Source organism: Paenibacillus xanthanilyticus (assembly GCF_042682185.1).
GTDB classification, from domain to species: Bacteria; Bacillota; Bacilli; order Paenibacillales; family Paenibacillaceae; genus Paenibacillus_Z; species Paenibacillus_Z xanthanilyticus.
On sequence record NZ_JBHUHA010000001.1, the window covers coordinates 802,687 to 859,604 of the forward strand.

Annotated in this window: 56 protein-coding genes and 1 riboswitch (1 of these 57 running past the window's edge); of the genes, 12 read left to right on the forward strand and 44 right to left on the reverse strand. The window is 57.8% G+C overall.

What is annotated here, in order from left to right; translation table 11 throughout:
• Positions 1-1,531 carry the 3' portion of an MMPL family transporter gene (locus tag ACFSKT_RS03400; RefSeq protein WP_377720392.1) on the forward strand. The gene continues 719 nt to the left of window position 1, outside the view, so 1,531 of the gene's 2,250 nt are visible here — the last part of the coding sequence; its start codon lies off the left edge, out of view; its stop codon occupies positions 1,529-1,531.
• 74 nt (positions 1,532-1,605) lie between these two features.
• Here ACFSKT_RS03400 and ACFSKT_RS03405 read toward each other — a convergent pair whose 3' ends face one another.
• Together ACFSKT_RS03405 and ACFSKT_RS03410 are read right to left on the reverse strand one after the other, a co-directional pair.
• Positions 1,606-2,295 (reverse strand): HAD family hydrolase, encoded by a 690-nt coding sequence (locus ACFSKT_RS03405; RefSeq protein ID WP_377720393.1) that lies wholly within the window; start codon positions 2,293-2,295, stop codon positions 1,606-1,608.
• Between the two features lie 16 nt (positions 2,296-2,311).
• On the reverse strand, positions 2,312-2,704 hold the full coding sequence (locus tag ACFSKT_RS03410; protein ID WP_377720394.1) for a DUF2500 domain-containing protein: 393 nt from the start codon (positions 2,702-2,704) through the stop codon (positions 2,312-2,314).
• A gap of 228 nt (positions 2,705-2,932) precedes the next feature.
• Between ACFSKT_RS03410 and ACFSKT_RS03415 the strand changes: the two genes are divergently transcribed.
• The gene (locus ACFSKT_RS03415) at positions 2,933-4,045 is read left to right on the forward strand and encodes an LCP family protein (RefSeq protein ID WP_377720395.1); all 1,113 of its coding nucleotides are present in this window, start codon (positions 2,933-2,935) and stop codon (positions 4,043-4,045) included.
• Between the two features lie 105 nt (positions 4,046-4,150).
• On the opposite strand, the gene ACFSKT_RS03420 is transcribed toward ACFSKT_RS03415, so the two are convergent.
• From ACFSKT_RS03420 to ACFSKT_RS03445, 6 genes are all read right to left on the reverse strand, one after another.
• Positions 4,151-4,642, reverse strand: a complete 492-nt coding sequence (locus ACFSKT_RS03420) for a GNAT family N-acetyltransferase (protein ID WP_377720396.1) — start codon at positions 4,640-4,642, stop codon at positions 4,151-4,153.
• Between the two features lie 199 nt (positions 4,643-4,841).
• Positions 4,842-5,675, reverse strand: coding sequence for a 1,4-dihydroxy-6-naphthoate synthase (locus ACFSKT_RS03425; RefSeq protein WP_377720397.1), 834 nt, complete (start codon positions 5,673-5,675; stop codon positions 4,842-4,844).
• Position 5,676: 1 nt separating this feature from the next.
• Positions 5,677-6,342 (reverse strand): futalosine hydrolase, encoded by a 666-nt coding sequence (locus tag ACFSKT_RS03430; protein WP_377720398.1) that lies wholly within the window; start codon positions 6,340-6,342, stop codon positions 5,677-5,679.
• Positions 6,343-6,526: 184 nt separating this feature from the next.
• Positions 6,527-6,991: a Fur family transcriptional regulator gene (locus tag ACFSKT_RS03435; protein WP_377720399.1), complete on the reverse strand. Its 465-nt coding sequence runs from the start codon at positions 6,989-6,991 to the stop codon at positions 6,527-6,529.
• Between the two features lie 120 nt (positions 6,992-7,111).
• Positions 7,112-8,848, reverse strand: a complete 1,737-nt coding sequence (locus ACFSKT_RS03440) for an ATP-binding cassette domain-containing protein (protein WP_377720400.1) — start codon at positions 8,846-8,848, stop codon at positions 7,112-7,114.
• A complete protein-coding gene (locus tag ACFSKT_RS03445) occupies positions 8,845-9,696 on the reverse strand; it encodes an energy-coupling factor ABC transporter ATP-binding protein (RefSeq protein WP_377720401.1) in 852 nt (283 codons plus the stop codon). The genes ACFSKT_RS03440 and ACFSKT_RS03445 overlap by 4 nt, the downstream gene beginning before the upstream one ends.
• A gap of 98 nt (positions 9,697-9,794) precedes the next feature.
• On the opposite strand from ACFSKT_RS03445, the gene ACFSKT_RS03450 reads away from it, so the two are divergent.
• Positions 9,795-10,400, forward strand: a complete 606-nt coding sequence (locus tag ACFSKT_RS03450) for a biotin transporter BioY (RefSeq protein ID WP_377720402.1) — start codon at positions 9,795-9,797, stop codon at positions 10,398-10,400.
• 64 nt (positions 10,401-10,464) lie between these two features.
• Here the strand turns inward: ACFSKT_RS03450 and ACFSKT_RS03455 are convergent, their stop codons facing one another.
• Positions 10,465-11,085 (reverse strand): acyl-CoA thioesterase, encoded by a 621-nt coding sequence (locus ACFSKT_RS03455; protein ID WP_377720403.1) that lies wholly within the window; start codon positions 11,083-11,085, stop codon positions 10,465-10,467.
• A 156-nt stretch (positions 11,086-11,241) separates the two neighbouring features.
• On the opposite strand from ACFSKT_RS03455, the gene ACFSKT_RS03460 reads away from it, so the two are divergent.
• Positions 11,242-12,135, forward strand: a complete 894-nt coding sequence (locus ACFSKT_RS03460; RefSeq protein ID WP_377720404.1) for a LysR substrate-binding domain-containing protein — start codon at positions 11,242-11,244, stop codon at positions 12,133-12,135.
• A gap of 81 nt (positions 12,136-12,216) precedes the next feature.
• Here ACFSKT_RS03460 and ACFSKT_RS03465 read toward each other — a convergent pair whose 3' ends face one another.
• Positions 12,217-12,489, reverse strand: a complete 273-nt coding sequence (locus ACFSKT_RS03465; protein WP_377720405.1) for a hypothetical protein — start codon at positions 12,487-12,489, stop codon at positions 12,217-12,219.
• 22 nt (positions 12,490-12,511) lie between these two features.
• The gene (locus tag ACFSKT_RS03470) at positions 12,512-13,486 is read right to left on the reverse strand and encodes a cation diffusion facilitator family transporter (RefSeq protein ID WP_377720406.1); all 975 of its coding nucleotides are present in this window, start codon (positions 13,484-13,486) and stop codon (positions 12,512-12,514) included.
• 305 nt (positions 13,487-13,791) lie between these two features.
• Positions 13,792-13,891, forward strand: a riboswitch (purine riboswitch).
• Positions 13,892-14,009: 118 nt separating this feature from the next.
• On the opposite strand from ACFSKT_RS03470, the gene ACFSKT_RS03475 reads away from it, so the two are divergent.
• On the forward strand, positions 14,010-15,437 hold the full coding sequence (locus tag ACFSKT_RS03475; RefSeq protein ID WP_377720407.1) for an NAD(P)/FAD-dependent oxidoreductase: 1,428 nt from the start codon (positions 14,010-14,012) through the stop codon (positions 15,435-15,437).
• A gap of 110 nt (positions 15,438-15,547) precedes the next feature.
• Here ACFSKT_RS03475 and ACFSKT_RS03480 read toward each other — a convergent pair whose 3' ends face one another.
• The 6 genes from ACFSKT_RS03480 to ACFSKT_RS03505 form a co-directional block, all read right to left on the reverse strand.
• Positions 15,548-16,144 (reverse strand): thymidine kinase, encoded by a 597-nt coding sequence (locus ACFSKT_RS03480; protein WP_377720408.1) that lies wholly within the window; start codon positions 16,142-16,144, stop codon positions 15,548-15,550.
• A 595-nt stretch (positions 16,145-16,739) separates the two neighbouring features.
• Positions 16,740-17,801 carry a M42 family metallopeptidase gene (locus tag ACFSKT_RS03485; RefSeq protein ID WP_377720409.1) on the reverse strand — a complete coding sequence of 354 codons (1,062 nt, stop codon included), beginning with the start codon at positions 17,799-17,801 and terminating at the stop codon, positions 16,740-16,742.
• 12 nt (positions 17,802-17,813) lie between these two features.
• Positions 17,814-18,371, reverse strand: coding sequence for a hypothetical protein (locus tag ACFSKT_RS03490; protein ID WP_377720410.1), 558 nt, complete (start codon positions 18,369-18,371; stop codon positions 17,814-17,816).
• 93 nt (positions 18,372-18,464) lie between these two features.
• Positions 18,465-19,559: a GerAB/ArcD/ProY family transporter gene (locus tag ACFSKT_RS03495; RefSeq protein ID WP_377720411.1), complete on the reverse strand. Its 1,095-nt coding sequence runs from the start codon at positions 19,557-19,559 to the stop codon at positions 18,465-18,467.
• A complete protein-coding gene (locus tag ACFSKT_RS03500) occupies positions 19,556-20,755 on the reverse strand; it encodes a Ger(x)C family spore germination protein (protein ID WP_377720412.1) in 1,200 nt (399 codons plus the stop codon). Before ACFSKT_RS03500 ends, ACFSKT_RS03495 begins: the two co-directional genes overlap by 4 nt.
• 24 nt (positions 20,756-20,779) lie before the next feature.
• A complete protein-coding gene (locus ACFSKT_RS03505) occupies positions 20,780-22,300 on the reverse strand; it encodes a spore germination protein (RefSeq protein ID WP_377720413.1) in 1,521 nt (506 codons plus the stop codon).
• Positions 22,301-22,438: 138 nt separating this feature from the next.
• Between ACFSKT_RS03505 and ACFSKT_RS03510 the strand changes: the two genes are divergently transcribed.
• Entirely contained in the window at positions 22,439-22,702 is a 264-nt protein-coding gene (locus ACFSKT_RS03510; protein WP_377720414.1) for a hypothetical protein, read from the forward strand.
• Positions 22,703-22,707: 5 nt separating this feature from the next.
• On the opposite strand, the gene ACFSKT_RS03515 is transcribed toward ACFSKT_RS03510, so the two are convergent.
• The 3 genes from ACFSKT_RS03515 to ACFSKT_RS03525 all read right to left on the reverse strand — a co-directional run bounded on the left by ACFSKT_RS03515 (position 22,708) and on the right by ACFSKT_RS03525 (position 25,148).
• Positions 22,708-23,154, reverse strand: coding sequence for a hypothetical protein (locus ACFSKT_RS03515; RefSeq protein ID WP_377720415.1), 447 nt, complete (start codon positions 23,152-23,154; stop codon positions 22,708-22,710).
• Between the two features lie 429 nt (positions 23,155-23,583).
• Complete coding sequence (locus ACFSKT_RS03520) at positions 23,584-23,919, reverse strand: GNAT family N-acetyltransferase (RefSeq protein ID WP_377776302.1); 336 nt, start codon at positions 23,917-23,919, stop codon at positions 23,584-23,586.
• A gap of 74 nt (positions 23,920-23,993) precedes the next feature.
• Positions 23,994-25,148 (reverse strand): hypothetical protein, encoded by a 1,155-nt coding sequence (locus ACFSKT_RS03525; RefSeq protein WP_377720417.1) that lies wholly within the window; start codon positions 25,146-25,148, stop codon positions 23,994-23,996.
• A 215-nt stretch (positions 25,149-25,363) separates the two neighbouring features.
• Between ACFSKT_RS03525 and ACFSKT_RS03530 the strand changes: the two genes are divergently transcribed.
• A complete protein-coding gene (locus tag ACFSKT_RS03530; protein WP_377720418.1) occupies positions 25,364-25,843 on the forward strand; it encodes a WGxxGxxG family protein in 480 nt (159 codons plus the stop codon).
• Positions 25,844-25,927: 84 nt separating this feature from the next.
• Here the strand turns inward: ACFSKT_RS03530 and ACFSKT_RS03535 are convergent, their stop codons facing one another.
• The 3 genes from ACFSKT_RS03535 to ACFSKT_RS03545 all read right to left on the reverse strand — a co-directional run bounded on the left by ACFSKT_RS03535 (position 25,928) and on the right by ACFSKT_RS03545 (position 28,608).
• Positions 25,928-26,863, reverse strand: a complete 936-nt coding sequence (locus tag ACFSKT_RS03535; protein WP_377720419.1) for a manganese-dependent inorganic pyrophosphatase — start codon at positions 26,861-26,863, stop codon at positions 25,928-25,930.
• Positions 26,864-26,951: 88 nt separating this feature from the next.
• Positions 26,952-27,143: a hypothetical protein gene (locus tag ACFSKT_RS03540; RefSeq protein WP_377720420.1), complete on the reverse strand. Its 192-nt coding sequence runs from the start codon at positions 27,141-27,143 to the stop codon at positions 26,952-26,954.
• A gap of 196 nt (positions 27,144-27,339) precedes the next feature.
• On the reverse strand, positions 27,340-28,608 hold the full coding sequence (locus tag ACFSKT_RS03545; protein WP_377720421.1) for an erythromycin esterase family protein: 1,269 nt from the start codon (positions 28,606-28,608) through the stop codon (positions 27,340-27,342).
• 136 nt (positions 28,609-28,744) lie between these two features.
• Here ACFSKT_RS03545 and uraA point away from each other — a divergent pair, with 136 nt between their 5' ends.
• Positions 28,745-30,028 carry a uracil permease gene (gene uraA / locus ACFSKT_RS03550; RefSeq protein WP_377720422.1) on the forward strand — a complete coding sequence of 428 codons (1,284 nt, stop codon included), beginning with the start codon at positions 28,745-28,747 and terminating at the stop codon, positions 30,026-30,028.
• 104 nt (positions 30,029-30,132) lie between these two features.
• Here the strand turns inward: uraA and ACFSKT_RS03555 are convergent, their stop codons facing one another.
• Positions 30,133-30,714 (reverse strand): HAD-IA family hydrolase, encoded by a 582-nt coding sequence (locus tag ACFSKT_RS03555; RefSeq protein ID WP_377720423.1) that lies wholly within the window; start codon positions 30,712-30,714, stop codon positions 30,133-30,135.
• A gap of 202 nt (positions 30,715-30,916) precedes the next feature.
• Between ACFSKT_RS03555 and ACFSKT_RS03560 the strand changes: the two genes are divergently transcribed.
• Positions 30,917-31,690: an SDR family oxidoreductase gene (locus tag ACFSKT_RS03560; protein WP_377720424.1), complete on the forward strand. Its 774-nt coding sequence runs from the start codon at positions 30,917-30,919 to the stop codon at positions 31,688-31,690.
• A 98-nt stretch (positions 31,691-31,788) separates the two neighbouring features.
• Here ACFSKT_RS03560 and ACFSKT_RS03565 read toward each other — a convergent pair whose 3' ends face one another.
• From ACFSKT_RS03565 to ACFSKT_RS03580, 4 genes are all read right to left on the reverse strand, one after another.
• Entirely contained in the window at positions 31,789-32,037 is a 249-nt protein-coding gene (locus ACFSKT_RS03565; protein WP_377720425.1) for a glutaredoxin family protein, read from the reverse strand.
• 57 nt (positions 32,038-32,094) lie between these two features.
• The gene (trxB, locus tag ACFSKT_RS03570; protein WP_377720426.1) at positions 32,095-33,039 is read right to left on the reverse strand and encodes a thioredoxin-disulfide reductase; all 945 of its coding nucleotides are present in this window, start codon (positions 33,037-33,039) and stop codon (positions 32,095-32,097) included.
• A gap of 168 nt (positions 33,040-33,207) precedes the next feature.
• Complete coding sequence (locus ACFSKT_RS03575) at positions 33,208-33,948, reverse strand: winged helix-turn-helix domain-containing protein (protein ID WP_377720427.1); 741 nt, start codon at positions 33,946-33,948, stop codon at positions 33,208-33,210.
• Positions 33,918-34,322: a Fur family transcriptional regulator gene (locus ACFSKT_RS03580; protein WP_377720428.1), complete on the reverse strand. Its 405-nt coding sequence runs from the start codon at positions 34,320-34,322 to the stop codon at positions 33,918-33,920. The genes ACFSKT_RS03575 and ACFSKT_RS03580 overlap by 31 nt, the downstream gene beginning before the upstream one ends.
• 175 nt (positions 34,323-34,497) lie before the next feature.
• On the opposite strand from ACFSKT_RS03580, the gene ACFSKT_RS03585 reads away from it, so the two are divergent.
• Positions 34,498-35,451 (forward strand): L-lactate dehydrogenase, encoded by a 954-nt coding sequence (locus ACFSKT_RS03585; RefSeq protein ID WP_377720429.1) that lies wholly within the window; start codon positions 34,498-34,500, stop codon positions 35,449-35,451.
• A gap of 83 nt (positions 35,452-35,534) precedes the next feature.
• Here the strand turns inward: ACFSKT_RS03585 and ACFSKT_RS03590 are convergent, their stop codons facing one another.
• From ACFSKT_RS03590 to ACFSKT_RS03600, 3 genes are all read right to left on the reverse strand, one after another.
• On the reverse strand, positions 35,535-36,209 hold the full coding sequence (locus tag ACFSKT_RS03590; RefSeq protein ID WP_377720430.1) for an NAD(P)H-dependent oxidoreductase: 675 nt from the start codon (positions 36,207-36,209) through the stop codon (positions 35,535-35,537).
• A gap of 167 nt (positions 36,210-36,376) precedes the next feature.
• Positions 36,377-37,936: an FAD-dependent oxidoreductase gene (locus ACFSKT_RS03595; RefSeq protein WP_377720431.1), complete on the reverse strand. Its 1,560-nt coding sequence runs from the start codon at positions 37,934-37,936 to the stop codon at positions 36,377-36,379.
• Between the two features lie 45 nt (positions 37,937-37,981).
• Positions 37,982-38,719: a GTP cyclohydrolase II gene (locus tag ACFSKT_RS03600; RefSeq protein WP_377720432.1), complete on the reverse strand. Its 738-nt coding sequence runs from the start codon at positions 38,717-38,719 to the stop codon at positions 37,982-37,984.
• Positions 38,720-38,862: 143 nt separating this feature from the next.
• Between ACFSKT_RS03600 and ACFSKT_RS03605 the strand changes: the two genes are divergently transcribed.
• A complete protein-coding gene (locus ACFSKT_RS03605) occupies positions 38,863-39,198 on the forward strand; it encodes a L,D-transpeptidase (protein ID WP_377720433.1) in 336 nt (111 codons plus the stop codon).
• 47 nt (positions 39,199-39,245) lie between these two features.
• Here ACFSKT_RS03605 and ACFSKT_RS03610 read toward each other — a convergent pair whose 3' ends face one another.
• Complete coding sequence (locus ACFSKT_RS03610; RefSeq protein ID WP_377720640.1) at positions 39,246-40,700, reverse strand: aminotransferase-like domain-containing protein; 1,455 nt, start codon at positions 40,698-40,700, stop codon at positions 39,246-39,248.
• A 134-nt stretch (positions 40,701-40,834) separates the two neighbouring features.
• Between ACFSKT_RS03610 and ACFSKT_RS03615 the strand changes: the two genes are divergently transcribed.
• The gene (locus tag ACFSKT_RS03615) at positions 40,835-41,446 is read left to right on the forward strand and encodes a LysE/ArgO family amino acid transporter (RefSeq protein WP_377720434.1); all 612 of its coding nucleotides are present in this window, start codon (positions 40,835-40,837) and stop codon (positions 41,444-41,446) included.
• 177 nt (positions 41,447-41,623) lie between these two features.
• Here ACFSKT_RS03615 and ytxJ read toward each other — a convergent pair whose 3' ends face one another.
• The 12 genes from ytxJ to ACFSKT_RS03675 all read right to left on the reverse strand — a co-directional run bounded on the left by ytxJ (position 41,624) and on the right by ACFSKT_RS03675 (position 56,897).
• A complete protein-coding gene (gene ytxJ / locus ACFSKT_RS03620; protein WP_377720435.1) occupies positions 41,624-41,959 on the reverse strand; it encodes a bacillithiol system redox-active protein YtxJ in 336 nt (111 codons plus the stop codon).
• Positions 41,960-42,067: 108 nt separating this feature from the next.
• Positions 42,068-42,280, reverse strand: a complete 213-nt coding sequence (locus tag ACFSKT_RS03625) for a cold-inducible protein YdjO-related protein (protein WP_377720436.1) — start codon at positions 42,278-42,280, stop codon at positions 42,068-42,070.
• A 206-nt stretch (positions 42,281-42,486) separates the two neighbouring features.
• Positions 42,487-43,749 (reverse strand): 2-oxoglutarate dehydrogenase complex dihydrolipoyllysine-residue succinyltransferase, encoded by a 1,263-nt coding sequence (gene odhB / locus ACFSKT_RS03630; protein WP_377720437.1) that lies wholly within the window; start codon positions 43,747-43,749, stop codon positions 42,487-42,489.
• 84 nt (positions 43,750-43,833) lie between these two features.
• The gene (locus ACFSKT_RS03635; protein WP_377720438.1) at positions 43,834-46,728 is read right to left on the reverse strand and encodes a 2-oxoglutarate dehydrogenase E1 component; all 2,895 of its coding nucleotides are present in this window, start codon (positions 46,726-46,728) and stop codon (positions 43,834-43,836) included.
• A 431-nt stretch (positions 46,729-47,159) separates the two neighbouring features.
• Positions 47,160-48,554, reverse strand: a complete 1,395-nt coding sequence (locus tag ACFSKT_RS03640; protein WP_377720439.1) for an immunoglobulin-like domain-containing protein — start codon at positions 48,552-48,554, stop codon at positions 47,160-47,162.
• A 181-nt stretch (positions 48,555-48,735) separates the two neighbouring features.
• Positions 48,736-49,389, reverse strand: a complete 654-nt coding sequence (locus ACFSKT_RS03645; RefSeq protein ID WP_377720440.1) for a cell wall hydrolase — start codon at positions 49,387-49,389, stop codon at positions 48,736-48,738.
• 116 nt (positions 49,390-49,505) lie between these two features.
• Positions 49,506-50,003, reverse strand: coding sequence for a (2Fe-2S)-binding protein (locus ACFSKT_RS03650; protein WP_377720441.1), 498 nt, complete (start codon positions 50,001-50,003; stop codon positions 49,506-49,508).
• Positions 49,996-52,293, reverse strand: a complete 2,298-nt coding sequence (pucD, locus tag ACFSKT_RS03655; RefSeq protein WP_377720442.1) for a xanthine dehydrogenase subunit D — start codon at positions 52,291-52,293, stop codon at positions 49,996-49,998. The genes ACFSKT_RS03650 and pucD overlap by 8 nt, the downstream gene beginning before the upstream one ends.
• A 13-nt stretch (positions 52,294-52,306) precedes the next feature.
• On the reverse strand, positions 52,307-53,266 hold the full coding sequence (locus tag ACFSKT_RS03660; protein ID WP_377720443.1) for an FAD binding domain-containing protein: 960 nt from the start codon (positions 53,264-53,266) through the stop codon (positions 52,307-52,309).
• Between the two features lie 23 nt (positions 53,267-53,289).
• A complete protein-coding gene (locus ACFSKT_RS03665) occupies positions 53,290-54,219 on the reverse strand; it encodes an ABC transporter permease (RefSeq protein WP_377720444.1) in 930 nt (309 codons plus the stop codon).
• A gap of 18 nt (positions 54,220-54,237) precedes the next feature.
• Positions 54,238-55,356, reverse strand: a complete 1,119-nt coding sequence (locus ACFSKT_RS03670) for an ABC transporter permease (protein WP_377720445.1) — start codon at positions 55,354-55,356, stop codon at positions 54,238-54,240.
• Positions 55,353-56,897: an ABC transporter ATP-binding protein gene (locus ACFSKT_RS03675; protein ID WP_377720446.1), complete on the reverse strand. Its 1,545-nt coding sequence runs from the start codon at positions 56,895-56,897 to the stop codon at positions 55,353-55,355. Before ACFSKT_RS03675 ends, ACFSKT_RS03670 begins: the two co-directional genes overlap by 4 nt.
• Between the last annotated feature and the right edge of the window lie 21 nt (positions 56,898-56,918).

A 56,918-nucleotide genomic window follows, 5' to 3' on the forward strand; every position in this document is an offset into this window, starting at 1 on the left:
CAGTCCGCTGCTAGGCTGGATGGCCGGGGAAGGCTGGATTACCGTCGATTCGCAAGGCATCTCGATAATGACGGTACTGCTCTTCGGCGCCGGCACCGATTACTGCTTGTTCCTGATCTCGCACTTCAGAACCGAGCTGACCCGGCACGAGAATAAATTTGCGGCATTAATTCATGCCATTAAAGATGCCACAGGCGCGGTCGCCATGAGCGGCTTCACCGTCGTCCTGTCGCTGCTCGCGCTGCTGCTGGCCGAGTATGGCGCGTACCACCGGTTTGCGGTTCCTTTCAGCTTATCGATCTTCATTATGGGCATTGCCAGCATCACGCTCGTACCGGCTCTGCTGTCCGTCTTCGGACGCGCCTCGTTCTTCCCGTTCATTCCGCGTACGCCGGAGATGAAGCGCGAGCGCGCGATTCGCAAGGGCAAGCCTGTGCCGAAGGAAACGCCGAAACGCGGCTTCGGCCAGGCGATCGGCGGTCTCGTCACCCGTAAGCCATGGACCGTGACGATCGTCTCGGTCGTCATTCTCGGCGCGCTGGCCGGCTTCGCGCCAGCTATTAACTACAACTACGACATCCTGTCTTCGTTCCCGAAGACGATGGACTCCCGCGAAGGCAACGACCTGATCGGCGAGGCGTTCTCGCCGGGCAGTCTGGCGCCCGTGACCGTCGTCGTGGACACCGAAGGCAAGGCGATCGATCTGGCTTCGTTCTTCGAAGCGGACGACAAGATCGCTTCCGTCACCGCCAAGCCGGAGGCCGGCGCCACGGAACCGAACTTGCGATCGTACGCCATCACGCTGGCCATGAACCCGTATTCCCTTGACGCCATGTCGTACATTCCCGAGCTGCAGGCGCGCGCGGAGAATGAACTGAAGGCCAGCGGCATCGCCGAGCCACGCGTCTGGGTCGGCGGTCAGACCGCCGAGCAGCATGATACCAAGACCGTCGGCGACCAGGACCGCAATCTGATCATTCCGGTCGTCACCGTGCTGATCGCGCTGCTGCTCCTGGTGTATCTGCGCTCGTTCGTCGCGATGCTTTACCTCATCGCCACCGTCCTGCTCTCCTATGGAGCTGCGCTCGGACTTGGCTGGATCATCGTCCATTATTTGATGGGCGCGGAAGGCATTCAAGGCTCGATTCCGCTCTATGCGTTCGTGTTCTTGGTCGCGCTCGGCGAAGACTACAATATCTTCATGATTTCGAGCATCTGGCAGAAACGCAAGACGATGCCGCTTCGCCAAGCGATCCGCGAAGGCGTCGCGGATACAGGCGGCGTCATCACGTCCGCCGGCCTGATTCTCGCGGCCACCTTCGCGGTGCTGGCCACGCTGCCGATTCAAGTGCTCGTGCAGTTCGGCATCATTACCGCCATCGGCGTCCTGCTGGATACGTTCGTCGTCCGGCCGTTCCTCGTCCCGGCCATCACCGTCCTGCTCGGACGCAAGGCATTCTGGCCTGGCCGCGTCTATGAGCCGGCGGCAGCCGGCAAGGCGGAACACGCGACCGGCACTTATCGCGGTTAAACGCAAGACAACACAAATCGAGCCGTCCCGCTGCGGGACGGCTCGATTTATTAGGACGGCCAGATATGTTCGTCTTACCATGCCGCGTACGGATGAAACAGGGCATCCTCAAGCTTGTTCAGGTGGTCAACTGTGCGATATCGTCCCGTTTCCTTCGGCTCCCCCGGCGTCTTGCCGCGCAACCAGACGGCTTGGAGACCGGCACGGACCGCGGCGTCGACATCATTGGTCGGGTGATCGCCGACGTATACGGCATGATGCGGAAGCACGCCAAGCTTGGTGATCGCCAAGACGAAGATTGCGGGGTCGGGCTTTTTGATCGAGACCTCGTCGGATACGAGGATCGCATCGAACAACGGTCGAAAGCCGGCTTGATCGATTTTCGCCTGCTGACTGCGGCTCCCGCCGTTCGTGATGAGTCCGAGCTTGACGCCGCGAGCCCGCAATCGCCGAAGCGTCTCTACGGCGCCATCCATGATGACGGTATGCCGGCTGAACGTCTCCAACCAAGTCTTGAGCAGCGTTTCGACCGTCGTATGAGGATCACGCATCGGAATGACTTGCAGCATTTCCGCGTAAAGCTGCTTTTTGGGCGCGTATCCTTGGCGGTCTGCGGCAATGAGCCATGACGTCCACTGCTGCGCTTGTTCCTCATCCTGATAGGCGGCATAAGTCCGCACGAGCTGCCCGGCATACGCGCGGAAAGCAGTATTCCGGTCGAGCAACGTATTATCCAAATCGAACAACACGGCTTTCAACGTCATGAAATGACCTCCCTACTCAAAACGATTGCGTACGCCGAAATCCTTTGTACCGCGTGCCTTGGTGGGTTAACACGCCCGCGTCGCCTTCCGCGAGCAGTCCGAACTCCGAGCCTTTCACGGGCAGCTCGATGCGCGCGCCATCGTGGAATTCGAAGGTGACGTAATAATTCGTGGAGGCGCTCATCTCGCCCGACCCGCCCCATACTTCCGAGCGTTTCGCTACGACGCGGGCGGGCTGCTCCACCAAATTCGAGGCATTGTTGGATGCGAATTGTCGAATGCCTCGAATGAATACGGACGCAAATCCGCCCATGACGATAATAAAGACCAGTCCGCCGAATAGTTTGAAGAATAGCGGCATTCCGCTCCAAAAATCCGAAAATCCCGGGCCTTCGCCGTATACGTTCATGATCGTCTCCTTTCTTGCGGAGCAATGGAATGAAGCTCGCTCGACTATATATTCGCTCGAATTCCGTTCATTTCCTTTTCAAGCGGCGAAATTAGCGATTTTCCCGTATTTTTCGGCATAACGTTCACAATTCCGGCTTTCTTTGTTTAAACTTTCGTCAGAACGTTATGCTATGATAAAAAAGATGTCTTTTTATATTAGTTTCGTAAATGGAGGAACGTATACAAGATGCAAGACAAATCTCTTGAATCCAACGCCGGCGGCAAGCCGGATTCCGGCCAGACGAAACCCAAGTCGCGGATCTGGCGCAAGATCGTCATCTCCGTCGCGATCGCCTCGACGACGTTCATCGTTGGTTCCGGCGCGTTTGCCGGCTACCTATATTACAAAGCCAACCAAGCATTCGATAAAATCGCCGCGCCGGACGAAGAGGCCGCGCAGCAGCCGGTCGCAACCGACGAACCCCCCGCTCAGCCTGCGGAGCCGCTCGTCGACAAGCCCATTTCGTTCCTGCTGACCGGGGTCGACAACCGGGAAGGCAGCGGCGGCACGATGAACGCCGACGTGCTCATGCTCGCCAGCTACGATCCCGCCGACAAATCGGCGGCGCTCATGTCCGTGCCGCGCGATTTGAAGATCGCCTCGGACGATCACGGCACCCATAAAGCGAACTACTTCTTCCCTTATTACTACAACAAGGACAAGGACGCGGTCATCCCGAACGTCAAAGCGTTCTACAGCGACCTGCTCCAAACGCCGATCGACTATATGGTCGTCGTCGACTTCGCCGGCCTTCGCGAGATCGTGGACGCGCTGGGCGGGCTGGACCTCAACGTTGACATGGACATGCGCTATATCGACAATGCCGACGGCACGAACATTGACCTCAAACAAGGGCAGCAGAAGCTTGGCGGCAAAGAGGTGCTGGATTTCGTCCGTTACCGCAAATCGAACCAAGGCACCGAGGAATCGTCGGATATGGCGCGCAACGAGCGCCAGCAGCAGGTGTTGACCCAGATGGTCGACAAAATGAGCTCGCTGTCGGGCATTTCGCAGTGGGGCAATATTCTCGATATCGTCGGCGAGCATATCCGGACGGATATTCCGAAGGATACCCTCATCGACTGGATTATCAATTACCGGTCCATGAAACCGCAATCGCTGAACCTGAACGCGCTCGAAGGCGTGTGGGATAGCCCTTACATCTACGTACCCGAATCGGACCTGAGCGCCAAGCTATCCGCGGTTCGCGCCAAGCTCGCCTTGCCTGCGCTGGACATGGACGAATTGAAGGACCGCATCGGCACGATCGAAGACGATGAATCCGAGGAACAACCGTAACACAAGATGTTGCGCTTGAAAAATGGAGAAGCCTTGCTTCCGGCATCATGCCGGGTGCAGGGCTTCTTTGTTCAATCTTTATAGATTACGCCTAAGACGCTCGGTTTATGGCTTCGAACGGCCGATCTGCGAGACGATGGTCGCGCTGCCTTCGGGTCTCCACATCAACGCCCGATCTCCCCCGATCTCGAAGCCGAGCTTGCGGTAAAAATGTCGAAGCCGCCGGTCATGCTCCTCGCCGCCCGCGTCCTGCATGCGGCCGTCAATGTAGTCGACGCCCCGTTCCAAGGCGTGCCGAAGCAGCTGGTTCATCATGAGCGTACCGTAGCCTTGATTGATTTTGTCGCCCAAAATCCGAATATATTGCAGCTTGTATGCGTTTTCATTTCTTTTCTGCTGAACATATACGGCCAAGTCATTCAAATATCGCCGCGTCGCGCCCCCCGATTCATGGACGATCCGGCCAAACAGATGAAGCCCGTTGTCGGTATAAATGATGAGTCTGCCGCCCTGCCTTGTCGGAACCACGCTTACGACTCTGCATCCATCCTGGTGAATCGCGTCGATTTGGGCTCTCGTCGCCTCCTCCACCAACATCCCCCACTCTCGGTTTATGTTCGGTTTCATTACAGATATATGGCGAGGAGCGACAGACATGACAACCAAAGACAAGAGATTCATACGGTTTCCTTCTGTTTTGACCGCACCGCCGCGTTGCTTCCCGGAAATGCAATAACCCCCTGCTTCGCCGCACAGGCAAAACAGGGGGGTTACGACAATGGCTCGGCTATCGCTGCTAACGCAGCAGCGATAGGTCGAATTCCGGCACTAGTCCTTCCTTCGCCGCTCGACTAAGCAGTGATTCGACGGCGGCGTAGCCGTCCTCGCCCAGATCGGCGGTGAAGTCGTTCACGTACAGCTCGATATGCTGCTTGGCCACATCGCGCGACATCTCCTGCGAATGTTCCAATACATAAGCCTCGGATACTTCGGGATGCGCCCATGCATATGCGACCGACTCGCGTATCCAGCTTGCGATCTGATCCGGATTCGACAGCGACCGCTTGGCGATGATCGCCCCGAGCGGAATCGGCAGTCCGGTGTCGGATTCCCACCAGCTTCCCATGTCAGCCATGAGCGACAAGCCGTAGGTCGGGTACGTGAATCTAGCTTCGTGAATGACAAGACCCGCGTCGATATGACCGTCCCGGACGGCGGGCATGATTTCGTGGAAAGGCATGACGATCACTTCCCCGATGCCGCCAGGCACCTTCTGTGCCGCCCACAAACGGAACAGCAGATAAGCGGTCGAGCGCTCGCTCGGTACCGCTACGCGCTTGCCGGCGAGCGATGCCGGATCGACGCTGCCGTCTTTGGTCAGGACGAGCGGACCGCATCCGCGGCCTAACGCGCCTCCGCATGGAAGCAGCCGGTAATCGTCCAGCACCCAAGGAAGCGCCGCATACGATATTTTCATTACGTCCAGGCCGTCGCCGCTAGAAGCCAGCTTGTTGGTGATGTCGATATCCGCGTACATAACGTTCCATTCCGGAGCGCCCGGTACCAATCCGTGCACAAGCGCGTGAAAGACGAATGTATCATTCGGACAAGGCGAGAATGCGATTTTCATCTTAAATGACCTCCGTTAGCGCCGCGCCGGCCGCTTCAAGCGCCTGCAGCGCGTCTTTGATTCGCCATGCATCCCGGTCGCGCGGTCCTACCGCGTTCGAGATCCCTCTGATCTCCATGACCGGCACCTTCATCAGCTTGGCGGCTGCCGCGACGCCGTAGCCTTCCATCGCTTCCGCGGCCGCCCCCGGGATGCGCGCGGAAAGCGCCTCCGCCGTATTGGCCGTCCCCGTTACGGTTGAGACCGTAAGGATTGGCGCATAGGCCGCCGCGAACCCTTTTGCGTTCAACGCCGCGGCGACTTGTCTCGATGCCGATTCATCGATCATCATGCGCGCGGAACCGAAGCCGAGCTCGTCGATCAACATAAAGCCGTCCGCCGATTCCGCGCCCAGATCAGCGGCGACGATCTCGCTCGCCACCACGATCGTGCCGATATCGGCCGCGCCTCGGAAGCCCCCGCCGATCCCCATATTAATAACCCGCTCGTAGTGGCCCAAGGCGAGCGCCGCTGCCGTCGAGGCCGCAGCGGCGGCTTGTCCAACGCCGCCTACGATGATGCGGAACCGCTCATTATCGCCAATACCGCGCTTCACGGCCTCCAATTCCGCCTCAACCGACGTGACGATCAGGCAGCGGGCTTCCACTGCTCTCTGCACGTGCTCCATCGTGTTTCAATCCCCTTTCCCCGCTTGCGCGAACCGACCCTACCCGCGGTCGGAACGCCTAACGCAATGCTACCATGATAGCGCAATTCCCCTGGCTCCTCAAACTCGCCGCGCCTCGCTCCCATGGGCGCGACAAGCCGCGCAAAAAAGCCAGGGACACACCCCCGGCTTCATGCACGTCCTATTATGGCTGCGCGCCTTCCTTGCGGCACGCTTCGCAAATGCCGTAAATTTCGAAGCGATGATTCAAAATTTGATAATTGCCGGGCAAATCAAGCGACTGCTCCATCGGGCAATAGTCGAACGTCATCGTCTTCTCGCAGTTCACGCATATTAAATGGTGATGATGATGGGACAGGCAGCTGCCCTTGAACTTCAGGCCGCCTTCCATGAAATAAAATTGCTCCAGCACGCCCATCTCGCTGAGCATCCTCAGATTTCGGTATACGGTATCGAAGCTGACGCTCGGATATTTCGCGCTCATTTGGTCATACACGTCTTTAGGCGACAAATAGCCGTCGTGATCCGAAAAAATTTGGGCAAGCGTCTTGCGCTGCTCCGTGATTCGCCATCCGTTCCGAGCCATAACGGCAAGCATATCTTGGGCCAATACGGAATGCGCATGGCTCTGATCGTGCTGATGTGCCATCTTCGTTCTCTCCCTTTCCCTTCGCCGCTAGCATCTCCCATTTTATCAGCAAATGAATGATTTCGCCATTTCTTTCAGACAAGCTCGGGAGGAAATCGTGAAGATGAAGCCGCCTCGCGGCTAGGCGATCCGCCAGAACAAGAGCAGCAGCACTAGACAGGACGCGGTCAAAGCGAAGTCCTTCCACCGCCAGCGCAGCGTTCGCCGCACACGCGGATAAGGCCTGCGTCCTACGCCGCGGCTCTCCAAGGCGCTGGCCGCTTGCTCCGCGATTCGAAAGAGGGCCAACATGAACGGCATCACGAACTCGCGGAGCTGACCCGGCAGCTTGCGAAGCGAGAATCGGGCCGTCTTCCCGCGGGCAAGGCTCTGCTTGGCGAAACGCTGCCACTCGGCAAGGAGCACCGGAACAAATCGAAGCAGCAGCGTCACCGTGAGAATAACCGTCTGTCCGACGCGCGGCACTTGACCGCGTACGGCGAGCGTCTGCTCCAAGGCTCGGCGCAGTCGCAGGGGCGTGATGACGATCGGCAAGCCGAAGCCGAGCAGCATGACGAGCATGGGCCTGGCCAGCGATTGCAGCGACGCCAGGAATCCGTCGAGCTCCCAGGTTAAGCCATAACCTCCGCCCTCGAGGCCGGCGACGAGCGCGGCGGTGACCGAGAACGTCGCCATGGCTTTAATCGCGCCCTGCCAGCGGCGAAGCGGAATGCGGCCGACGACTATAGCGACCGCCGTAATCGCGGCGCTGGCCGCGATGCCCGGCCAAGACTTCTGCAGCAGAATCGCGGTGGACAGCAGCACGTAACCGAGCCAGACCGAACGCGGATCAAATGCCGTCAGCCGCGATTTCGCGCGCTCGTCTTCACGTGTCGTGTGTATGGCGGCAGCCGATGCCTCGCTAAGATGTGACGTCTCTAATCGCGCAGATGGATATCGGAAGGCTGGCGCTTCTTGCCCTATCTCCATGAACCCGGCAGCAGGGCCCGAGAGGTTCTTCAGCGCTGCCGATGCCGCACCAGCCGTATATTCGGCCGTCGCGCCAACGCTGACCTCGACGCCAAGGCGACGCAATCCGCCAAGCACGTTCAACCATTCGGGGATGGCCATGCCGCATTCCGAGAACCACTCGGGATGGTCGAGCAATCGTTCCGGCGCGCACTGCCGGATCGACCGGTCTCGCCCCATGAGCAGCACTTGATCCGCGAGCGGGATCGCCCAGTCCGTATCGTGCGAAATCAGCACAATCCCTTGACCTTCAGCGGAACGCTGCTTTAACGCGCGCGCCAGATCGACGTGCGCGGCCGCGTCTAAGCCAGCCGTCGGCTCGTCCAATAACAGCCATGGGGCCGGCACGGCGAACAAACAAGCGAGCGCCGCCCGGCGCCGCTCCCCGCCGCTCATATGCTGCGGTTCGCGATCGAGCCACGACTCGTCCCAGCCGACCGTATTGAGCGCTTCGTCCGTTCTTGCCCTTATCGTGGATGCCGACAGTCCGTAAGGCTTCAGCGCGTAATCCAGCTCGTCCTTCACGGTACGGGCGATGAGCTGCTCCTCGGGCGACTGGCTCGCATAGCCATACTTCATCAGGGCCGCACGATTCAGCAAACGGCGCCTGCCTTTCGTTGTCCAGATCGGGTCATCGCCGAACGCCGCTGCGATCTCGGATTCCGGGCGAAGGCCGGCGATGCTCTCCAACAGGAACGACTTCCCCGCCCCATTCGGGCCGATCAGAACGGTAATCGTGCCGGGATTCAGACGCAATCCGCCAGCATTTAGCGGTTCAGCCTTATAATTAATGTCATTAACTTTAATGCCATAAATCTTTAATGACATGAAATTGTTCCCGCTGCTCATAAATCAACGACCTCCCGCCACTCCGCATCGGTCATCGGAAGCGGATCGCGCAGCAATCCCTCGTCGCGCATCGCTAGCGCCAGCTTCATCAAGTAACCGGGCTGCAGGCCGCTGGCCTCGCAAGGCGTTGTGCCTGACGCTTCGTCCCTCCCGTAGAAAAAATCCCGCGCCCGACCATCGAAGCCGATCTCGCCTTCGATAACGGCCACCACCCGTTCTTCGGGCATCAGCTCGTCTAACCGCTGTGTTACCCAAACGATGGCGCTGCCCGCTGCGTGCCGCTCGCGTATAAGTTCGTGTGCGAGCGACCGCGTCTGATCATCCAGCATGGATGTTGCCTCATCCAGCACGAGCAGCGGCGCTTCTGCTGCGATCGCCGCCGCGATCGCCGCCAACTGCTTTTGTCCGCCGGACAGCTGCTCCCATGCAACATCCGAGACCGCCGCTAGCCCTGTCCGGCGAAGCGTCTCCGTCAAGCGCGAATCGATCTCGTCCGCTTTCATCCCCATCCACTCCAGAGCGAAAGCAATTTCTTCGCGCGGCGTCTCGCCGAACAACTGCGCATCGGGCTGCTGCATCACGTAAGGCGCCGGATATTCGCCGGCGAACCCTCGAACGATCGTGCCGCTGACGCCTTCCATGCTGAGGCCCGCCAACAAGCGGGCTAGCGTCGATTTGCCGCTCCCGTTCGTCCCTGCTATGTACAACCATTCTCCGGGCGCAAGCGTTATGTTAACCGTGCGGAGCCTTGGCGCGCGCTGCGCTTCGGGCTCAGGCGCTCCCTCGACCCTAACGTCCTTTAGCTGCAATTCAAGTACCTCTTGTCCAGTAAAATTCGTATGCGTCATCAAAATTCCCTCTTCTCAAGGCTGGCAGACCGTGGTAGAATCCGAATTGTTAACCAACAATCTATCAACTAGGTTAACATTCGAAAGGAGATTTGACAATGTCCACCACGTCACAACCCGCTTACGCATCAACGAATCAAACGGTTTACGCCATCCGAGGCATCGTATTTACTGCGTTGTTTGCGGCTTTGTTCGTCGCGTCCAGCTGGCTGAAGATCCCGCTCGGATTTACGCCCGTTCCGATTACGCTGCAGACGCTCACGATCATGCTCGCCGGCGGACTGCTCGGCGCATTCTACGGCTTCTGGAGCATTGCGGTCGTCATCCTGCTCACGGCGACCGGACTTCCGCTCTTCCACGGCAACGGCGGCATCTCGCTGCTGACCGGCGCGACCGGCGGTTATATTTGGATGTACCCGTTCGCCGCGCTGTTCGTTGGCTTGGTCAGCGACAAGCTGTTCCGCTCCGGGGGCGCCTTTACGAAAGGCAAGACAGTCCTGCTCTTCTTTGGCTTGATGGTCTTCGGCGTCGCGCTGCTCTATACGACAGGATTGCCTTGGCTGTCCCACGTGACCAAGATGTCGATGAGCGAAGCCTATGTTCAGGGCTGCTATCCGTTCCTCTTCGGCGATACGGTCAAAGCCATCGTTGCCGCCGCGCTTATCCCGATCCTGCGCCCTCGCCTGCCGAAGCTTCGTCCGTAAGCGAATCTCTCCCTACATAAAAAAGCCGCAGCGGCCGCTGCGGCTTTCCTTCTGCCCATCCAATTTACCACTCCGACTCCCACGCGCACGCGAATGCTTGACTGCCCTTATGGGACTGGGCTGTTCCGCGCGAGCTTGGCGGCACGCGGCGAGCGTCGTCCGTTCCCATGAAGTCGGCGAAATGCTTGCTCTCCTGGCGTCGAATGCGCCGGGCTTCCTTCCGTTCGGGGGCCGTATTGTAAAGCAGCCGTTCTTCATCGGATTCGGGCTGCACGCCCGGTACTTCCGCCGGGCGATCGTCGTCGCCGAGCGCGACGAAAGTCAAGAACGAAGTAGCCGACACTTTGCGTTTGCCGGTTAACAAATCCTCGGTCACGACGCGCACGAACACTTCCATGGATGTTTTGTGCGACCATGTCACGAACGCGGACAAACTAACCGCATCGCCTTTTTTGACGGGATGGAGAAAATCGACCGAGTCGGTCGACGCGGTCACGACCGGCCTTCTGGCATGACGCGTCGCGGCGATCGTCGCCACGTCGTCGATGTAAGCCATCAGCTTGCCGCCGAAAATCGTGCCGTGGTGATTCGTATCGGGCGGCAGCACGATCGCGTCCTTGACCGTCAGCGACGCGGATGCCGGGCGCGTAGCGACGGAAGCTGCCATTTCTTCGAGTTTTATCATAGCTGCACCTGATTTCTTGTTGTATAGGATACCGCTAAGTTTACATCCGCCTCCGTTATAGGTAAAATACATATTTCGAATCGCTGCCATGCCTTTTGGTTATAGTCATTCGCGATTAATCATCTAGAATTCGATATAAACGACAGGAGCGCGAGCATGGATCTTAAACAGCTGCACTATTTCGTAACCGTGGCGGAAGCCGGCAGTTTCACGCAAGCGGCGCGCCAGCTTCATCTTTCCCAGCCCTCGTTGTCCAAAATGGTACGGCTGCTCGAGGAGGAATTGGGCGTCCTGCTCCTCGACCGGTCGGCCAAACCGCTCGAGCTTACGGATGCCGGCGCGGTCATCCTCAAATCGGCGCGGCAGGTTCTGCAATCCGTCGAGCGGATGTCCGGCGAATTGGCGGAGGTGCTGGCGCTCAAGAAGGGCAAGCTTCACCTCGGCATACCTCCCATGATCGGCAGCACTTTCCTGCCGCCGGTAATCGAACGGTTTCTCGCGCTCTACCCGGATATTCGGCTGCAGGTGACGGAGCGTGGAGGCAAGCGGCTGGAAGAGGATATTCTGGAAGGGGAGTTGGACTTCGGGATGGTGCTCCTTCCGGTGAAGGACGAAGCCAAGTTTTGCATTATGCCCTGCCTTCATGAGGACTTGCTGCTGGTCGCGGATAAGCAGCATCCCTTCGCCCATCGCCGAACCGTGCCGTTAGCGGAGCTCGAACGCGAGGCGTTCGTCATGTTCCGGGAAGATTTCACGCTTCATCATTTGATCAAGGAGCAATGCAAGCTTGCCGGTTATGAACCGCGCATCGTATTGGAAAGCTCGCAGTGGGACTTTATGACGGAGATGATCGCGGCGAGATACGGCATTACGCTCTTGCCGGAAGGCATCTGCCGACAGTTGGATCCGAACCGGTTCGCTACCATCGCGATCGAGCCGGCCATCCCTTGGCGGTTGTCGATGATCTGGCGCAAAGACCGCGCGATGTCCTTCGCGGCCAAAGAATGGGTCCGGCATGTGGAACAAGCGCTTCAGAAGATAACCCGCTGAATTCGCATGCGAAAAAACGACCCGCATCAACGTCATGTCGATGCGGGCCGTCCTCGTTGAACGTGAGTCCATACGCAGATGTTACTTATTGCCCGGCGATTCCTCGCGATGCGAGTCCGCATATTTGTCATATCGCCCATCCACTTCCTGCGCCATGGAACGGAACAGCTTCGTTTCCTCGGCCACCGGGTCATGCTCGGAAGCGATGCGCATTTCGTACTTGGGCGGCAGCTTGACGCGCGCTCTTTCCTCGGTGTCGGACTCCGCGTTCATCGGTCCCTTTTCGAGCTGCTCGGCCAGCTCATGCTCCATTTCGGACAGTTTGTATTTCGATCCGTCCTTCTCTTTATCCATCAGTGATAACCTCCCAAATCGTTTATGATTTCGGCGCTTCGCGGGTTGGCTGCCAATCGCGAACGCCGTTGTCCTCGATGATGCCGAGCATCACGTCCGCGATATCCGGGGTCGCCAGCAGTTTGTCCCGAACGCGGAATTTGATGTCGTCTGCGACGGCCAGCGTCAAGCCGGGTCTTAGCTCGATATAGCTTTCGACGTGATAAAAGCGGCCTTCCTGCAGAATGCGCATTTTGTTGATATCCGTGACATCCGGATCGTCCAAAATGACGCGCGCGACCCGCGATTCGACATCCAGCGGAGCGGCGACGCCGACGAGACCGACCATGTTGTCGTAACCGACCTTGAACGCGACGCCGACCATCAATATTCCGATCAGAATCGTCGCGATGCCGTCGAAGAGACGGAATGCCGTGAACTCCGCGATGATGACGGCGATCAAAGCAAGCAGCGCCCCGCTGGTGGCTACCACGTCCTCGTAAAAGACTAACCGCGTGGGCGGAGCCGCGCGTCCAACGTTGCGGATGGCCGCGATCAACAAGCCGCCTCCCGCATCCGCTCGCGTCTCCTTCACGATTTCCTTCATCGCCTTGATCAAAACGAAGCCGTCCACCGCAATCGCGATCGCGAGTACCGCGAAGTTCAGCCAGAAATTCGAGGCGTCGGCCGGGTGCTCCAGCAGATGAATGCCCTCCAGCACGGTCTCGTACGCCATGACGGTGACGACGATGACCGCGAACATGCAGAACAAGTTGATGACCCGGCCGAAGCCTGTCGGGAATCGTCTGGTTGGCGCCTTCTCCGCAAGCACGCTGCCGGTAAAGACGAACGCCTGATTCACCGCGTCCGCGACGGAATGCATCGCGGATGCGAACATGGCGCCGCTCCCGCTTATCGCGGCCGCGATCCCCTTCAAGACGGCCAGACCAGCATTCCCGAGCGCCGCCACGGCCGAAGATGTGTTGCCTTTTTTGACCATCTGCCAAAAACTGCCCATGATCAGCCACCTCCCGTGTTTGGATGCTCTTTGGCGGTCCATTCATCTACCTATACACTTCATCGTGCCTTGCGAACCCGCTTTTTATCCTTACGCGGTAAACGGCTCGATTTCGGCCTCTACTTGGAATAGTCTGAAATTTATGCGCATCGGTGATGAGGATGTCATTAATGTTCGGTTTTTGCTAGAGGTCATCTTGCGTCTCTACCTTTACGGCACCGATTATGACCCAAACACGAATGTTTTGACATTATTCTGTTGACATATACGTCTTCGTCTATTAAGATCAATCATGCAACGACCGACAAACATATATTACGACTGTTCGTATATCCTCGATAATACGGTTCGGGGGTCTCTACAAGGAACCTTAAATTCCTGGCTACGAACGGGTTGCCTTTGACGCATACCCGTTCGGCGCCAGGATTTTTTGCGTTCTTATGCTCGTGCGTACGCGGACGCGCCGATGGAGGCAGGCACCCTTTTGAATCCTAACTTATACGACCTTGGAGGACGATGAACCGTGAGCAAGTACGATGTGATTGTAGTAGGAGCCGGGCCGGCCGGAATTTTCGCATGCTATGAATTGACGCTGAAGGCGCCTCACTTGAAGGTGCTGCTCGTGGATAAAGGGCATGACATCTATCGGAGAAGCTGTCCGATCCTGGAGGAGAAAATCACGCTATGTCCGCCGCCAGCCGGCAAGAAGGATTTCGCGGGCTGTCTGCCGGCCTGCTCCATAACAGCCGGGTTCGGCGGCGCGGGCGCGTACAGCGACGGCAAATTCAACATCACGACCGAATTCGGCGGCTGGCTGACGGACTACCTCGCGCCTTCCAAGGTGCTCGACTTGATACAGTACGTCGATGCCATCAACCTCGAGCACGGCGCGACGCCGGCGATTACGGACCCGACGACGGAGACGATCCGCAATATTGAGCAACGCGGCTACGCGGCCGGCTTGAAGCTGCTGCGCGCGCAGGTGCGCCACCTGGGTACCGAGCAGAATTTGGAGATCCTTCAATCCATCTATGAATATTTGAAAACGCGCATCGATATGTCGTTCAAGACGATGGTCGAGGATATCGTAACCGTGAAGGAAGACGGCGCGCACCGCATCGCCGGCATCGAGCTTAAGAACGGCGAGGTGCACGAAGCCGACCGCGTCATGATCGCCCCGGGACGCGACGGCTCGGAATGGCTGACGTCTATTCTGAAGAAGCGCCGGCTTAAAATGTACAACAACCAGGTTGACGTGGGCGTGCGCGTCGAGACCTCCGACGTCGTCATGCGGGAGATCAACGAGCATCTGTATGAAGGCAAATTCATCTTCAACACCTCGGTTGGCACGCGCGTCAGAACCTTCTGCAGCAACCCGTCCGGACACGTCGTCGTCGAGAACCACAGCGGCGTCATGGCGGCGAACGGCCATTCCTACAAGGATCCGGCCCTCGGCTCGCCCAATACGAACTTCGCCCTTCTCGTCTCGCATAAATTCACGGAGCCGTTCGACAAGCCGAACGAATACGCGCGCGAAATTTGCAAACGGGCGAACGATCTGTCCAATGGCGGGGTCATCGTGCAGAAGTACGGCGATATCATCCGCGGCCGCCGGTCGACGGAGAGCCGCATCCGGGAAGGCTTCCTCGAGCCGACGCTGAAGGAAGCCGTGCCAGGCGATCTTGGTCTCGTGCTGCCGTACAACACGATGAAGAGCCTTGTCGAGATGGTTGAAGCGCTGGAGAAGGTCACGCCGGGCATCGCATCCGAGCATACGCTGTTCTACGGCGTCGAAGCGAAGTTCTACTCTGCCCGCCCGAAGCTGACCGAGCACCTGGAGACGGAGATTCGCGGGCTCTACTGCGGCGGAGACGGCGCAGGCATCACGCGCGGACTTGCCCAAGCCGGCGCGGCGGGCGTCTGGATCGCGCGCAGTATGATCGGCGCGTAAGCATCGCTGCCGGCTACCGCGAGGTCACGCCGCTATGTCACAACGACAAATAAAGGCTGAGCAGGTTGCCCTCGCAACCCGCTCAGCCTTTATGTATCCTGCCGTCTGCCCTATGCGGACGGCGCGACGAACGCTTGATTGTAACACTTGCGGCATACCGGCTTGTAGTCCTCGTTGCCGCCGATTTGAATTTGCTCGCCCTCGTTCACCGGCCGACCGTCTCGGTACCGAATGACCATCGTGGCCTTGCGGTCGCAATGCCAGCAGATCGTCTTGATCTCCTCGATCTTGTCCGCTTGCACGAGCAAATAATAGCTGCCCTCGAACAGCTGGTTCTGGAAGTCGTTCTTCAGGCCGAACGCCATCACCGGCACGTTCAGCTCGTCGACGACCCGCGTCAGCTCCAGGACGTGATGCTTCTTCAGAAACTGCGCCTCGTCAATGAGCACACAGTAGATTTGTTTCGTCTCGGGCCGAGGCTGATACGCCTTCACGCTTTCGTACAGATCGGTATCGTCATGCACCGGGATAGCCGGCCGCTGGAATCCAACGCGGGAGCCGACCTGCTCCGAGCCGCTGCGGGTATCCACCGAAGGAGAGAAAATGAGCACCGGCTTGCCTTGCTCCTCGTAATTATGCGCGACTTTAATGATTTCGAATGATTTGCCGCTGTTCATCGTGCCGTATTTGTAATAAAGCTGAGCCAATGGTTACGCCCCCATGAAAATTGTCGATACGTGCTATTATACCGCAACTCCATGTCGGGCGCATCCGACGATTTTAACATCGTGGTAAAAAACCAATCAGCTTTGCTCCGGCTGAATGCTGCATGCTCAATCTTCCGATTGCGCACGCAAACCAATCAGCCTTGGGCTGAATGCTGCATGCTCAATCCTTCGATTGCGCACGCAAACCAATCAGCCTTGGGCTGAATGCTGCATGCTCAATCCTTCGATTGCGCACGCAAACCAATCAGCCTTGGGCTGAATGCTGCATGCTCAATCCTTCGATTGCGCACGCAAACCAATCAGCCTTGGGCTGAATGCTGCATGCTCAATCTTCCGATTGCGCACGCAAACCAATCAGCCTCGGGCTGAATGCTGCATGCTCCATCTTCCGATTGCGCGCGCAAACCAATCAGCCTTGGGCTGAATGCTGCATGCTCAATCCTTCGATTGCGCACGCAAACCAATCAGCCTTGGGCTGAATGCTGCATGCTCAATCCTTCGATTGCGCACGCAAACCAATCAGCCTTGGGCTGAATGCTGCATGCTCAATCCTCCGATTGCGCACGCAAACCAATCAGCCTTGCATCATATATAACGCAATGAGCGCGCCGGTGTTCACGATCGCGTCGGCGTGCGTGCGCTCCATGCTGTGCGAAGCATGGACACCGGGGCCGATCAGCGCCGCGCGAATATTGCATCCGCCGTGCAGCGCCGCGGATGCATCGGAGCCATAATGCGGGTAAATATCGACCGCGTGCGGAATGCCCGCATCCTTCGCAAGCCCGATGAGGACGGACGTCATATCGTAATCGTATGGCCCGGTCGAATCCTTGGCGCAGATGGAGACGTCGTATTCGGTCGCCGACAGGTCGTCGCCGAGCGCGCCCATATCAATCGCCAGCATCTCCGTAATATCCGGCGGAATATACGAGGAGCCGTGCCCTACCTCCTCATACGTGGAAATGATCACCTTCACCGTGCGCTGCGGGAGCTTCCCTTCCCGCTTCAACCACTCCAGCACGCCCAGCAGCGCGGCGACGCTCGCCTTGTCATCCAGATGGCGAGACTTGACCAACCCGTTGGACAGCAGGCGCGTCCGGGGATCCCAAGATATAAAATCGCCCACCGCGATGCCCAGCTTCTCGACGTCTTCCTTTGTCTTCACAACCTCGTCGATGCGAATCTCCATATTCGCTTCGTCGCGCTTCATGTCTCTGGCGTCGGTATACACATGCACGGAAGGCTTGATCGGCAGCACCGTGCCTTCATAGGTTCTGCCGTCTCTCGTATGGATGAGGCAGTATTCCCCTTCCACCGAATGCATCATGTAGCCGCCGACGCTCGTGAATCGGATCGTGCCGCCCGGCTTGATCGCGCGGACCATCGCGCCTAACGTGTCGACATGGGCCGTCAGACCGAGCGTGCCGGCTTCCGACGCACCGCCGCTTCCTTCAATCGTAATGATCGCATTGCCTTTAGGCGTCAGTTCCGAAGGGAATCCGAGCTTATCCGCTTCTTCGCGAACGAAGCGGATCGCGTCCTTGCAGTATCCGCTCGGACTCGGCGTGCCGAGCAGCCGCTCCAGCGTCTTTAATATGTAATCGCGGTTCAATTCGGGGCGCTGAATCTGCGTCATGAATGATGCCTCCTACAATAGTCGTTTCAAATCGGACAAGCTTGGCGGATGAATTCGGATATGAATGCGGCCGTTCTTCAAAAACACCTCGTCCAGCTTAATAATCGGCAGCTCTTCCCCGATCGGGATGACCAGCTCGCCGATCCGCTCCTCCGGCAGTGCGATGCCGCCGGCCTTCATTCCGATCGGTATGCCGATCAGATTCGGCGCCTCCCACCGGAAGGTATAGACCGCATGCAGCCCGACCGGCCAGAAGCCAAACAGCTTCGCGTTGACGTCTGCGATCATCCGGTCGCCTTCCAGACCGAACGCGGCTCCGGTAATTCTCACGTTCGGGCGAACGTTCGGATGGAGCGCCAATGACCGTTTGGCCAGTTGATTCAGATCGTCCTCCGTCAGCACAAGCTCCAACGATTGCCGCCGGAGCATCTCGACGGCGCGTTCCATCAGCGGCACCGGCCGGTAGGACAAGTCCAGCTCTTCGCGCGGGGCAGCGTACAGATACACAGTCAAGGCCGCGGCAGTCAGGACGAAGACGAGAGCAAGCAGCAGCAGGCGAATAAATTTCATCCGGTACATGCCTCCCTATTCCTTGCCGTGTCCTCCTATTATGAGACATCCGCAACTAAGGGTCAAACGAACGCCCCGCCCCTTCGCGCGGATTTACGCAGCAGGCTTCTTCGCTTTACGTAGCAAGCTGATCGCGCCAACAAGCAGCGGGACGCCAAGCGCAACGGGGATCGCGAACAACGGCCAATAATCCGCCGTGAACACCATGGCGCGCATGTGGTCCGCCACGATCCAATAACCGGCCCCTCCCAGCAGCAGCGCCATCGGGATCAGCATGCGGCGGGAATCTTCCGCGCCGACGATTTTGGCCGCGCACAGCGAAGCGCAGAAGAGGGACATCATAATTTGGATAAGCGAGGACGTTGCGAAGAAGGCGACCATGATCATTTCGTACCGATGGAGGAATAACCCGATGTGAGCGGTTCTGGCCAGCTGCATGCACGAGACGATATATTCTCTCGTGGCTTCGGCGGACAATACCCCGCACTCCAGCACCGGCCAGATGGCAACGGCGAGTCCCGCGAATAGAATACTCACCGCGGACGCCCTTCCCCACCGCTGCGGCTTCTTCACGTGCGGCAGCAGCACGGCGATCATCATCGTCGCAAGCGACCAATCCGTATCGAAATGCCGGCTGGCCCAGACCGTCCGCGCTAATCCGCTATCCATGACGGGCAGCAAATTCTTGACGTCGAATTCCGAGATCGAACCCATCATCACGAGAATGTTGAGAATGAGAATGGAGAACACGCCGACGAACGCCATGCGTCCCATCACTTCGAGACCATGGTAGGCCCCGAACAATCCGACGACGAGCGCGGCCACGACGAATAGAATGACGGGCGCCTCCGGCAGAAAATAATCCATCAAGTGATAGGTAAACGTCACGAGCACCATGGCGAACGCGCCTATAAAGAACAGCAGCAGCACCGCCGCGATTAGTTTTCCCGCCCATTTGCCGCCCGCCTTGGCCGTCATTTCGATGATCGACGATTGCCCGTCCATCCGAAGGACGCGCGCGGTCAGCCATGCCGCCGCCATTCCTTGAACCGTGCCGATCAGCGTGGAGAGCCACATGTCGGCCGCCACCTCGCGGGCGATAATCCCCTGCGTGATCCCGATTGCTTTGGCATAAATCACATTCATGACGAGCGCGAGCAGCATGCCGTTCGATATGCGTACGTTCACTTCAGTTCCTTTCCGCTCGTCGGTTCCTTCAACTTCAGAACCGGGCTGGTCAGCTTGACCTCCGTGCGCACCGTAACGTCCGCTTCGGCGAAATAGTCGTCCCATTCGGACGCCACCTTGCGCCACTCCAACGGATAACGGTTATGGAACGACTGTCCCACTTTCAGAAAGTCCGTCCGGTATTGCTTCTGGGCGATATCGAAAATCTTCATCACCTGATCTTCCATCTGCTGCCGGAGCTTTTCCTCCAACTGCCCGCGAACATCTGCATACGGCTTCGAGCAGCCCAGTTCCACGAGATTGGCATCGATCTTCTGCTTAATGCGCAGCGTAACCTTGCCGTCCTTCCAGCCCGGCTTCATGGATTGGGTCAACTGCTTCAACTCCAGCGTGGTTCGTTTGCCGGGCTCGTCCGGGCAATTCACGACCGCGATTTCCGAATCGACCCCTTCAATGAAGGGCAGCAGCCCTTTGGCATCCTTCGGCGACAGCCATCCCTGCATTTTATCCCCTTTAAACACCGCCGCCCCCGAGAGTACGACTTGTTTGAGCGACCCGAATTGGTTCGGCTTCTTGTTGGAAATGCCCCGCGGCTTCAATTGAACCTTGGCCAGCACCGGCTCCGTTCCCGTCGCAAGGAACGATTCTTGGAGCCGCATCATGTTGGAGCCCGGCGCCTCGGCGACGATCTGATTGTAGCGGAACAGCTTGTCGATCGCCTCGCCGGGGACAACCTCCATGCCCGTAATCGTCGCGATAACCTCGCTTGCCTTGTCCGGCGTCACCACGACCCACGTCGACATGCGCAGCTCATGATTGCGGGTGAAGAAATCGATCATATCGGCTATGCCCCGCCGCGCGTATTTCTCCCCGATCACGATCACGAAGTTGTGCGCCCAATAGACCCTCCTGGATGAAAATCGCGCCAGATTGCGCGCCGCCTCGAAGATCGTCCGCCCCTGCGACTGGATAGAATAGATCGGCTCTCCCGTGCCGCCAGACGGCGCTCCCGTCTGCCCCCTCGCATCAGCGGGTCTTACGATCTGTACGCTTAAGCTAACTTGATTCGCGCCATATACATCAAGTCCGACAGCCGTCACCATGGCCAAATCGTTAATCTCCTGCTTGCCGAAACAGCCGGTGAGCAGGATCGAGACACTCAACCACACCAGCATCGCAATCATGTGACGATTCATGATCCCCACCTCCGCTGAGATTGTTTAGGACTCGGGCGGCTTCGGCATGCCGCCATCCTGCTGCCGCTTGGCATCAGCCGCGATCGAAGGCCGGCTCTTATTGCTCCACCATGGAAGCCGAAGAACGATATCCTTCTGATCCGACGGCCGGAACGGCGCGGCCGGCGCCAGAAAAGGCTCGCCGAACGAACGGATGGCCAACGCATGAATGACGACGATGGAGAACATCCCGGCGAAGCCGAGGAGACCCAGCATGCCCGAAGCGATGAGAAGCGGAAATCGCAGCAGCCGAATGGATAAGGAAGCGGAATAATTCGGAATGGCGAATGAGGCGATCCCCGTGACCGCGACGATAATGACCATGAACGGCGAAACCAGGCCAGCCTGAACCGCAGCCTGACCGATGATAAGCGAGCCGACGATGCTAACCGCTTGGCCGACCGGCTTGGGCATGCGCAGCCCCGCTTCGCGCATAAGCTCGAATGCCAGCTCCATCATGAGGGCTTCGATCAGGACCGGGAACGGCACGACCTCTCTTCCCGAGGCGATCGTGAACGCCAGCATGGACGGAATCATTTCTTGATGGAACGAGACGAGCATGACATATAAAGAAGGCAGCATCAGGCTGATTAAGAACGCGATATACCGGACGATGCGGAAGAACGAACCGACCCAATACCGGGAATAATAGTCATCAGAGGCTTGGAAGAATTGCCAAAAGAACGTCGGTACGAACAGCACGATCGGGGTATTGTCGACGAAGATTGCGACTTTTCCTTCGAGAAGCGCAGCCGCGATCTTGTCCGGGCGTTCCGATGAACCGACCGTCGAGAAGACCGATAACGGCGCATCCTCGATGAGTTCTTCGATATAGCCGCTTTCCAGCACGCCGTCGATTTTGATTTTCTGGATGCGCGTTTTTACCTCTTCCACTAACCCCGGCTTGACGATTCCCTCCATATAGGCGACGTTCAAATCCGTCTTCGTCTTCGTCCCGACGATGAGCGAATCGAACCGAAGGCTCGGATCCTTGATGCGCCGCCTGACGAGCGCGGTATTCGTGCGAATATTCTCGGTGAAGCCGTCGCGCGGCCCCCGGACGACGTTGTCCGTCGCCGGTTCCGTAATGCTTCGCGATTCCCAGGCTTTGGTGACGACGAGCAGCCCTTCGGCGAACCCGTCGATCAGGAATAACGTTTCTCCGCCGAGAATGCCATCGATGCCTTCGCCTACTTTGCGAATGGTTCGGAGCGAACAGTTGAACATCAGCCGCCGCTTGAGCTCTTCCATTGTATTCGCTTGCAGCAGAAGCTCGGCAGGCTGCTCATGACTGTAGACCAGTATTGCCATCAGGATGTGCTGGAGCTCCGTGTTGCTGATCAGCCCGTCCGTGTAAAAGCAGACGCCCGGATGGTTGGTCTTCTGATGAAAATCGAAGTCCCGCCTAATGAAGTCTACGCTCTTCCCCATGATTTGTTCAATCAACTTGACATTCGCCTGCAGGGAGTCGGTTATGGCGGTATCCAATAAAGGCTGAATGGTCATGACGAGCCCTCTCTTTTTGAACGAAGCGTTTCCATTGGTATTTCCAGTTCGAGGAAGACCTATTCGATGGGCTAACGCTCCGCGAATCGGGGCACGCTAGGGGTAAATACATACGAGGTGCGAGGAGCGCGTTCGTCATTGATGTACCATTGGTGGATCTATGAATATGTGGTGAACACAGCCTGGTTTGTGCAAGGGGTCGCGTGGACGTTATTTCTGTTTAATTTCGCGCTGCCGGTCATCGTGTGGTTTACGATGAGCAGCCGCAATCCGCTGCGGCGGGAGAAGAACGAGACGGGCGCTGGGATGCCGACGGACGCGGACGGAGATGAAGCGAAGTCCGGCGACAACGCCAAAAACCCGCCGGAAGGCGGGTCATCGGCAAGCTCGGAGTTCTCGTGAGCCGATTATGAATTGGTGCGGGGCTGCACCGTGACGACGGAATTGAAATACGTCAAGAACGCGCATAATTGCTTGAATTTCCAGATGTAATCTTCGAAACTGCCTCCGAGCGCTTCCGCTTGCTTGTTGATTTCATAGGCATTCTTATAGGCGACGGCCAGCGCGTCTGCTTCGGTCTTGGGCTTATGTAAGTCCGTACCGCGCAGAATCGAGATGTCGCTTAATATCTCACCCAGATACAACGGGGCAATATTCACGATGTTGCCCGGGTTCGGATTCGGCTCGCAATACGCCAACCCGGTTTGTTCGAACGGCAAAAACAGCAAATGCGCGCCGCGCTGCTCGTCCTTCCATGTATACGCCATGCCCTGATGGAGCGGATGGACGTTCGGATGATTGATGAACTCGCCCTTTTTGAGCCGTTCAAAGAAGGTTTCCAAATACGATTTCATGCTACCGGCTCCTTCGGTTTATTCCTCACTGCATCATTTCGACACCATTCGCCAGTTTCCTTTATTCAAGTCGCGACTTCGAAATAACGTCCTATCTACTATTTCGGCAGATACGCACGTTTTTCTAAGACTTACAGCGGCAGGAATGGAACATTTTTTTGGCATGCGATCGATAGATGGGAAACGGTACCGGGTTCGGAGCCAGGTGGCGTTCGTTATCGGGCGTAGGCCTTTCGATGAAAATTGTTGATATAGCGGAACAGCTTCTGTCCGTCGTCGAACGGAAGATCGGCGCTAGGCGCAAGCTTCGCCACCATCGCCCGATAAGGCTCCGGTACCCAAATGTACTGATGAACGTAGTCCGTTATCGCGAAGCCGCAGCGTTCCCAGAAGCGGATGCGCGCTTCGTTAACCGGGCCTGGATCGGATTCAACTTCGATAATGACGGCTTGCAGCCCCTGCGCTTTCCCCCCACTCCAGCAGCATGCGCACGAATGCGCTTCCGTCGCCTCGGCCGCGCCGCGCTTCGTCAACCGTCAGATAATCGATTACGAGCACCTTGCGGTCGCTGGATATCGAGGAGAAAGCCATACCCCATGCTTCGTCTTGATCATGAGCCACGTGAAAAAGAGCCAGCTTGCGCTCGAACATGCGGCGAATCACTTGTTCCGTCTTCCCGCCATGATTGCCGAATGCGTGCATATACATCGGTTTTGTCCGCTGCCACCAGACAGCGTCAAGTTCGCTCATTGTCGTCAGTTCCATTGCACAACCCTCGTTCTATGTAAGATGGCCATGATCCGTGAGCGGATCATGGCCGGCCTAATTCGCGATGCGCGTTACTTCGCGTGGCGGAGAATATACTTGATGTCTTCAGCGATCGATTTCGCCTTCATCTTCGCATTCGCACCGCTCAGCTGCTGATTCACGCGGCGGATCGCATCGATCGATTTGGCATCCGTAACATGAAGCACAAGTCCTTCGCCATTCCGGCCGGATTGGCCCGTCATGTTGCCCATCGTGCCGTTGCCACCGCGGCCGTTGTTGCCTCCGCGGCTAGCGACGATCGTCAGGTTGCCGAGCTTCAACTCGTTTTGGTTCGTCGTTGCGTTCATGCGCGTACCGGTTGTTCCGTGGTTGCCGGTCGTGCTGTACGTCCCGTATGAACCGCCTGTGCCATTGCCAGTGACGTTTGTCCCGTAGCCATTCGTCGTACCGTTGCCGCCAGTCATACCATTCGTCGTCGTACCCGTGTCGTTCAGGCCGACCAGATCACGGCCGGCGCGGCCAAGGTCACGGCCAGCTTCGCGCGTCGTGTCCATTAGGCCTGTGCCGAAATCGCGCGCGGCTTCGCCCACGTTGCGTCCTGCACCTGTTATGCCGTTACGACCGTTGTCGTTCGTACCGAACATGCCGCCGTTACGACCGTTATCGTTCGTACCGAACAAACCGCCGTTACGACCGTTGTCGTTCGTACCGAACAAGCCGTTACCATCGTCGTTGTCGTTCGTACCGAACAAGCCGCGTGCCGCATCGCCCAGGTTGTCGCCTACATCGCGCGTCGTGTTCGCGATCCCGCGTCCAACGTCGCGCGCCGTGTCGCCAAGGTCTCGGCCCGTGCCGCGCATATTTGTATCGTTGCCGTTCGTACGATAGCCTGCGCCAGCGCCTGTGTCAGTACCAAAGCCAGTGATACCTCTGCCTGTACCGGTTCCCGTGGTCCCTGTGTTGTTGGCGCCATAGGTTCCCGTGTTGTTGGTACCATAGGTTCCGGTGTTGTTGCCCGTACCACGCAAGCTGTCGTTATCCCGTGTGCTTCTTGTCATAATTCGTCTGTCGTTGTACCCATCCGTGTTGTGCGTGGACAATCGGTTCACGCGTCCCGTGTTTTTCGTCGTCACGTCATTGCCGTTATTGTCATTATTGCCGCAACCCGTGAACAGAACGGCGGACAAGCTCAAGCCACAGACCAACAAGCACGCTTTTCGATTCAAGATGAGATCCCTCCAGCTTCTAATTTTGACCCGGCTTCAGCGGGCCTTGATTAGATTGCGCCGATTAGCTGCGGATTACATGTTGAATCATTTGTGCACACAGGTAAATCTTTCGGCTGTAATCGGCGCTAGACGATTGCGGCGGCAGACGTTCCGCCGAAGCGAATAGCCAATGACCGGTGAAGCACACTATAGCCGAAAGGAGATGAATGAAGATGAGGACACGGCTGCGAATGGCAAGCTTCGCCTTGGTTATCCCGCTATTGCTGCAATTCACGGCTTGGGCCGGATCTCCCGCCTATGCGACAGTAATCAACGCGACAAACGCGACTAATGGCGCCTCTTACCGGCTGCCATCTGATTCATCGAACGGAGTCGGCTTCGGCAGCACGGAGCAGCTGGGCTTCTCTGGCAGCACGCCGGGTTATATTGTCGAACAAGGTACGCGATCCGGCATTCGACCGTTCAGCACGCCTGCTGGCAATGGGAACCGACCGCTTGCACCCGAGCAGCGCGGATTATCCGGCAGCACGCCTGGTTACATCATGAATCAGCGGGCATTGCAGCCGGATGGCATTCGACCGCTTGGCACGACCACGTTAGGCGGCGATCAGGCCAACGATTTCGATTGGGGTTGGCTCGGTCTTCTCGGTCTGCTCGGATTGGCCGGCGCACGGAGAAGAACGTCCGACTAGCTGTCCTGACAGCGTGAGGCTGCATTCCGACAAAGAAGCAGCCTGGATCGGAATCCAGGCTGCTTCTTGCCGCTTAAGCGATGATTAGGCCAGCTTGTTGAATGCTTCCGTCAGCACCGGCACGATTTGCGATTTGCGGGATACGACGCCTTTGAGCACCGCTTGGTTGTTTACCAGCGACACGTTGTAGGCTTGTTCGACCGCATTGGCTTTCGCGCCGAGCGCCAAACCTACGGAATCGTTGTTCAGAATGTCCGTCACGACGAACAGGAACAGGTCCAGGCCTTTCTCGTTGATGATGGCCGTCAGCGCATCTTCGAGTTCCGCTTGGCGGGAGAGCACGTCGTTCACGTCAACCGCGTTTACTTGTGCGATTTCGACCTTCGCGCCGCCCATGCTGAATTCCTTGGCATCGAGGGAGATCAGCTGCGCGATCGTTTTGTCGCTCAGATCCGCGCCGGCTTTCAGCATGTCCAGGCCGTATGTTTCGGCGTTCACGCCTGCGATTTGGGCCAGTTCGCGCGCTGCCGCCACGTCTTGCTCCGTGCAAGTCGGCGATTTGAAGAGCAGGGAGTCGGAGATGATAGCCGACAGCATCAGGCCTGCGATCGCTTGCGGGATTTGCTTGCCGTTCTCTTTGTACATTTTATTCAAGATCGTCGCCGTGCAGCCGACCGGCTCTGCGCGGAAGTACAGCGGGCCCGCCGTCTCGAAGTTCGCGATGCGGTGGTGGTCGATGACTTCCAGCACTTGCACCTGCTCGATATCGGAAGCGCTTTGTTGGCGCTCGTTGTGATCGACGAGGATAACGCCTTTCGCTTCGCCGGCGACCGTCTCGACAAGACGAGGCGCCTCGACTTTGAACGTGTCCAGCGCGAATTGCGTTTCGCCGCTTACCGCGCCGAGGCGTACCGGCTCCACGTTGAAGCCGAGCTGCGTTTTGAGATCGGCGTATGCGATCGCGGAGCAAATTGTATCGGTATCTGGATTCTTATGTCCGAAGATGAGTACTTTTTCCATGAATTCTGATCTCCTAACACGTTATATTTGGCGATAAAAGTATACCTTAGATTGGTAATCAGTTCAAGGTGAGAATCGATATCAATGACTATTCGTTCGGATCGCTCTCCATGCTGAAAATAATCGCATCGCGTCTGATTCTGCCGCTTTGCATGACGCGGTCAAGTTCTTCTTTGTCCATGACCTCGAATTCCGACGCATCCATTTGCACGACATAGAAGGAACGGTTTTGCTCGCGGAAGTAGATTTTGGCTTTATCGATGGCATACTGTCGTGTCATATGTACGGGCTCCTCTCCGTAAACGCGGATTGTGAAATCAAGCAGCGCTAGCGCCTGAAACTACTATGTATAACGAGACCGAGCATACTTTGGCACGTCCCCTTCATTTTACCAGAATCGCAGAACCTGGATAACAAAGAAATGTTAAATTTCCGCGATTCTGGTCCACATCAAACGGCTGACACCCTCTTCTTCTTTACGAGAAAACAGGCTCCAAGACAACCGGCTCGAGCGCCTTCGTCTGATCGACGAACACGAACGCGTCATAGCGCTCGCTCATAATCGATGGCACGTAATTGCCGAACCTTTCGTACTGCGGCTGATAGACGACGCCGATCGCGCGATGGCCGATGCGCTCGCCGTATTCGGACTCCCTGCCGCGAAACGACAGCCAACCGCTCGCAACTCCCGCTTCATGCATCGCTTCCTCCCAGCTGCCTTCCACCGCTTTCGGCACGCGCATCTTCGCGGGCTGCGCGCCCCAGCTGCGTCCCGCGATGACCGTCCCCTCATAGGTGCCGAATCCGATCGCGAACACATTCTCCGCGCCGAAGCGTTCTCTCGCCAGCTGTCCGACGTTCACCATGCCCTCGTCCGCCATATCCGTCGCACGCGCATCTCCGATGTGGGTGTTATGCGCCCATACGATGATTTTGGAATCGTCCGCGTAGGCGTCCATCAACTGGGCCATGACCTCGGTCATATGCATGTCGCGAATATTCCAAGAATCAGGCCCGCCTCGGACCATGGCACGGTAATACCGCTCGGCATCCGCGGCAACAAGCGTGTTCATGACCGCGCTAAGCGCCTCTTCATCGCGAAGATCCGTCCCCATGCGTCGCATCCGCAGCTCGCGCAGCAGCGTAACGACTTCTTGCTCGCACGACTCCCCTAACGCGTACGCGGCCGCGGCTCCGTAAGATTGCTCGTCCCGGCCATAGGGCTCGAAGCATTCGAACGCCCGAATCGCATGTTCCAGTTCCGGCGACTTCGTTTCGCGCAAATATCGGATCGTCTCCTCCATCGATTCCCACAGACTATAGACGTCGAAGCCATAAAATCCGGCTAAATCATTCCCTTGGCGATTGCGGTTGAACGACTTCAGCCACTGCGCGAAGGACTCGATATCCTCATTCGCCCACATCCACTCCGGCCATCTGCCGAAACTCGCGAGCGCCCCGCGCGCCGACTCGGCCGCCACGGTATAATTCTTAATCCAGCGGTTAATCTCATAACATGACGGCCAATCGCCTTCAACCGCGATGATCCGGAATCCTTTCCGCTCCAGCAGACGCTTCGTAATCTCCGCGCGCATCGAATAGAATTCGCTCGTGCCATGAGACGCTTCGCCCAGCAAGACGACGCGCGCATCGCCGATCGCGTCCACGATGGCGTCGTAATCGCCAGCTTGCGTCAATGGCTTCGCATCGCGTCGGATGGATTGCACCAATATCGGATCTGCCATGATTCGTCCCCCTTTCAGATTGAACGAAGACAGTATTCCCAAGCCGGTCACAAAAAAAATGGATGCCAAGCCATCGTCGTTCTGGTAAGATGTTCAAAGCAAATTCGACAAAACTCGCTATAGGAGGAACATACCCGTGGAACGAGTCATTCAGGTGGACGAACGTCCGCCGCTAATCCAGACGATCCCGCTCAGCCTGCAGCATCTATTCGCGATGTTCGGCTCGACGGTTCTCGTCCCCGTGCTGTTCGGCGTCGACGCCAGCACGATTCTGCTGATGAACGGAATCGGCACACTGCTCTACATCCTCATCTGCAAAGGCAAGATTCCGGCTTACCTCGGCTCAAGCTTCGCGTTCCTGTCGCCCGTGCTGGCCGTTCTCGGCGGGAATACCGAAGAGAATTACCCGTACGCGCTGGGCGCCTTTATCGTCGTCGGGATCGTGTTCACCCTCTTCGGGCTACTCGTCCAAGCCGTCGGCACGAAGTGGATCGACGTGATCTTCCCTCCGGCGGCCATGGGCGCCATCGTCGCGATTATCGGACTCGAGCTTGTGCCGACCGCAGCCGGCATGGCGGGCTGGATACAGTCTCCTAGCTCCCCCGCCGATCCGAATTGGAGCCCGGATCCGGATGCGGTCATCGTATCCGCCGCCACGCTCGCCATCATCATTCTCGGCAATGTCTTGTTCAGAGGCTTCATGAAAATCATCCCGATTCTGATCGGATTCGTGGCCGGCTATCTGCTCGCCTGGGCGATGGGCATGGTCGACTTCGCCTCCGTCTCCGAAGCGAGCGTGTTCGCGGCGCCGACCTTCACGATGCCGAAGTTCAAGCTGGCGACGATTCTGACGATTCTGCCTGCCGCGCTAGTCGTCATCGCCGAACATATCGGACACCTCATCGTGACCGAGAATATTACCGGTCGCCCGCTGACCAAGGAGCCCGGCCTTCACCGCTCGCTGCTCGGCAACGGCATTTCGACGATCCTGTCCGGCTTCGTCGGTTCCACGCCGAATACGACCTACGGCGAGAATATCGGCGTCATGACGCTAACGCGCGTCTACTCGGTATTCGTCATCGGCGGAGCGGCGATTCTCGCGATCGTGCTTTCCTTCTTGGGCAAGCTGTCCGCGGTCATCTCAGTCGTGCCTCAGCCGGTGCTTGGCGGCGTTTCGCTCATGCTGTTCGGCGTCATCGCGGTTGCCGGCATCCGGATGCTGATCGAGACCAAGGTGGACTACGGCAAACCGCAAAACATCATTTTGACGACGGTCGTGCTGGTGATCGGGCTTAGCGGCACGAAGCTGACGATGGGCGGCATCGAGCTGAAAGGCATGGTGTTGGCGACGATTGCGGCCATCGTGCTGAGTCTCTTGTTCAAGCTGATCGAAGTGCTTAACATCGGCAACGAGAAATAAAAGGTTCCGCCTCGCGCGACACCAGAAAAGGCAGCGTGAAACCCGGGTTTTCCCGACGTTTCACGCTGCCTTTTTGTCGTTAGGCGCCACTCCCGCGCATGAAGCTAGAACCCGAGCATCGGGCCGACTTGCTCCACCCATCGACCGTCCGCGTCCGCCTTCAGCGTCATCCAGCCCAGTTCGCTTGCCGCATGCAGATTATGCGTCTGGTCGTCGACGAATAACGCCGGCGCGCCGATCGGAAGCCTTAAAGCCGCATGGCGAAAGATTTCCGGCTGCGGCTTGGCGCTGCCGATCTCGCTTGAAATCGTAACGCTCGTGAACAAGGCCAGCTCCGGCGCCAATACGGGAAACAGCCATTCCGTCCGATGGTTGCTAAGCAGATGGAGATCCGCATTCACGCGCCATAGCGCCAGGCGGTCCAAGGCGGGAAGCCTTATCAGATTCGCCGTAAGGAGCCGGCGGGCCGCCGACACGTCTACGCCGGGGTAGCCGCCGGCAAGCCAATCCCAGAACTCGGCCTCCGTCACCTCGCCCCGCCATAAGGAAGCACTCATGGCTGCTTTGTAATGCGGAACAATCGCCTCATAGGCGATGGAGAACTGCTCGCATAACTGCTCCCAGAACAACGGCGACAGATTGCTGACGAGGACGCCTCCCGCATCCAGTAAGAGCTGGGGTTTCAATCGTATTCCACCGCCTTTACAGTGAACGCTCGTCCTTATTATAGATAGGGCGTTCAACGCTTGACAAGCGAAGCTCGTCGAACCGACTTGCCTTATGGCCACAATTTCCCAGCCGTGCTAAAATGCGAGGTGGACGACATCATCTTAGACATCTCGCAACGTGAAACTAGTTCCATTTAAGAGACGAAACGAGGGATCACCCATGAACCGATTACCACGCAAAATCGCCATCGTCACCGGCGCAAGCCGCCCGAATGGCATCGGAGCCGCCGTCTGCCGCGAGCTTGCCTCTCGGGGGGCCGATATCTTCTTCACGCATTACGCGAGCTACGACCACGAGCTCGGCTTCTCCGATGCGGACTCCGGGTATCCGGATCTGCTGGCCGAGGAGCTCCGCGCGCTAGGCGTGCGCGCATCGCACGCGAGCTTAGATCTGTCCGATCCGGCAGCGCCCGAAAGGCTGCTGGACCAAATCAGCGAAGAGCTGGGTCAGCCCGAAGTGCTGGTCAATAATGCGACGCACAGCATCGACATTGACTACCTAGCGCTCGGCGCGGACAACCTGGACCCGCATTATTACGTAAATCTTCGGGGAACCGCCCTGTTATCGACCGCCTTTGCCAAACGGCTGGACAACCATAGAGGAGGCCGCATCATCAACCTGACGTCCGGACAGGACCGGGGGCCGATGCCGGGCAACCTGGCATACGCCGCGACCAAAGGCGCCGTATCCGCCTTCACCGTCTCGCTTGCGGCCGAACTGGCCAGCAAACGCATTACGGTCAATGCCGTCGATCCCGGTCCGACCGCGACCGGCTGGATGACGCCCGAGCTCGAAGCGCATCTGCTGACGCGCTTCCCGATGGGACGCATCGGTCAGCCAGAAGATGCGGCCAAGCTCATCGCGTTCCTCGCCAGTGACGATGCCGCATGGATCACCGGACAAATCATTCATTCCGACGGCGGCTTCCGGTAGCGTGCACGTCAAACAGCCATTCTTCAGATGCGCAGCGCGCAACCTGAGAATGGCTGTTTTTAGACATATTGCGCCTTTCGGCTATACTTCCTGTCGGATTACGCTTGCAGCTCGGCTACCGCTTTGTTCAGCTGCGTTTGGTTGAAACCGAGGATCTTGTAAGCGCCGATTACGGTGACTGGCACGGAACGCATGCCCGTGTTCCACAGCTCTTCCGCGTAAGCTTCGTTCAAATCGATGTTGCGCTCCTCGAACGATACGCCCTTGTCGGTCAGGTATTGCTTGACGTTCTTGCAGTAGTTGCAGTGCGTGCTGGAATAGACAATGGCTTGCGCTTGCTCGGACATTCGAAATCGCTCCTCTATGTTCAAGGTATGGATATTAAAGAATAGATGAACTATGACTTATGCGTGTACGTGCGCTTCGACCTCTTCCAAGTAACGCTCGCAGTCGAGCGCTGCCATGCAGCCCGATCCCGCGGCGCTGATCGCCTGGCGGTAACGGCTGTCCTGCACGTCCCCGCATGCGAATACGCCCGGTATGTTCGTCAGCGACGTGCCCGGCTGTACAAGGATGTAGCCGGTCTCGTCGGTCGTGATTTGACCGCCGAGGAACTTCGTGTTCGGCGTATGGCCGATCGCGATGAAGATGCCGCTCGCCTCGATGATTTCCTCTTGGCCGGTCTCGTTGTTCAGCACTTTCAGCCCTTTGACGCCGCTATCGTCCGCGACGACCTCGAGCGGCGTACGATTCAGGCTCCAGCTGATTTTCTCGTTGGCGCGAGCGCGGTCCTGCATGATCTTCGACGCGCGAAGCTCGGTGCGGCGGTTCACCAGCACGACTTCGGAAGCGAAGCGCGTCAGGAAGTTGGCCTCTTCCATCGCGGAGTCGCCGCCGCCGACGACGATGATTTTCTTGCCGCGGAAGAAGAATCCGTCGCAAGTCGCGCACGTGCTGACGCCGCGGCCTACATTATCGCGCTCGCCCGGAATGCCGAGGTATTTCGCCGATGCGCCGGTCGATACAATGATCGACTCCGCCTGCAGCTCGCCGATGCCTTCCACGTTCAGCGTGAACGGACGCTTCGACAAGTCAACGCTGTTCACCCAGCCCGAGCGGAATTCCGCGCCGAAACGCTCCGCTTGCTGACGCATATTCGCCATCAGTTCAGGACCCATGATGCCGTCCGGGAAGCCCGGGAAATTCTCGACTTCCGTCGTTGTCGTCAATTGGCCGCCTGGTTCAGGACCTTCGATTACGAGCGGGCTCAGGTTGGCGCGCGCCAGGTAGATTGCAGATGTAAGGCCGCCGGGGCCGGTTCCGATAATGATTGTTTTGTAGACTGTCATGATATTTCCTCCGTTCCATGATACAACAATTTTAAATTTAAACTTAGTTTAGCTCTCGTGCTTACTTTCAAAGAATACCATAGCCGATCCAGCCCATGCATGAAGTCTTTATGAAGACAAAATGAAACCTTCATGAAGATCTCATGAAGGTTTCGTGAAGATTCGGCTTTAGTCCGCAATCCGGTAGCCAACGCCGCGAACCGTCACGATATAGTGCGGTTTCTTCGGGTCGTCGCCGAGTTTGTGACGCAAGCTCTTGATATGCACGTCTACGGAGTTGCTTCCGCCGAAATAGCTGTCGCCCCAGATCCGCTCCATAATATCCTGGCGCGTCAATACGCTCCCGCCGCTGGTCAGCAGCGCCTTGAGCATATCGAATTCCGTCTTCGTCAAATTAATGGGCTGCCCCGCCCGCTGTACCGTCATTCGCTTCAGATCGACCGCGATGTCTTTCAGCAGCAGCTGTTCGCCATGCTCGGGAACGGATGCATTGGCAGGCTGGCCTTGTTCGGCCAACCGCTCGATGACGGCAAGCGCGCCTTCCAGCGGCTGCGGCCAGACGAGCACGTCGCCGCCGATCGCGTTCTCTTCTCCTTGAACGAGCGCAAGCTGCGCGCCGCCGCCGGCATAATGCATCTTCTCCCCGAAGCCTCCGCGCGTGCGGTCGACGACGAGCAGGTCGGCCTGCAGCATCGCCAACGCCGGATCGTCTTCATGATGGAAGACGAGCACGTCGTAGCAGCGCGTCGTGAGGGCCGCTACCAGCGCACGCAAGGAAGCCGGGAGTGGACTTACGATTATAATCCGGCGGGTGGTGTTGCAGTAGTCGCCTTCGTCGAACGCATCGGGCAGCCCCGTCCATGACGCCTGCATCTCCGTTACTGCACGGTCGTCCTCTGTTCTCTGCATGAACCGCACACCCCTTTGAATAGAAATTGCTCTTCCTGTATGTCGTACCCCGTCGCGGTGGCGATCGTGCTCAACCACGATTGAGGCGTCTCGATAAACACTTCGTCCAGCTTGCCGCAGCTTACGCACAGCACGTGCTGGTGATTCTCCATTCTCGCGTCGTAGCGGCTGGCGTCGCCTTCCAGCTTCAGCTCGCGAATCAATCCTTCTTCCGTTAAATAACGAAGCGAATTGTACACCGTCGCATAAGCGAAATTGGCGCCTCTCACCTTAAGACGATCCATGATGTCGGATGCCGTCGGATGGTCGGAGGAGTCCATAACGATATGATAAATCGTTCGCCTTGGCGTAGTCAGCTGACCTTTCCGGCTCATTCGGCGTTAACCTCCACGTTTAAACTTATTTTAAAGTTTATTCCCTCTTCCTTCCGGTGTCAATGGATTCTCCCCACTTGTGCGTAACAAAACTTCACATCACGATGACAAAACCATCACGTTGCTACATATAATGGTACAAAAACCAAGTCAGTCTGAGCGGAGGCGTACATCGATGACTAGCAAAACTCGTAAAGTAGCGATCGTCGGCGTGGGATTTGTCGGGGCGAGCTGCGCGTATTCGCTCGTGAATCAATCGATTTGCGAAGAGATCATCTTGATCGGCCGAACGCCCGAGCGGGCAAAGGCGCATGCGCTGGATTTGTCGCATTGCATGGATTTCACGCACGCCAGAACCAAGGTGCGCGCTGGTGCCGTCGACGACTGCGGCGATGCCGACGTCGTCGTACTGTGCGCCGGCGCGAATCCGATCCCTGGCGGGACTCGGCTCGATCTGCTGGACAGCTCGCACAAAATCTATCAGTCCTTGATACCTTCGATTATGCAATCCGGGTTCGACGGCATCTTCGTCGCCGCCGCCAACCCGGTCGATATCGTCACCTACATGGTATGGAAGCTATCCGGTCTGCCGCGCGGCCGCGTCATCGGCACCGGCACTTCGATCGATTCCTCCCGGCTGAAGACGCTGCTCTCCGAATATGTGCCCGTCGACCCCAGAAGCGTAAGCGGTTATGTGCTCGGCGAGCACGGCGAGTCGCAATTCCCCGCTTGGTCGCACGTGACGATCGGCGGCAAACCGATTCTCGATATCTTGTCCCAGCATCCGCAGCGGTTCGCTCATCTGAAGCTGGACGAGATCGCGGAGAAAACGCGCAATGCCGGCTGGGAGATCCTCCAAGGGAAAGGCTCGACCCACTATGGGATTGCGAACGCGATCGCCGCGATCGTGCGTTCCGTCTTGAACGACGAGTACAAAGTCATGGCGGTCTCGGCGATTCTTGACGGCGAGTACGAGCAGAGCGACGTATGCCTCGGCGTTCCGGCCATCTTGACCCGTCAAGGCATCAAGGAGCTGGTCGAGCTGAATTTGTCGGCGAAAGAACGCCAGCTGCTCGCTTACTCGAGCGCCGTGATTCGGACGGCGGCCGCACCGCTCGGCTTGACGTGAACGGCGTTCGCGGTGGAATCGCGGCACATAAAAACGGCCCGGTCGCATACAGCGCCGGGCCGTTCTTGCCGTTCCATCTTGCCCTAGTCCAACCACTGGACGACTTCGTTTGCCGGCCGTCTCGTCTTCGGACGCTTCGGCTCCGCCTCGCGATAGCCGAACGCGACCATCACGGCGATATCGAGCTTGCCGTCTTCCAACAGCCCTTCTTGCTCCAAAATCGCGTGAACGCGGTCGAAATTAAAGCCCTCGATCGGACACGAATCGATGCCAAGCAGCGCCGCGGACGACATCATATTGGCCAATGCGATGTAACATTGCTTGCAAGACCAGTCGAAAAGGGCGCGATCGCTCTCCAGCAGATGGAAGTCGTTCTCCTGAAACGCCTTGTAAATCTCGGGAACCTTGGCCAAAACAGCCTCCGGCATCTCCTTGATCGTTCGGCAAATATAATCGACATAGGCGGAATCGTAACGAACATCCCTCCTAGCCAGTATCGCGACGACATGGCTGGCCGTCGGCAGCTGCTTCTGCGCGCCCCACGACACTTCGCGCAGCTTCTCCCGCAGCGCCTCGTTCTGAATGACGACGAACTTCCACGGTTCGTATCCGACGGAACTCGGCGACAGCCGTCCGGCCTCCAGTATGACTTCAAAGTCCTCCGGCAGTATGCGCCGCTCGGGATCGAACGCTTTCGTCGCATGCCGGAAATAGAAGGATGTCATCAACTGCTCGCGTATTGCGGATGGCTCTTTCATCTTTCTAACGCCTCCTTATCATTGAACGACCTGTCGTTATCCATCGTAAAAGAATTCAGGTCATGGAGCAAGCCGGTGGACGACGCGCGGCCTCCCGGGTATCGCCAGTAACGCAAAACGCCGCAAAAAAACGCGCTCCCTCCCTAATCGGAAGCGCGTGTCTCGTATTAGGACTTCATAATGCGTTGAAGCGGTTTTTTCGCGGGACCTTCCAATACTTCTCCATCATACGAGAATCTGGAGCCGTGGCACGGACAATCCCAGCTTCGTTCCCCTTCGTTCCATTCCGTTTCGCAGCCCATGTGCGTGCAGGTGGTATCCACTAAGAATAGCTTCCCGTTATCATCACGGTATGCGCCAGCCCGTTTGCCGGCAATCGTGACGACGCCGCCTTCACCATTGCCGATATCATCCGCCGATTGGCGAACCAATTCGATTTTGCCTGCGACCAAATGCTTGAATACGTCCGCATTCTGCACGATCGCATTCTTGATATCCGGTACGGCGTGGAACCGCTGCGGACTGAAGAGGTCCGCATAAGCGTTGTCCCGATCCAAGACGGCATCGGCCAGAATGGCCGACGCGTTAACCGAATTCGTCATGCCCCATTTGGCAAAACCCGTCGCGAGCAAGATCCGCGGGCGGTCTTCGGTTACCTTGCCGACGTACGGAATATCGTCGAGCGTCACCAAATCCTGCGCCGACCAGCGGTACGGAATGTCCTCGACTTGAAAATGATCGAGCGCGTACGTTCGCAGCGATTCGTAATAATCGATCGTGCATACGCCCTGACCGGTCTTGTGACCTTCCCCGCCGATAAGCAGCAGCTTGCCGCCGTCCGCGCTCTCGGCCGAGCGGATCGAGCGCTTCGGCTCGTCGGCGCTCAGGTACATGCCGCCCGGATATGGCTCGTCCGTCCGCACACCAAGTACATAAGAGCGTTCGGCATGCAAGCGCGCGAAATAGAGACCATGCTTATCGTAGAACGGAAAGTGCGAACAAATCAGCACATGCTCGGCCATGACGCGCAGTCCGCGCTCCGTGATCAAGGTTGGGCGCGGTCCGTCCTCTTCGATCGTCTGCACGGTGGTCTGTTCGAATATCAAGCCGCCCGCCTCCAGAATCGCCGGCACGAGCGCCGAGACGAATTGCAGCGGATGAAACTGGGCTTGTCCCTTCATCACGACCGCGCCGTGATGCGGCACGTTCAGCGGCATGCTGTCCGTGTAACCGCCCGGAATGCCGAGCTTCGCGTAGGCTTCGGCTTCCTTCTCCAGCTGCTTGCGCGAATCGACGGACTGGGCGTAGATATAAGTGTCTTGTTCGGAATAGCCGCATTCGATGTTATGCTCGTCGATTAACGCTTTCACGTAAGCGATCGCTTCGGTGTTGGCTTCATAGTATTGCTTGGCACTCGTTTCGCCGTGGTTGCGAATGAGTTTGTCGTAGATCAAGTCATGCTGCGCGGTCAGCTTCGCCGTCGTATGCGCCGTCGTGCCGCCAAGCAGCATATCCGCTTCGAGCAGCGCGACTTTGACGCCCGCCTTGGACAATCGGTACGCGCTCAGTATGCCGGTAATGCCGCCTCCCACGATCGCGACGTCCACCGTCAGATTGTTGCCGAGCACCGGCTGCGCCGGCGTCGTTGAAGTCTCCTTCCAATACGAATGCGGCAAATTCGGCAGCTCTCTCGGTTCCTTCGCACCCAACGTTTCCGTTTTTTCCATCGGTTATCGCCTCCAGATGTATCGCTCTCTACGCTATTACCCCGATTAATCGTTGCAGCAACTTTCTTCCAGATGGCCGGAACGTTTGATTTTCGTCTGCAAATACTTCTCGTTGTATTCCGAGACGTCGCCCCAGAGCGGCACCCGGTCGTCCACCGCCATCCCGGCCTCGCGCAGCGCTTCGATCTTGCGGGGATTGTTCGTAATGAGCTTGACCGGCTTGCTGCGCAAATGCTGCAGCACCAGGATCGCATCGTCGTAACTGCGGGCATCGTCGACGAAACCCAGGTTCAAATTCGCTTCGACCGTATCAAAGCCGTTCTCTTGAAGGACGTACGCCATCGCTTTGCTGAACAAGCCAATGCCGCGCCCCTCATGATTAGCCAAATAAAATAACGCACCGGCTCCATGTTTGGCGATCATGCCGAGCGCCTGATGAAGCTGATATCCGCAATCGCACCGCTTGCTGCCGAAGATGTCGCCCGTATGACAGATGCTGTGCATGCGAATCAACGCCTCCTCCGCCTGAGCGAAATCGCCGTATACCAGCACGCTGGATTGCTGCATCTCCGCCAAATTCGCCGAAGAGAGCTTCTTGATGATCGTTTCCGCACCGCCGGACGTTTCCTCGCATACAAGCCAGCAATACCATTTGAATTGAAGCGTCTCGCCCTCGAGATTGATCGGTAGATTAATCGGACCGACCAAGTAAATCGCGTTGGTCGCATTGGGAAGCAGCTTGATTTTATCCGCTAAAAGGTGTTGCACCTGTGTCGTCGTCATCGCAGTCCGCGCAGCCTCCTACGTATCCATTTCCCGTTTATTATGCCAGTCTTCCCCTGAATTATGAGCAACCTCGCCCCTTGGCGTTTGTACCTGGCCGATATGCCCTCCCGCGCATATGCTGTCCCAGGAGGAGATGGATCATGGCGAACCGCATCATCGTCGATTTATCGGATCGGATGCTTTATCTGCTGAAGGACGACATCGTCATCCGCGGCTTCCCCGTCGGGATCGGGCGCATGCTGACGGAGACGCCGACAGGGGAATTCACTATCGTGAACAAGCAGGAAGATCCGGGCGGCCCATTCGGCGTGCTCTGGATGGGATTGTCCAAGCCGCATTACGGCATCCATGGCACGAACGACCCCGATTCGATCGGCCACATGGTATCGAAAGGATGCGTGCGCATGTATAACGACGACGTGCTTGCGCTCTCGAAGTTGGCGCCGGTCGGGACGAGAGTCACGATACGGAAATAATCCGTCAATCACAAGGCGATGGAGACTTAAAGGCAAAATACGGACCTTCACGCCTTGACTTGGGATCGAATCAAGCTGGCTAGCCCCGCGATGCCGTCCGCAAGCTCCGCATGCGATGCATAAGCATAGGACAGCCGGAGGAAGGAACCCATCGTACGGTCGTAGATGCCGCCGGGATTGAGCAAAATGCCGTGCCGCAGCGCATCCTGGAAGAGGCGCGTCGCCGAAATACCGGTATTCAAACGCAGCCACACATAGAAGCCTCCGGTGGGCATGCGCCATTCCGCCAAGCCGGTCAAATGCCGATCCAGCAGCGCATGCATATGTGCTCGCCGCGCTCGCAGCGCGGCTCTCAGTTCCGTCATGTGATCGTCATATTGGCTGCTCGTTAGCCATTCCGCCGCGATCGATTGCGAGAACGAGCTTGAGCCGTAATCGGTCTGCATCTTGATGTCCGCCAACCGATCGATGACCGTCTTCGGTCCCGTAATCCAGCCGATTCGAAGACCGGGGCTGACGGACTTGGAGAAGCTGCCGACGTAGAGGACATTCCCCGCTGCATCTCGCGCCTTGAGCGGCGGCGGCGGCGGCTCGTCCAGCCACAAATCGCGATAGACGTCGTCTTCGATGATCGGGAGCCTTTCCCGCTCGCTTAGCGCGATCAGCTCCCTGCGTCTAGCCTCCGACATGACGATGCCCGTCGGGTTGTGAAAGGATGGAATCGTGTACATAAGCGAATCGCGGGAAGACTGCCTGCGCCGGGCCAAGTCCTTTACGATAACCCCCTGCTCGTCCATCGGAAGCCCGTTCAACTGGACGCCGGCCGTCTGGAACAAGTGAAGCGAGTTCAAATACGACGGCGCTTCCACGATGACCGACGAACCGGCCTCCAGCAGGCCGATCGAAATGAGCTGAAGCGCCTGCAGCGCGCCCGAGACGATCAGAATGGACGAAGGCGAGGCCTCGATGCCGAGTCCCCTCATTCGATCGGACAATGCCTCACGCAGCCTCATGCTGCCCTTCGCTTCCTCGTAGCCGAGCGTCATGGCGCGCGTCGATAATTTGGCGAGAACCGCCTGCATACGCCGAACCGGGAGCAAGTCAGGGGATAACTCTCCGGTCCCCAGTCGAATGATGCCCGGGTGGAATTCCGCTTGGTTGATGGTCTGCACGATCTGCGAATTCGGCTGCTGCGATCCGGCATGAATATAGTTGTTCCAGTTCAACATCGGTTTGGCTGCCAAAGCGTCCCATGACGTGCTGACAACCCGCGTCCCGCCGCCGGCGTTGCCTTCCAGCAGCCCTTGCGCGACCAGCTCGTCCAAGGCGCTGACGATCGTGCTGCGATTGACGTTGAACATGTCCGCCAGCTGGCGCTGAGCAGGTATCCTCGTTCCCGGCCCCCACTCCCCGCTCGTCATTTTTTGTTTGAAATAATGCTCGATCTGCCGATGCAGCGGCTCCGGCGAAGCACGGTCCGGCTGCCAATCCGAACGGATCATCATAACCACGCCTCCATCATCATTCCATTTTGTCCATTATACGATTTGGTTGGTTCGGACACCATCCATTTGGTTGGAGACAGGAAGATGCGAATCCCTTACAATGAGCATCATCACTATAAGGGGGCCACATCTTGCTAACCGTCATCTTCCATGCGCTCGTCCTTTCGTTCAGCCTTATCCTGCCGCTTGGGGTTCAGAACGTGTTCATCTTTAATCAAGGCGCCGTCAGCCCGCGGTACCGGCGCGTGCTGCCGGTCGTCGCGACCGCCGCCCTCTGCGATATACTGCTGATCGGTCTCGCCGTCACGGGCGTGTCGCTGGTCATTCTCGTCCATGATGGGGTCCGCATCAGTCTGCTGATCGCCGGTGCCGTCTTCTTAACCGCGATGGGGGTTTCCATGTGGAGAAGCCGGCCCCGGACAGCCGATCAAACTCGCCAACAGCTGCCGGTGCGCCGGCAAATCGTATTTGCCTTATCCGTCTCGCTGCTTAATCCTCATGCCATCCTGGATACGGTCGGCGTCATCGGCACCAACTCGCTGCAATATGCAGGCACGGACAAAATCGCATTCACGTCGGTTTGCATGCTCGTATCTGCCATATGGTTCGCTTCGCTCGCGTTTGCCGGGCGCCAGATCGGCAAGCTTGATGACAGCGGCGTCTTCCTCGGGGTTCTCAATAAGCTATCGGCGCTTATGATGTGGGGAATCGCGGCCTATATGATTTACGGGTTGGTCCTCTAATGCTGCGCGCGAAAGGCTGACGTTACATATACAAAAACCCTCCTGATTGTGTTCAGGAGGGTTTTGTTCAATAACCAAAACGATTCATTTCACGCCTGTAACTCGACTTGTACATCCGGCACGAACCGCCTTGAGCCGCAAAGTCGGCCCAGCCGGTTCACCCTGGCCGAAATGCAATTAATCCAGTACCGCCGCGATATGCTTCTTCGTCACCGACCAGTGCGAGCTGTTCCACACGTTCTTCTTATCCTTGAACAGAATAATTTGCGGCGACGCGTGCGTTACCTTGAGATCTTCGGCGATTTGATTCGAGACCGGCCGCGATTCGATGACTTTGACCAGGTAGTAATCCGTATTCGCGTTGGGCGTGCTCTTCAAATAATCCTCATACTCCTCAAGCGCGCTAGAGCTAACGGGACAGCGCGTGCTGTGCTTCAATATCAGCTGTTGTTTGGCTTCCGACTGGGCCAGCATGTCGTTCCATTCTTCAAGCGTCGTGATCTCTTTCCACATATGACGCACCTCCTACTTACTATATGTAATACACTTAAGATTTCTTCCTTAATCACACTATACCTGAATCAAATGGCGGTGCCAAGACTCTTTTTCCTGCATCGCGCGCTAGAATAAGTCCTTTTTAACCGGTTTTTTCTTTTTGATTTTGTTCTGAAGCGCAGGCAAGTGGCGAATGCTCCGGTGCATGGGTCCTTTGCAGATCGGACATACCGGCTCGGCCGCCGCTAATTCTTCGCGTACCCACGCTTTGCATTCGGCGTCTTTGCACTTGTAAATCTTCGTTGGAACTAACTTCGGTTTTTCTTGTTCTTCTGTCACGTGAACCCACCTCGCATTGGCTTTTCAACTGTTCTATTGTAACCGCGGTCCCCTGCAAAAGATACCCCCTTAACAAAAGTGTCACCTGTCAACAAGCGTAGATTTCGCCAGGTTAAGGCTGGTCTGATTCGCAATGCCAGCGAAAAAGCCTTCGACCTGCAGCATAGCTGCAAACCGAAGGCTGAATGTGTGTGCAATACGATCGATTACCCTTCCAGGAGCAGGGATTCCGGATCCTCGAGCAATTCTTTGACCGTGACGAGGAAACGAACCGCTTCCGCGCCGTCGACGATGCGGTGGTCATACGAAAGCGCGATGTACATCATCGGACGATTCTCCATGCGTTCCGCGTCGATCGCGACCGGACGGAGCTGGATTTTGTGCATGCCGAGAATACCGACTTGCGGCGCATTCAGAATCGGCGTCGACAGCAAGGAACCGAATACGCCGCCGTTCGTGATCGTGAACGTACCGCCTTGCAGATCAGACAGATCCAATTTGTTGTTGCGGGCTTTGCCTGCCAGGTCAAGGATTTCTTTCTCGATGCCGGCGAAGCTCAGACGGTCCGCGTCGCGAACGACCGGAACGACAAGACCTTCTTTGGCCGAGACCGCAATGCCGATGTCGTAGAATTTCTTCACGAGAATATCGGAGCCTTGGATTTCCGCGTTGAGCAGCGGATAAGCCTTCAGCGCGCCGACAACGGCTTTCGTGAAGAAGGACATGAAGCCCAGGTTGACGTCGTGCTTGTCTTTGAACGCGTCTTTGCGGCGCTTGCGAACGTCGAGAATCGCCGTCATGTCGACTTCGTTGAACGTCGTCAGCATGGCTGCCGTGCGCTGCGCTTCGACCAGACGATTCGCGATCGTCTGACGACGGCGGGACATTGGACGACGCTCGACCGGTTTGCCCGGGATGGCAGCAGGCGCGACCGCTGCCGATACAGCTGCCGGTGCAGGCACCACTTCTACTTTGCGGTCCGTGTGTCCGCTGACGTCGCTCTTGGCGATGCGGCCGATCGGATCCGCTGCCGCCACTTGGCCCAGATCAATGCCGCGCTCGCGAGCGAGCTTGCGTGCAGCCGGCGTCGCCGCGACCGATGCGGCATCATAGGATTGCGCCGCAGGCGTTGCCGCAGGGGCAGCCGCAGCTACCGCCACCGGAGCCGCTGCAGGCTCTGCCGCCGCTGGGGCTGGAGCAGCTTGCGCGGCCGGTGCCGGAGCGCTTCCCGCTGCGGCTTCGCCGATGCGTCCGATTACGGAGCCGACCGCTACCGTCTCGCCCTCTTGATTGATGATCTCTGCCAATACTCCGCTTTCTTCCGCGCTGATCTCCAAATTAACCTTGTCGGTCTCGAGTTCAACCAGCACGTCGCCTTGATTAACCTTGTCGCCTACTTTCGCGATCCACTTGGCGATTGTACCTTCTGTAATCGATTCGCCCATCTCAGGCACTTTAATCTCGCTCATCCCGAAATCCTCCTTCAATTCATGCGAACAAACCGTAAATGCTGCTCCTGCCTGAGCGATGCTCCGCACGAGGCGGTCAATATGTTAGCGCGCACTCTGCGGCTCGCGCGATTTGCCTTTGCTGGTCAGCGAACTGCGGTCGAATGCGCCGGCAATGATTCGCTGTTGTTCTTGCTGGTGCACTTCTGTGAAGCCGGTTGCCGGACTCGAACGCTTCTGACGGCCGACGTAACGAACCGGGACATTCTTCGGCGCGCGCGCGATCAGGCGAGGTTCCACGAAGTTCCATGCGCCCATGTTTTGCGGCTCTTCTTGTACCCATACGATTTCCTTTAAGTTCGGGAAACGCGCGATAAGACGCTCGATCTCGACTTTCGGGAACGGGTACAGCTGCTCGATGCGCGCGATGTGCAGCCAGCTCAGATCTTCCTTGTACGCGTCGATCGCCGTGTCCAAATCGATGGCGACTTTGCCGCTGGCGAAAATCAGTCTTTCGACCGCTTCCGGCTTGCTGCCAAGACCCGGCTGCTCCAAGATCGGCTGGAACGAACCTTCGCTGAAGGCGGATGGATCGGACGCTACCTTCGGATTGCGAAGCAAGCTCTTCGGCGACATCATGATAAGCGGCTTCGCTTCTACCGTCTCGGACAGCATCGCTTGACGGCGCAGCAAGTGGAAATACTGCGAAGCGCTTGTCAAGTTCGCAACCGTCCAGTTTTCGTTGGCAGCTTGCTGCAAGAACCGTTCCAGACGGGCGCTGGAATGCTCCGGCCCCTGTCCTTCGTAACCATGCGGAAGCAGCATGACCAAGCTCGAGAATTCCGACCATTTGTCACGACCGGACGAAATGAATTGGTCGATGACGACCTGCGCGGCATTCACGAAGTCGCCGAACTGCGCTTCCCAGATCGTAAGCGTCTCTGGCGAATATACGTTGTAGCCGTATTCGAAGCCGAGAACGGATTCCTCGGACAACGGGCTGTTGTAAATCGCGAACGACGCTTTCGCTTGAGGCATCGCATGCAGCGGGCAGAACTTCTGACCGGTAACCGTATCGTGCATGACCAGGTTGCGATGCGCGAACGTGCCCCGCTCGGAATCTTGTCCGGAGATCCGGATTGGCTTGCCGTCGGCGAGAATCGTGGCGAAGGCGAGCGCTTCGGCATGTCCCCAGTCGACCTTGCCGCCTTCGTCCAGCATGGAGGCGCGGCGCTTAAGGATCCGGTCCAGCTTGCCGTAGACGTTGAACCCTTCCGGCCACTTCAGCAGTTCGTCGTTGATCGCCTTCAGGTTCGCGAGCGGCACGGCTGTAGCCGTGTTCGCCGAACGGCGGCGCGGCGGCGCGTCGGACACAGTGGCCGGCAGCGATTTGGCGCCTGCTTCTTGCGGACGCTTCGCTTCTTCCAGTGCTTCCTGAAGCTTCGCGACGATCTCTTCCTTCATCTTCGCGACTTGCTCTTCCGTCACCAGACCGCGCTGCTTCAGTGCTTCCGCATATTGCGTGCCGGCCGTCGGATGCTTGCGCTGCTTCTGGTACACGAGCGGCGACGTCACGTCCGGATCGTCCGTCTCGTTGTGTCCATTGCGGCGGTAACCGATCAAATCGATCAAGAAGTCCTTCTTGAATTTGTGACGGTATTCGCACGCCATGCGCACGACCGCCAGACAAGCTTCAGGGTCATCCGCGTTGACGTGAACGATCGGAATGTTGAAGCCTTTGGCCAAGTCGCTCGCATAGTAAGTCGAACGGGAATCGCTGCTATGCGTCGTGAATCCGATCCGGTTGTTGACGATAATGTGGAACGTGCCGCCATTCTCGTACCCGATCAGCTTCTTGAAGTTCAATGACTCCGCTACGATGCCTTCCCCTGCGAAAGCGGCGTCACCGTGCATGATCACGCAAGCAGCCGCGCCGAAGTCGGTGCTCGGATACCCTGCCGCGGTGCGATCGTCCTGAGCCGCGCGCGCGAAGCCTTGCACGACCGGATTTACGTATTCCAAGTGGCTTGGGTTATTCGCCAGCGTAATGCGCGTCTCGACCGTCTCGCCGGCTTTCACCGAACGATGTGCGCCAAGATGGTATTTCACGTCGTCCGTCCAGCCGAAGTTGATGCCGGCCGAGCCTTCGGACGGTTCTTTGTGCGGCGCGTGCAAGAACTCGGTAAAGATTTTGCTATATGGTTTGCCCAGAACATGCGCCAGCACGTTCAGACGTCCGCGATGCGCCATGCCCATCATAATATTCTTTGCGCCGTCATGCGCCACTTCGCGCACGATCTCGTCGAGCATCGGCACAAGCGCGTCGTTGCCTTCGAGCGAGAACCACTTCTTGCCGGCGAATGAACGGTGAAGGAAAGACTCGAAGTTCTCCACTTCCATCAGACGCTTCAGCAAATCCGTGCGTTCCTTGGACGAGAGCGGCTTGGCCGCCATGCCCGTCTCGGCCTGGCGAGTGAGCCAATTGCGCTCGTCTTCCGCATGGATATGGCCGAACTCGAATCCGAAGGATTGGGTGTATACGCGCTTCAATTCTTGAATCGCTTCCCAACCGTTCTTGATCGACTCCGGCGCATCTTCCCATATCAGCGCGGCTGGAAAAGCCGCCAGGTCCTCTTTGGTCAAATTAAATGTTTCGGGCTCCAGCAGCCTCGTATCCGGCGGCGAATCCGTACCCAGCGGATAGATGTTCGCGGCCAAATGGCCATGCGTGCGAATATTCGAGACGAGTTTGCCCGCGTCAACCAGCTTCTTATAATACGCCGGGTCTGGAGCGCTCGCGGCCGCAGGCGCGATGCCTGCCGCTCCGGGCTGCGCTTCCGTTACCGGAGGAGGTCCCCACTGACGGAACATGTCCTGGTAAGCGGCGTCTACCGAAGACGGGTCTTGCGTATATTTTTCGTACTGCTCTTGAATGTAGCCCATGTTCGGACCGTAGTACAATTGCCAGGGCGACTGGCGATTCGATGAATTGACCGTCATGCCTGTTAACCTCCGCATTGTGTAACGTACACAACATTAGTTCTTCCTAGGAATTAGCCTGCTATTACTTTGCTCAACCATTGACTTGGTAAACCGTCTTTCTCCGACTTGCCCTTTTGCTTCCATGTTTCTTTACAATAATGCTCATCATCATCGTAATGAAAAGCAAGCGTTTTTACAAATAGTAACCTTAGATGCAATTCATCTCGAAAACAGATGGGTTATACTCGTTTCCCCCGGAATAATCGAGGCTTCGGCCAACCGATTCATCCCATTTGCCGTTACTCGCGCTGGATCGAATGAAAACGCTCTCTAAAACTAGCAAGGACGACCCTTCTACTTACCCAATTTATGCCAAAAAAAGCCGGGACCCTATTAGGGTTGCCCGGCTTTCGTTTCGTCAAACGGTATATGCGGAGGAACCACTCGTTTTACGTCCTCGCCTTCACGATCAGGGAGAAGACTTTGACATCGGACACGTCGTTATATCTGACCGTCGCCAGCATATAGACGAGCGTGTCGTTGGCAGGACGATTAATCGACTTGCCGTCGTCGGAGATGAGGCTTGGATTGCTGGAACGCCACGATACCGAACTGCCGTTCACTCCTTTATCCGGCAAGCCGATCGCCTTGGTTACGCTGGAAGTATGATCGCCCGAGCCGAATTGCACGAGCAGCGCGTTCATATCCGCGGCTACCCGCTCGGCATCGGTTAACGCGGATTTGACGGTCAGCTCGAATACTTTGACGTCCGAGTAGCTGCCGACGGTGAGAATGGCGGTTAGGTATACCTTCATGGACGAAGTGCCGCTTGGCAACCTTAACGATTTACCATCGTTTGACAGCACTTCAGGCGAGCTGGACGTCCACATGATTTTTGAACCGTTCTCCCCGGTCGTCGGCAGTTTGTCGAGCGGTCTCGTCACGCTACCGGCATGGTCGCTTCCACCGAAATCAATCGCCAGCTTGTTCTTATCGAGCCTTACCCGGTCCGCGTCCGTCGTATGCAGCTGCTTGACGGTCAGCGAGAACGATTTCACTTGGGCGGCACTGCCATGACGGACGATGGCAGTCAGCCTGACAACCGCGTCGCCGGTTCCATAGGCCGGCCGATTCACATGAAGACCGTCCTCCGAGACGATCTGCGGAGCGCTCGAGTACCATTTAATATGGCTTCCGTTGCTCCCTTTGACAGGCAGGCGCTTCAGCGCTTGTGTCACATAATCCGCCCTGTCGCTGCCGTTGAACGAGATCGCGAGCGCGGCCGCGTCCAGCGCGACTTTCTGATGAGACGTCAAGCCTTGGCGCTTCACCGTGACCTCGAACGTCTTCGTCTCCTTCGCGCTGCCCAACTGCAGCGTTGCCATTATTTTGACTTTCTTATCCGTAGTCGCATGCCGCGTCACCTTCTGGCCATTGTCGGAAATAACCGATCGGTCGGATGAGCGCCAAGTGATCTTGGAACCGTTCGAGCCGCGGCTCGGGAATGATAAAGGCCCGGTCACGCTGCCGGCCGAATCCCCTTCGCGATAACCGATTCGAAGCGCTTCTTTGTCCTTGGCGACCTTCGCGCTGTCGGAATTCGCCTCATTGCCGCTGGCACTGCACTCTTTCTTGAAATAATCGATGTAATACCGGATTTGGCGCTTTGTCCGATCGTCCGTCGTCTGATTCAACTTCTCCTGCAGCGAGGCCAAAATATCTTTGCAAAATGCCGAATATTCCTTCTTCCCGCCGTGCTTGGAAGAACTGCCGTCGGCCGATGCGACGGTGCCTCCAGATACGATCAAAGCGGCGGCCATAAATCCGATCAGCCATTTTTTCACGTTCATCGCTCCTTTAGAGGAAATGGAAGCCTAACTGGTAAAGTGCTCCAAAACGCTTTCACCATATTGAACGCGATCGCACGGCACAATGTTGCGGTGGTGGACAAGCCGTAAATAAAAAAAATCCGCATCGCTGCGGATTGTTAATGCCATTAATTGAATGAATGGTTAATGACATAAATTAAAGTGTGAACAAGTGTCTGCCGATCTTCGTGGTCACCGTTCTCTCGTGCATAAAAGTAGACGTCGCCGTTACCGGATTGTAATAGAATAGCGCACCGCGGGTCGGGTCGTAACCTTTCACCGCCGCGCGAGCCGCCGTAAACGCGGTTTGATTCGGAAGCAGCCAGTATTGTCCGTCGGCCACCGCGGTAAACGCGTACGGTTCCATGATCACGCCCGTTATGGTGTTCGGGAACAGCGGCGACTGCAACCGGTTCATGATAACCGCCCCTACCGCCACTTGACCCGTGTAGGACTCGCCTCTTGCCTCGCCGTAAATCACGCGCGCCATCTTGGCCAATTCCGGCTTGCTGACTGTCAGCTTCTTCAGCTTGGTCCAGGTCGCGGGGCCGGCAATGCCGTTGACCGGCAATCCGTAGGCGCGTTGGAAATGGCGTACCGCCACTTGAGTGGACAGATTGAATTTCGTCCCAATCGTCGTCGTATAGTAACCGAGCAGCTGCAGCCGGAACTGCAGATCCGGCACGTCAACGCCCGTGCTTCCCAATTTGAGCGTCGCCGGCGCAGCCGCATGGGCGCGTTCTTCCGAGACGCCGGCCGAGGTCGCGAATAGGATACAGGCCATCAATATGACCATCGCGCGCTTCATCATCGTAAATCGTCCTCCTATGCAAGATGCTTGTTTGATTCAACGAGCAACATCTTAGCATGCGAAGGAAGCCGAATGCGGTTCCTGAGAGTTTATTAATGTTTTATTAATGTTATTAATCATTCCGCGTTCAACGCCGCAATCGCCGATTTAACGGCTCTCATAATCCCGCCGTAGCCGGTACACCGGCATAGATTGCCCGACAGCGCCTCCGAGATTTCATCCTCATTCGGGTTCGCGTTCTCCCGCAGAAGCGCTTGGACCGATACGATCATGCCGGGCGTGCAGTAGCCGCATTGATAGCCACCCTCCGATAGGAATGCCTGTTGGATCGGGTCAATGCCTCCTCCGGATATCCCCTCGATGGTCGTAATCGATTTGCCCGCGCATTGATAAGCCATGGTCAGGCAAGAATTGACCGGCTTGCCGTCCACGAGCACCATGCAGGCGCCGCACCGACCGATTTCGCAGGAGCGTTTCGTCCCCGTCAGCCCCAAATCATCGCGCAATATATGAAGCAGCCGTTTGCTCAATTGCACTTCCAGCTCGACGGGCGAACCATTCAAGGAACATTGAAGCGTTTGTTTCGCGCCGGCTTTCATGGTTGGTTCAATCATGAGCTTTCGCCGCCTTTCTAAGTGCATTCGCCGGCTTCTGCAGCTCCTCCGGATCGATCGGGAGTCTGGTTATCCGCGTTCCCAAGGCTTGGAACACGGCCTCCGCGATGGCCGGAGCAAGCCCTACCGATCCGATCTCCCCTACGCCTCTAGGTCCGTGCGGGTCGCCTTCCGGCAGTTCCTCAATGGGCACGACCTCGAATCGGCCTCGGGAATCCTCGATCGTCGGGATGAGGTACGTGTCGAAGTTTTTCGTCACATATTCGCCTTCGCTCATGACCGCTTCCTCTGTCAGCGCGTATCCGAGCGCCATGCTGCTGCCGCCTTCGATCTGTCCGAGATACCCCTGCGGATTCATCACGGGACCTGCCGCAACCGCATGGAATTGATCGGTGACGCGCACGCGGCCGGTGAGCGTGTTCACCTCGGCTTCGACGGCCACGGCGGCGTACGTATATAGCAAGTGAGCGCCGATCCGCTTGGTATCCGAGGCCGGGAAGATGAAATTCGTCTCGACCGCGATTTCTTCGCCCGAACCAGCGGCAAGATCCTGGTAAGCAAGAAGCAAGCTCCGCTCTCCGCCCTTCTCACGCACGCCCGCTTCGCCTATTGCCAGCTCCTCCGCAGGCCGATCCAGCAGCGCGGCCGCCGCCTTAAGCAGCGCCGAGCGGAACGGATCGCGCAGCCGCTGCAGCGATTGCCACATCATGCTAGTCGCGCGCGACGCCGTCGTCGATCCGCTGTCCGGCACCCGATCGGTGTCGCCGATGACGATGCGGAAGTCGTCCGGCGCGAAGCCGAATTCTTCGATCAGCATCAGCTCCAAGGTCGCGATCAGCCCTTGGCCGAATTCCTCGTACCCGAACAGCGCTTCGATCTTCCCGTCCCCGGCAAGCCGCAGCCGGCCGCCAGCCGGATCGGGGATGCCGAAGCCGAGGCCGGCGCCGTGCATGACGAACGCGGCTCCGATCCCTTTGCGAATCCATGGCGGTGACAATGGAGCCTCGGCAGCGTCCTCAAGATATCCTCGCCTTGCGTATAAGTCGGACTCTGCGAGCGTGCGCCAGACTTGCTCCGCGCCGTTCGTCCGCGCGATCGGGTGCCCGAACGGACCCGGGTCATCCGCGCGTCTCATGTTCAATCGCCGGAATTCCCAAGGATCGATTCCCGCCTTGCGCGCAAGCCGGTCCATCTGTCCTTCCAGCGCGAATATCGCCTGATTGCCGCCGAACCCGCGAAATTCGCCGGACATCCCGTTATTCGTATGGACCGACACGCTGGATACTTGCAGGTGTTCGTACCGGTAAGGGCCGATAACATGCTCGACTGCGAAATTCAGCACCTCGGCGCCGAGTGTCGCATACGGCCCGGTATCCGCGATAATGGACACGTCGTGCGCTTTAATTCGCCCGTCTGCATCGATGCCGGTCTTCATTTTGATTGTCATCGGATGGCGTTTCAGACCGGCGCGCACGGATTCCCACCGGGAATTGTGGATTTTCACCGGACGGCCCGTACACAGGGCGAGCAGCGCGCCGTAAGGTTGAATGTTCAATTCGTCCTTGCCGCCGAACGAGCCGCCAATGGGACTCGATACAATACGAATATCCGTCTGAGGTCGGTCTAGAATACGCGAGAGCTGCAGCCGGTCCATCAGACCGTGCTGCGTCGGGGCGTAAACCGTCAATCGGCCGTCCGGTTCGGGAACGAACAACCCGCCCTCCGTCTCCATATAGGCGTGCATCTGTCTCGGCGTTAAGTAAGTTGCTTCCACGACGTGCACGCATTGCTCGAACCCTTCCGCGATATTCCCTTGCTCATGCCCGGCGCGATGCAGCACGTTGCCGTGCGGATGCAGCTTGGGCGCGTCATCCTCCAGCGCCGCTTCGGGGTCAACGATAGGTGCAAGCACCTCGTAATCCACTTGGATGAGCGACAACGCGTAGTCCGCCAATTCCGGCGTATCCGCGGCGACCGTCGCGACCGCGTCCCCGACATAACGCACATAATCGCGGCAGAGCACGGGTTGATCCTGCACGGCGATGCCGTAGCCGTTCAGCCCCGGAACATCGCGCCAGGTCAACACCGCATGGACGCCTTCCAGCGCTTCGGCCTTGGACGTATCGATCATTCTGATCCCCGCGTAAGGATGCGGGCTCCTCAGTACCCGCCCATACAACATGCCCGGCATGCTCATATCCGTTAAGTACGTTAACGTCCCCGTCACCTTGGCGGGTCCGTCCGGCCGGATCCGCCATCTGCCGCCGCTTGTTTCCCGGTTTAACGCCATCTCTCCTCACTCCTTATGCAAAACGCTCCCGCATGCGCCAAAGCTCGGCAACCAGCAAATTCGCCACCGTCATCTTGCGATAGCCGCTCGAGGCGAACAGATCGCCAACTGGCATGTATTCCTCCATGGCCGCGTGATGCACCTCGGCCGCGCATTCTTCGCCGAGCGGGTCGGCATGCCCCTCAAGCAGCCGCTCCGTCCGTTCAAGCCGCGATGGAATGGTCTGTCCGCCGCCAGCCGCGATGCGTAGCTCCTTCAACTTGCCGGCCACCGGCTCCCATTCCGCCGAGATCGCCAGTGTCGCGACGGAAGGCGTGAACGCTTCCCGGCGGCCGACCTTCTGGTAAACGCGAACATTAGTCGATGGAGCGGAATCGATACGCCCAGGATGATTCGCCTTTACGCCGCTCGCGCCGTCTGCAGCCTGCACGCTCGCGATGCTTGCTTTCAATCGGATCTGCACCAGCAACCGTCCCTTCTGTTCGCCAATGTCAGCCGCCAGCCAATCGCTCAACGGCTCGGCTTGCAACCCGTTCATCCCCAGCCAGATCAGCTCGGCTTCCTCCGCGAGCAGCGCGGGGAGCGAGTCCCCGATGCGAGAGACGACATTGCCGCCCAGCGTAGCCAAATTGCGGATCGACGGTGCCGCGATATTGCGGATCGCTTCAGCCAATAAAGGAGATGACGAACGGACAAGCGGATCTTTGTGCAGCGCGCCGAGCGGGCAGCAAGCGCCGATCACGAGCTCGCCTTGTTCCAGCTGATAGCCCGACAGCATCGGGATCGCGCTCAAATCGATCAAATGCGTTGGCATGGCGGCCGTTCCCGCCTCCCACTGGGTGCGCAGCAGCGTCACCCCCGCCGCATAGACGGCGGACTCGCCAACCGTTTGTTTCATCCGATAGGCCTCCCCGATCTCTCGAGGACGCCATACGGACGGCATGACGGACATGCTGGCATGCGTGTTCGGCATGCGGATCGCCTCCTTGGATTTCGTTAAAATCGCTGTTCACGGATATAAGGCGCGCCGAGCGCCTCCGGAGAACCGGAAGGCTTGTTGCGGTTCCGGTAACCGAGCACCATGAGGACGAGAATCGTGACGATGTACGGAATCATTTTCAGAAAATATGGCGGGATGTGGCTGCCGATCAACTGGATACGGAAGCCGAGCGTATCGAGCGCCCCGAAAAAATACGCGCAGAACAACGCGCGAACCGGATTCCATCTGGCGAAAATGATGAGCGCCACCGCGATCCACCCGCGCCCGGATGTCATGCCCTCGATCCAGGTCGGCGAATAGACGAGCAGGAGGTCCGCCCCGGCAAGACCGATCAGCGCCGAGCCGATAATGACGCAGCCGTAACGGAAAGCCTGAACCCGAATCCCCATCACGTCGGCCGTCGACGGATTGTCGCCGATCGCCCGCATATGAAGGCCCCAAGAGGTATGGTGAATGTACATATGAAGCGCGATGACAAGAGCAAAGCTGAACCACGTGAGTACATCCAGCCGGCCGAACAGCGCCATGACGACAGGTATTCCCTCCAGCCATGGCAGCTCGACTTTGGGAACCGCCATCGGCAGCGGCGTACCGCTGACCCCTTTGCCCAAGTACGCGCTGAGCCCGGAGCCAAACATGGTGATCGCAAGTCCGCTCACGATCTGGTTCGCGTGAAGCGATACGGTCATGAACGCATGCAGCAGGCCGATCGCCGCGCAAACGGCTATTACGGCTAGCAGTGTGATGATCAAACTCTCCGTATTCAGGTAGGTCAAGCAGGCCGTGACGGCGCCCATGAGCATGAGCCCTTCTGCACCAAGCTGAATGATGCCCGAGCGTTCGATTAGAATACCGCCGAGTGTCGCGAACAAGAGCGGCGTTCCAGAGGAAATGGCGGCTATTAATAATTGCGTGAAGACATCCATCGATCGCTTACGCCCCTTTCAACCTCTTCGGCGGATTCGAATTCTGCTAATGGTGGCGCCGGCGATCAGGAAGAACAGGATGGCCCCCTGAATCATCTCGGAGATCGACGACGGCAGGCCAATCGTCTGCACGCTGTAACCGCCGACGATCAAGCCGGCGAACAGCACCGACGAGACGGTAAGTCCGATCGGATTCAGGCGGGCAAGCCATGCGACGATGATGGCCGTGTAGCCGTAACCGGGCGAAATTCCGTACATCAGACGGTGCGTGACGCCGGACACCTCGCTCATGCCGGCCAAGCCGGCCAGTCCGCCGCTGATGAGCATGACGATCCAAATATGCTTCTTGATGCCGATACCCGCATTGCGCGCGGCTTCCGAATTCGCCCCGATGAGACGAAGCTCATAGCCCCATTTGGTGTATTTGACGACGACCGCGTACAAGATAACGGCTAGTATGGCGAACGCCAGACCCAGATGGAGACGGCTGTCTCCGATCAGCGGCAGCGACTGCGCTTCGGTGAACATCGGCGTGCCCGGGAAGTTGAAGCCCTTCGGATCCTTCCAAGGCCCGAACACGACGTAGTCCAGCGCGAGCAGCGCAACATAGTTCAACATGAGCGAAGTAATCAGCTCGTTCACCTGAAAATGCGTCCGGGGAATCGCCGTCAGCAGCCCCCAGACGCCGCCTGCCGCCATGCTAAACGCGATCATCAGCGGGATGGCCGCGTAGACCGGGAGATTCGGCCAATATACCGTAACGGCGGTCGCCGCCATCGCGCCGATCACGAATTGACCTTCCGCGCCGATGTTCCAGACGGATATCCGGTAAGCGATCGCGACGCCCAGTCCGCAAAGCAGCAGCGGTATCGCCTTGACGAGCGTCTCCGTGATCCCGAACGACGAGCCGAACGCGCCGCTGATCATCTTGGCATAGACGGTGACCGGATTCATCCCGTTAGCCGCAATGAAGATGCCGCAGAACACGAGCGCCAGCAGGACGGATACGATCGTGATCCACCAGGGCGAGCCTTGGCCCGCATGGCTTCGTTCGATTTCCAGCCGCAGCCGGGACTTGGCGGAACCGGCGGGTTCCGGAGTAGCCGGTGCGGATGTTAACGCTTGCTGCTCGCTCATAGGTCCACCTCCTCTTCATCGCGCCTCATGCCGGCCATCCATAGTCCGATCTGCTCCCGGTCCGCGTGCTCACGGGCGACCTCCCCGGCAATCGATCCGCCATAAATGACGACGATACGGTCGGCCAGCCGCATGATTTCGTCCAGATCCTCGGAGATGAGCAGCACGCTCCGGTCGTTGTCGCGAAGCTCGCGCAGCAGTCTGTGGACGCCTTCCGTCGCGCCGACGTCGAGTCCTTGCGTCGGATGAACGGCCACCATCAGCTTCGGATTCTGGTCGATCTCCCGCGCGAACAGCAGCTTTTGCTGGTTGCCGCCCGACAGCGATCGCACCGGCGTATCCAGATCCGGCGTCTTGACGTCGAATTGCTCGACGAGCGCTTGCGACCAGCTGCGATTATCCGATCTGCGCATCCACCCCAATTTGGAGCGACTCGCTTTGGCATACGATTTAACCAGCAAATTGTCGACCACGCCTAAACTACCGGCTAGCCCGCTCTTCATCCGGTTCTCCGGCACATGGGCGATGCCCGCTTCGATCGCGCCGCGCACCGAACCGTTGGCGAGCGGTTCGCCGTCGAACCGGATCGAGCCGCTCTTCCAGATTCGCAACCCCGACAGCACCTCGGCCAATTCCCGCTGCCCGTTGCCCGCGACGCCCGCCACGCCGACGATTTCGCCCGCGCGAACCGCAAGATCGAACCGGTCCAGCGCCTTGCGACCATGGTCCGCCATCACTTCGAGTCCTTGGACGTCCAGCAGCGTATGACCAGGCTTGCCTTGGCGCGGAAGATGCTGCGTCTCGCTCAGCGCTTCCTTGCCGACCATCAGACGGGCGAGTTCCCGCTCGTCGGTATCGCACTTGTCCAGCGTATGCATCATTCGCCCTTTGCGCATGACGGAGATCCGATCCGCGACGGTCATCACTTCCTTCAGCTTGTGCGTGGTCAAAATGACGGTTTTGCCTTCCGATTTCATATGAAGCAGCGTGAAGAACAGCTGCTCGACCTCACCCGGCGTCAGCACCGAGGTCGGTTCGTCCAGAATGATGATATTCGCCCCGCGGTACAGCGTCTTGACGATCTCGACCCGCTGCTGTTCGCCAACGGACAATTGCCAGATCGGCCGGTCCACGGGGAAAGGCAATCCGAAGCGATCGGCCAGCGCTTCGATTTCCTCCATCTTCGCCTTCAGCCAGCGCCCCCCGCGCCAGTAGGAAGAGCGCTCGCCGAGCACGATGTTCTCCGCGGCGCTCAGCGTTTGCACGAGCCGGAAGTTCTGAAACACCATGCCTATGCCGAGCTTCATCGCATCCTTCGGCCCCCGAATACGCGCCTGCTCGCCATGGATATAGATATCGCCGCTTGTTGGTCGATATACGCCCGAGAGCATGCACATCATGGTGCTTTTGCCTGCGCCATTCTCGCCGAGCAGCGCATGGATCTCGCCGGTACGGGCGCTAAAATCAACGCGATCGTTGGCCGTAACTTGACCGAAAAGTTTGACAATTTGGTGCATCTCGACCGAATTAGCCACGTTCATACCTTTTCCTCCTTCCCTTTT

Coding starts and splice junctions, on each gene's coding strand:
- ACFSKT_RS03585 (WP_377720429.1), top strand. CDS start 34,498: ATGACTAGCAAAACTCGTAAAGTAGCGATCGTCGGCGTGGGATTTGTC.
- ACFSKT_RS03575 (WP_377720427.1), bottom strand. CDS start 33,948: ATGCAGAGAACAGAGGACGACCGTGCAGTAACGGAGATGCAGGCGTCA.
- ACFSKT_RS03500 (WP_377720412.1), bottom strand. CDS start 20,755: ATGAATCGTCACATGATTGCGATGCTGGTGTGGTTGAGTGTCTCGATC.
- odhB (WP_377720437.1), bottom strand. CDS start 43,749: ATGAGCGAGATTAAAGTGCCTGAGATGGGCGAATCGATTACAGAAGGT.
- ytxJ (WP_377720435.1), bottom strand. CDS start 41,959: ATGTGGAAAGAGATCACGACGCTTGAAGAATGGAACGACATGCTGGCC.
- ACFSKT_RS03425 (WP_377720397.1), bottom strand. CDS start 5,675: ATGAAAATCGCATTCTCGCCTTGTCCGAATGATACATTCGTCTTTCAC.
- ACFSKT_RS03410 (WP_377720394.1), bottom strand. CDS start 2,704: ATGAACGTATACGGCGAAGGCCCGGGATTTTCGGATTTTTGGAGCGGA.
- ACFSKT_RS03430 (WP_377720398.1), bottom strand. CDS start 6,342: ATGGAGCACGTGCAGAGAGCAGTGGAAGCCCGCTGCCTGATCGTCACG.
- ACFSKT_RS03465 (WP_377720405.1), bottom strand. CDS start 12,489: ATGGATAAAGAGAAGGACGGATCGAAATACAAACTGTCCGAAATGGAG.
- ACFSKT_RS03485 (WP_377720409.1), bottom strand. CDS start 17,801: ATGACGCAGATTCAGCGCCCCGAATTGAACCGCGATTACATATTAAAG.
- ACFSKT_RS03520 (WP_377776302.1), bottom strand. CDS start 23,919: ATGGAACTGACGACAATGAGCGAACTTGACGCTGTCTGGTGGCAGCGG.
- ACFSKT_RS03600 (WP_377720432.1), bottom strand. CDS start 38,719: ATGACGACGACACAGGTGCAACACCTTTTAGCGGATAAAATCAAGCTG.
- ACFSKT_RS03580 (WP_377720428.1), bottom strand. CDS start 34,322: ATGAGCCGGAAAGGTCAGCTGACTACGCCAAGGCGAACGATTTATCAT.
- ACFSKT_RS03440 (WP_377720400.1), bottom strand. CDS start 8,848: ATGAGCAGCGGGAACAATTTCATGTCATTAAAGATTTATGGCATTAAA.
- ACFSKT_RS03635 (WP_377720438.1), bottom strand. CDS start 46,728: ATGACGGTCAATTCATCGAATCGCCAGTCGCCCTGGCAATTGTACTAC.
- ACFSKT_RS03670 (WP_377720445.1), bottom strand. CDS start 55,356: ATGAGCGAGCAGCAAGCGTTAACATCCGCACCGGCTACTCCGGAACCC.
- ACFSKT_RS03595 (WP_377720431.1), bottom strand. CDS start 37,936: ATGGAAAAAACGGAAACGTTGGGTGCGAAGGAACCGAGAGAGCTGCCG.
- ACFSKT_RS03470 (WP_377720406.1), bottom strand. CDS start 13,486: ATGGGCAGTTTTTGGCAGATGGTCAAAAAAGGCAACACATCTTCGGCC.
- ACFSKT_RS03590 (WP_377720430.1), bottom strand. CDS start 36,209: ATGAAAGAGCCATCCGCAATACGCGAGCAGTTGATGACATCCTTCTAT.
- ACFSKT_RS03515 (WP_377720415.1), bottom strand. CDS start 23,154: ATGAAATCGTATTTGGAAACCTTCTTTGAACGGCTCAAAAAGGGCGAG.
- ACFSKT_RS03460 (WP_377720404.1), top strand. CDS start 11,242: ATGGATCTTAAACAGCTGCACTATTTCGTAACCGTGGCGGAAGCCGGC.
- ACFSKT_RS03420 (WP_377720396.1), bottom strand. CDS start 4,642: ATGTTGGTGGAGGAGGCGACGAGAGCCCAAATCGACGCGATTCACCAG.
- ACFSKT_RS03450 (WP_377720402.1), top strand. CDS start 9,795: ATGTCCACCACGTCACAACCCGCTTACGCATCAACGAATCAAACGGTT.
- ACFSKT_RS03435 (WP_377720399.1), bottom strand. CDS start 6,991: ATGGCACATCAGCACGATCAGAGCCATGCGCATTCCGTATTGGCCCAA.
- ACFSKT_RS03455 (WP_377720403.1), bottom strand. CDS start 11,085: ATGATAAAACTCGAAGAAATGGCAGCTTCCGTCGCTACGCGCCCGGCA.
- ACFSKT_RS03405 (WP_377720393.1), bottom strand. CDS start 2,295: ATGACGTTGAAAGCCGTGTTGTTCGATTTGGATAATACGTTGCTCGAC.
- trxB (WP_377720426.1), bottom strand. CDS start 33,039: ATGACAGTCTACAAAACAATCATTATCGGAACCGGCCCCGGCGGCCTT.
- ACFSKT_RS03560 (WP_377720424.1), top strand. CDS start 30,917: ATGAACCGATTACCACGCAAAATCGCCATCGTCACCGGCGCAAGCCGC.
- ACFSKT_RS03505 (WP_377720413.1), bottom strand. CDS start 22,300: ATGACCATTCAGCCTTTATTGGATACCGCCATAACCGACTCCCTGCAG.
- ACFSKT_RS03545 (WP_377720421.1), bottom strand. CDS start 28,608: ATGGCAGATCCGATATTGGTGCAATCCATCCGACGCGATGCGAAGCCA.
- ACFSKT_RS03445 (WP_377720401.1), bottom strand. CDS start 9,696: ATGACGCATACGAATTTTACTGGACAAGAGGTACTTGAATTGCAGCTA.
- pucD (WP_377720442.1), bottom strand. CDS start 52,293: ATGGCGTTAAACCGGGAAACAAGCGGCGGCAGATGGCGGATCCGGCCG.
- ACFSKT_RS03535 (WP_377720419.1), bottom strand. CDS start 26,863: ATGGAAAAAGTACTCATCTTCGGACATAAGAATCCAGATACCGATACA.
- ACFSKT_RS03660 (WP_377720443.1), bottom strand. CDS start 53,266: ATGCCGAACACGCATGCCAGCATGTCCGTCATGCCGTCCGTATGGCGT.
- ACFSKT_RS03490 (WP_377720410.1), bottom strand. CDS start 18,371: ATGAAATTTATTCGCCTGCTGCTGCTTGCTCTCGTCTTCGTCCTGACT.
- ACFSKT_RS03530 (WP_377720418.1), top strand. CDS start 25,364: ATGAGGACACGGCTGCGAATGGCAAGCTTCGCCTTGGTTATCCCGCTA.
- ACFSKT_RS03650 (WP_377720441.1), bottom strand. CDS start 50,003: ATGATTGAACCAACCATGAAAGCCGGCGCGAAACAAACGCTTCAATGT.
- ACFSKT_RS03645 (WP_377720440.1), bottom strand. CDS start 49,389: ATGATGAAGCGCGCGATGGTCATATTGATGGCCTGTATCCTATTCGCG.
- ACFSKT_RS03565 (WP_377720425.1), bottom strand. CDS start 32,037: ATGTCCGAGCAAGCGCAAGCCATTGTCTATTCCAGCACGCACTGCAAC.
- ACFSKT_RS03675 (WP_377720446.1), bottom strand. CDS start 56,897: ATGAACGTGGCTAATTCGGTCGAGATGCACCAAATTGTCAAACTTTTC.
- ACFSKT_RS03415 (WP_377720395.1), top strand. CDS start 2,933: ATGCAAGACAAATCTCTTGAATCCAACGCCGGCGGCAAGCCGGATTCC.
- ACFSKT_RS03605 (WP_377720433.1), top strand. CDS start 38,863: ATGGCGAACCGCATCATCGTCGATTTATCGGATCGGATGCTTTATCTG.
- ACFSKT_RS03665 (WP_377720444.1), bottom strand. CDS start 54,219: ATGGATGTCTTCACGCAATTATTAATAGCCGCCATTTCCTCTGGAACG.
- ACFSKT_RS03540 (WP_377720420.1), bottom strand. CDS start 27,143: ATGACACGACAGTATGCCATCGATAAAGCCAAAATCTACTTCCGCGAG.
- ACFSKT_RS03610 (WP_377720640.1), bottom strand. CDS start 40,700: ATGATCCGTTCGGATTGGCAGCCGGACCGTGCTTCGCCGGAGCCGCTG.